Source organism: Fuchsiella alkaliacetigena, assembly GCF_023227765.1.
Classification (GTDB): Bacteria; Bacillota; Halanaerobiia; order Halobacteroidales; family Acetohalobiaceae; genus Fuchsiella; species Fuchsiella alkaliacetigena.
This window is the reverse complement of the sequence record NZ_JALKBZ010000021.1, coordinates 1-43,085: the sequence shown is the minus strand read 5'-3', so window position 1 is coordinate 43,085 and position 43,085 is coordinate 1. Positions and strand designations below refer to the sequence as shown.

Annotated in this window: 46 protein-coding genes; 33 read left to right on the top strand and 13 right to left on the bottom strand. The window is 36.2% G+C overall.

All coding sequences use genetic code 11. The features are described from left to right. Positions 1-182 precede the first annotated feature (182 nt). From MWH30_RS07820 to MWH30_RS07805, 4 genes are all read left to right on the top strand, one after another. Complete coding sequence (locus tag MWH30_RS07820) at positions 183-779, top strand: hypothetical protein (RefSeq protein WP_248663511.1); 597 nt, start codon at positions 183-185, stop codon at positions 777-779. 182 nt (positions 780-961) lie between these two features. Next, positions 962-2,749 (top strand): AAA family ATPase, encoded by a 1,788-nt coding sequence (locus MWH30_RS07815; protein WP_248663510.1) that lies wholly within the window; start codon positions 962-964, stop codon positions 2,747-2,749. A 223-nt stretch (positions 2,750-2,972) separates the two neighbouring features. Then, on the top strand, positions 2,973-4,109 hold the full coding sequence (locus tag MWH30_RS07810) for a YcjF family protein (RefSeq protein WP_248663509.1): 1,137 nt from the start codon (positions 2,973-2,975) through the stop codon (positions 4,107-4,109). Beyond that, positions 4,106-5,305, top strand: coding sequence for a GTPase domain-containing protein (locus MWH30_RS07805; protein ID WP_248663508.1), 1,200 nt, complete (start codon positions 4,106-4,108; stop codon positions 5,303-5,305). Before MWH30_RS07810 ends, MWH30_RS07805 begins: the two co-directional genes overlap by 4 nt. A 73-nt stretch (positions 5,306-5,378) precedes the next feature. Here the strand turns inward: MWH30_RS07805 and MWH30_RS07800 are convergent, their stop codons facing one another. Both MWH30_RS07800 and MWH30_RS07795 read right to left on the bottom strand, forming a co-directional pair. Continuing rightward, positions 5,379-5,567: a ferritin family protein gene (locus MWH30_RS07800; RefSeq protein ID WP_248663507.1), complete on the bottom strand. Its 189-nt coding sequence runs from the start codon at positions 5,565-5,567 to the stop codon at positions 5,379-5,381. A 34-nt stretch (positions 5,568-5,601) separates the two neighbouring features. After that, positions 5,602-6,894: a PP2C family protein-serine/threonine phosphatase gene (locus MWH30_RS07795; RefSeq protein WP_248663506.1), complete on the bottom strand. Its 1,293-nt coding sequence runs from the start codon at positions 6,892-6,894 to the stop codon at positions 5,602-5,604. Between the two features lie 216 nt (positions 6,895-7,110). On the opposite strand from MWH30_RS07795, the gene MWH30_RS07790 reads away from it, so the two are divergent. Next, positions 7,111-7,827 carry an SIR2 family NAD-dependent protein deacylase gene (locus tag MWH30_RS07790; protein WP_248663505.1) on the top strand — a complete coding sequence of 239 codons (717 nt, stop codon included), beginning with the start codon at positions 7,111-7,113 and terminating at the stop codon, positions 7,825-7,827. A 102-nt stretch (positions 7,828-7,929) separates the two neighbouring features. Next, positions 7,930-8,646, top strand: a complete 717-nt coding sequence (locus MWH30_RS07785) for a metallophosphoesterase family protein (RefSeq protein ID WP_248663504.1) — start codon at positions 7,930-7,932, stop codon at positions 8,644-8,646. A 47-nt stretch (positions 8,647-8,693) separates the two neighbouring features. Here MWH30_RS07785 and MWH30_RS07780 read toward each other — a convergent pair whose 3' ends face one another. Then, positions 8,694-9,530: a zinc metalloprotease HtpX gene (locus tag MWH30_RS07780; protein ID WP_248663503.1), complete on the bottom strand. Its 837-nt coding sequence runs from the start codon at positions 9,528-9,530 to the stop codon at positions 8,694-8,696. Between the two features lie 146 nt (positions 9,531-9,676). Further along, positions 9,677-10,069 (bottom strand): HepT-like ribonuclease domain-containing protein, encoded by a 393-nt coding sequence (locus MWH30_RS07775; protein WP_248663502.1) that lies wholly within the window; start codon positions 10,067-10,069, stop codon positions 9,677-9,679. Positions 10,070-10,264: 195 nt separating this feature from the next. Here MWH30_RS07775 and purN point away from each other — a divergent pair, with 195 nt between their 5' ends. The 8 genes from purN (at position 10,265) to MWH30_RS07735 (ending at position 17,761) form a co-directional block, all read left to right on the top strand. Then, entirely contained in the window at positions 10,265-10,876 is a 612-nt protein-coding gene (purN, locus tag MWH30_RS07770) for a phosphoribosylglycinamide formyltransferase (protein WP_248663501.1), read from the top strand. A 101-nt stretch (positions 10,877-10,977) separates the two neighbouring features. Beyond that, positions 10,978-12,252: a flagellar filament capping protein FliD gene (fliD, locus tag MWH30_RS07765; RefSeq protein ID WP_248663500.1), complete on the top strand. Its 1,275-nt coding sequence runs from the start codon at positions 10,978-10,980 to the stop codon at positions 12,250-12,252. Positions 12,253-12,530: 278 nt separating this feature from the next. Beyond that, positions 12,531-13,448, top strand: a complete 918-nt coding sequence (gene argF / locus MWH30_RS07760) for an ornithine carbamoyltransferase (protein WP_248663499.1) — start codon at positions 12,531-12,533, stop codon at positions 13,446-13,448. Between the two features lie 506 nt (positions 13,449-13,954). Continuing rightward, positions 13,955-15,163 carry an argininosuccinate synthase gene (locus MWH30_RS07755; RefSeq protein WP_248663498.1) on the top strand — a complete coding sequence of 403 codons (1,209 nt, stop codon included), beginning with the start codon at positions 13,955-13,957 and terminating at the stop codon, positions 15,161-15,163. A gap of 36 nt (positions 15,164-15,199) precedes the next feature. Beyond that, positions 15,200-15,730 (top strand): GNAT family N-acetyltransferase, encoded by a 531-nt coding sequence (locus MWH30_RS07750; protein ID WP_248663497.1) that lies wholly within the window; start codon positions 15,200-15,202, stop codon positions 15,728-15,730. Then, a complete protein-coding gene (gene argH, locus MWH30_RS07745) occupies positions 15,711-17,081 on the top strand; it encodes an argininosuccinate lyase (RefSeq protein ID WP_248663496.1) in 1,371 nt (456 codons plus the stop codon). The genes MWH30_RS07750 and argH overlap by 20 nt, the downstream gene beginning before the upstream one ends. A gap of 139 nt (positions 17,082-17,220) precedes the next feature. Beyond that, on the top strand, positions 17,221-17,514 hold the full coding sequence (locus MWH30_RS07740) for a DUF2103 domain-containing protein (protein WP_248663495.1): 294 nt from the start codon (positions 17,221-17,223) through the stop codon (positions 17,512-17,514). A gap of 31 nt (positions 17,515-17,545) precedes the next feature. Beyond that, a complete protein-coding gene (locus MWH30_RS07735; protein ID WP_248663494.1) occupies positions 17,546-17,761 on the top strand; it encodes a WYL domain-containing protein in 216 nt (71 codons plus the stop codon). 30 nt (positions 17,762-17,791) lie between these two features. Here MWH30_RS07735 and MWH30_RS07730 read toward each other — a convergent pair whose 3' ends face one another. The 3 genes from MWH30_RS07730 to MWH30_RS07720 form a co-directional block, all read right to left on the bottom strand. Continuing rightward, on the bottom strand, positions 17,792-18,052 hold the full coding sequence (locus MWH30_RS07730; RefSeq protein WP_248663493.1) for a DUF3243 family protein: 261 nt from the start codon (positions 18,050-18,052) through the stop codon (positions 17,792-17,794). An 85-nt stretch (positions 18,053-18,137) separates the two neighbouring features. Then, positions 18,138-18,452, bottom strand: a complete 315-nt coding sequence (locus MWH30_RS07725) for a hypothetical protein (protein WP_248663492.1) — start codon at positions 18,450-18,452, stop codon at positions 18,138-18,140. Between the two features lie 8 nt (positions 18,453-18,460). Next, a complete protein-coding gene (locus MWH30_RS07720) occupies positions 18,461-19,117 on the bottom strand; it encodes a DUF3786 domain-containing protein (RefSeq protein ID WP_248663491.1) in 657 nt (218 codons plus the stop codon). A gap of 339 nt (positions 19,118-19,456) precedes the next feature. Here MWH30_RS07720 and folE point away from each other — a divergent pair, with 339 nt between their 5' ends. From folE to MWH30_RS07685, 7 genes are all read left to right on the top strand, one after another. Continuing rightward, the gene (gene folE / locus MWH30_RS07715; protein ID WP_248663490.1) at positions 19,457-20,017 is read left to right on the top strand and encodes a GTP cyclohydrolase I FolE; all 561 of its coding nucleotides are present in this window, start codon (positions 19,457-19,459) and stop codon (positions 20,015-20,017) included. A 24-nt stretch (positions 20,018-20,041) separates the two neighbouring features. Beyond that, entirely contained in the window at positions 20,042-21,148 is a 1,107-nt protein-coding gene (locus tag MWH30_RS07710; protein WP_248663489.1) for a DUF362 domain-containing protein, read from the top strand. A 182-nt stretch (positions 21,149-21,330) separates the two neighbouring features. Continuing rightward, positions 21,331-22,668: a 30S ribosomal protein S12 methylthiotransferase RimO gene (gene rimO / locus MWH30_RS07705; RefSeq protein ID WP_248663488.1), complete on the top strand. Its 1,338-nt coding sequence runs from the start codon at positions 21,331-21,333 to the stop codon at positions 22,666-22,668. Further along, positions 22,655-23,206: a CDP-diacylglycerol--glycerol-3-phosphate 3-phosphatidyltransferase gene (pgsA, locus tag MWH30_RS07700; RefSeq protein WP_248663487.1), complete on the top strand. Its 552-nt coding sequence runs from the start codon at positions 22,655-22,657 to the stop codon at positions 23,204-23,206. Before rimO ends, pgsA begins: the two co-directional genes overlap by 14 nt. Beyond that, positions 23,178-23,627: a phosphatidylglycerophosphatase A family protein gene (locus MWH30_RS07695; RefSeq protein WP_248663486.1), complete on the top strand. Its 450-nt coding sequence runs from the start codon at positions 23,178-23,180 to the stop codon at positions 23,625-23,627. Before pgsA ends, MWH30_RS07695 begins: the two co-directional genes overlap by 29 nt. A gap of 193 nt (positions 23,628-23,820) precedes the next feature. Continuing rightward, positions 23,821-24,378, top strand: coding sequence for a hypothetical protein (locus MWH30_RS07690; protein WP_248663485.1), 558 nt, complete (start codon positions 23,821-23,823; stop codon positions 24,376-24,378). Then, the gene (locus MWH30_RS07685) at positions 24,371-25,864 is read left to right on the top strand and encodes an AAA family ATPase (protein ID WP_248663484.1); all 1,494 of its coding nucleotides are present in this window, start codon (positions 24,371-24,373) and stop codon (positions 25,862-25,864) included. Before MWH30_RS07690 ends, MWH30_RS07685 begins: the two co-directional genes overlap by 8 nt. A 71-nt stretch (positions 25,865-25,935) precedes the next feature. Here the strand turns inward: MWH30_RS07685 and MWH30_RS07680 are convergent, their stop codons facing one another. Beyond that, a complete protein-coding gene (locus MWH30_RS07680; protein ID WP_248663483.1) occupies positions 25,936-27,387 on the bottom strand; it encodes a VWA domain-containing protein in 1,452 nt (483 codons plus the stop codon). Positions 27,388-27,427: 40 nt separating this feature from the next. Further along, complete coding sequence (locus MWH30_RS07675) at positions 27,428-28,315, bottom strand: AAA family ATPase (protein ID WP_248663482.1); 888 nt, start codon at positions 28,313-28,315, stop codon at positions 27,428-27,430. A 259-nt stretch (positions 28,316-28,574) separates the two neighbouring features. Here MWH30_RS07675 and MWH30_RS07670 point away from each other — a divergent pair, with 259 nt between their 5' ends. From MWH30_RS07670 to MWH30_RS07660, 3 genes are read left to right on the top strand one after another with little or no spacing between them, the layout of a single operon-like run. Then, a complete protein-coding gene (locus MWH30_RS07670) occupies positions 28,575-28,925 on the top strand; it encodes an ArsR/SmtB family transcription factor (protein WP_248663481.1) in 351 nt (116 codons plus the stop codon). Between the two features lie 4 nt (positions 28,926-28,929). Beyond that, positions 28,930-29,148, top strand: a complete 219-nt coding sequence (locus tag MWH30_RS07665; RefSeq protein WP_248663480.1) for a hypothetical protein — start codon at positions 28,930-28,932, stop codon at positions 29,146-29,148. 56 nt (positions 29,149-29,204) lie between these two features. Further along, positions 29,205-29,471 (top strand): hypothetical protein, encoded by a 267-nt coding sequence (locus MWH30_RS07660; protein WP_248663479.1) that lies wholly within the window; start codon positions 29,205-29,207, stop codon positions 29,469-29,471. Positions 29,472-29,497: 26 nt separating this feature from the next. Here MWH30_RS07660 and MWH30_RS07655 read toward each other — a convergent pair whose 3' ends face one another. Then, positions 29,498-30,148: a DUF3786 domain-containing protein gene (locus MWH30_RS07655; protein WP_248663478.1), complete on the bottom strand. Its 651-nt coding sequence runs from the start codon at positions 30,146-30,148 to the stop codon at positions 29,498-29,500. 245 nt (positions 30,149-30,393) lie between these two features. Here MWH30_RS07655 and ald point away from each other — a divergent pair, with 245 nt between their 5' ends. Then, complete coding sequence (gene ald, locus MWH30_RS07650; protein WP_248663477.1) at positions 30,394-31,515, top strand: alanine dehydrogenase; 1,122 nt, start codon at positions 30,394-30,396, stop codon at positions 31,513-31,515. Positions 31,516-31,527: 12 nt separating this feature from the next. Here ald and pdxR read toward each other — a convergent pair whose 3' ends face one another. Continuing rightward, positions 31,528-32,970 (bottom strand): MocR-like pyridoxine biosynthesis transcription factor PdxR, encoded by a 1,443-nt coding sequence (gene pdxR, locus MWH30_RS07645; protein WP_248663476.1) that lies wholly within the window; start codon positions 32,968-32,970, stop codon positions 31,528-31,530. A gap of 428 nt (positions 32,971-33,398) precedes the next feature. On the opposite strand from pdxR, the gene MWH30_RS07640 reads away from it, so the two are divergent. From MWH30_RS07640 to MWH30_RS07605, 8 genes are all read left to right on the top strand, one after another. Next, on the top strand, positions 33,399-34,400 hold the full coding sequence (locus MWH30_RS07640) for a 2-hydroxyacyl-CoA dehydratase family protein (RefSeq protein WP_248663475.1): 1,002 nt from the start codon (positions 33,399-33,401) through the stop codon (positions 34,398-34,400). After that, entirely contained in the window at positions 34,397-35,167 is a 771-nt protein-coding gene (locus tag MWH30_RS07635) for an acyl-CoA dehydratase activase (protein WP_248663474.1), read from the top strand. The genes MWH30_RS07640 and MWH30_RS07635 overlap by 4 nt, the downstream gene beginning before the upstream one ends. A gap of 2 nt (positions 35,168-35,169) precedes the next feature. After that, positions 35,170-35,844, top strand: a complete 675-nt coding sequence (gene queC / locus MWH30_RS07630) for a 7-cyano-7-deazaguanine synthase QueC (protein ID WP_248663473.1) — start codon at positions 35,170-35,172, stop codon at positions 35,842-35,844. A 32-nt stretch (positions 35,845-35,876) separates the two neighbouring features. After that, positions 35,877-36,335, top strand: a complete 459-nt coding sequence (gene queD / locus MWH30_RS07625) for a 6-carboxytetrahydropterin synthase QueD (protein ID WP_248663472.1) — start codon at positions 35,877-35,879, stop codon at positions 36,333-36,335. Next, positions 36,332-37,072 (top strand): radical SAM protein, encoded by a 741-nt coding sequence (locus MWH30_RS07620; protein WP_248663471.1) that lies wholly within the window; start codon positions 36,332-36,334, stop codon positions 37,070-37,072. The genes queD and MWH30_RS07620 overlap by 4 nt, the downstream gene beginning before the upstream one ends. Positions 37,073-37,186: 114 nt before the next feature. Next, positions 37,187-38,479, top strand: coding sequence for an HD-GYP domain-containing protein (locus MWH30_RS07615; protein ID WP_248663470.1), 1,293 nt, complete (start codon positions 37,187-37,189; stop codon positions 38,477-38,479). A 50-nt stretch (positions 38,480-38,529) separates the two neighbouring features. After that, a complete protein-coding gene (locus MWH30_RS07610; protein WP_248663469.1) occupies positions 38,530-39,849 on the top strand; it encodes an HD-GYP domain-containing protein in 1,320 nt (439 codons plus the stop codon). After that, positions 39,850-40,812: a P1 family peptidase gene (locus MWH30_RS07605; protein WP_248663468.1), complete on the top strand. Its 963-nt coding sequence runs from the start codon at positions 39,850-39,852 to the stop codon at positions 40,810-40,812. A 1-nt stretch (position 40,813) separates the two neighbouring features. Here MWH30_RS07605 and MWH30_RS07600 read toward each other — a convergent pair whose 3' ends face one another. Continuing rightward, entirely contained in the window at positions 40,814-41,368 is a 555-nt protein-coding gene (locus MWH30_RS07600) for a hypothetical protein (protein WP_248663467.1), read from the bottom strand. A gap of 603 nt (positions 41,369-41,971) precedes the next feature. Continuing rightward, positions 41,972-43,000: an ABC transporter substrate-binding protein gene (locus MWH30_RS07595; RefSeq protein WP_248663466.1), complete on the bottom strand. Its 1,029-nt coding sequence runs from the start codon at positions 42,998-43,000 to the stop codon at positions 41,972-41,974. Between the last annotated feature and the right edge of the window lie 85 nt (positions 43,001-43,085).

Here is a 43,085-nt window from a genome sequence, read left to right as displayed (position 1 = left end):
ATTCCACATAAAAGGCTAAAATAAAATGGTATTTTTATACTATTGAAAACTACTATTCACTTATGCGGAATATGGGTAATAACTACTGAAGAAGTAGTATTTTTTCTTTGGAAGGACAGTTATTGTCTATCCCTAAGTGTTATAATTTATTATATAAAATAACACAACAGGAGGAGATAATTATGGTTAAGTTGATTAGAAGAACTAAGTACTTGGTTTTAATATTAATCTTATCTTTAGTAGTAGTTCTTTTGGTAGGTTGTAACCCCTTTAATAGCAATGGTAATAACAATAATGATGAAGGAGTAGTTTGGGAAACACATGAAACAGATTACTATGCCTTTCAATATCCACCAGAATGGGATATATATTATGAAGATCAAGCAGACTACTTCGTAGAAATTGTACCTGACCTTGAAAATGATGAGGATAGCTTTGTTTTTTCTGTTGAGTTACTTAAGGGAGAAACTATGGAAGAGCTAAAAGAAGATTTAGAGGACTTATTAGAGGAGATGGAGGCTAATGAAGATGAAACTATTATTAATGGAGAAAACACTGATCCAGAAGACTATCAAACTATAATAAATAATTATCCAGCTTACATAATAGAGTATAAGGTAGGAGATTTAGAGTCTAATTTGAGAAAAAGCTGGATTTTTATTCACGATAGCGAAAATGACTTAACTGCTGATGTGCTTTATTCTGGAGAGGAAGATGATTATGATAATAATTCAGAAATAGCAGGGAAAATGGTAGAATCTTTTAAATTTTTGAAGTGAATGGTTTTTATATAGAAGTTAGTTGAATCCCAAATATTAATAGTCTACCTTCATTAATGAAGGTAGATTATTATTTTTCAAGGCAAAATAAAGATTGCGAATTATATCCCTAAGTAATTTTTGCTTTTAATTCCCATAAAAGTTAGATATAATAAAGGTAGTTAACTTAAGGAGCTGATAAGATGAGTTTAAAAAAGCTGGCGGTGGGGATTAGTGATTATAAAAAATTAATAGATGAAGACTGTTATTATGTAGATAAGACCTTATTGATTAAAGAAGTAATGACCAGCGGTGAGGTAATCTTAATTACCAGACCGCGCAGATTTGGTAAGACCTTAAACCAATCGATGCTCAGATACTTCTTTGAAAAGAGCGAAGGAGATAATAGCTATCTATTTCAGGATAAAAAAATCTGGCAGAAGCAAGAATTCAGGGAAATGCAGGGCCAATATCCAGTAATCTATCTCAGCTTTAAAGATCTAAAGAGTAGGAATTATAGTGAGAGTTACGAAGAACTAAAACTAATAATCGCTAAAGAGTATCAAAGACATGACTATCTATTAAAAAGTGATAAAATGAGCGAATATGAAATCAAAGAGTTTCAAGAGGTGCTTCATGGACAGGCTAGTCCAGCAAAATATAAGTTTAGTTTAAGTAATTTATCCGAATATCTAGCTAAGCATCACGGTTTAAAAACTATCTTATTGATAGATGAGTATGATACTCCTATCATGGCAGCGTATAATAATAGCTATTATGAGCAGTTTATTGACTATTTTAAAGTATTTCTAAGTGCCGCTCTAAAAGATAATCAATATCTGAAAAAAAGTGTTTTAACAGGCATCACTCGGGTGGCAAAGGAAAGTATATTTAGTGGTTTAAATAATTTAAAAGTTTCCACTGTATTATCAGACTTTTATAATGATAAGTTCGGCTTGACAAGAGAAGAGGTTTTAGAATTAGTAGAGTATTATGGATTAAAATCTAGAGAGGAAGAAATAATAACTTGGTATGATGGTTATAATTTCGGCGGGATAGAGATATATAATCCCTTTTCTATAATTAATTTAGCAGATAATGAAGGAAAGATCCAGGAGTACTGGATTAACTCAAGCTCTAATCAATTGATAAAAGAATTAATCAGAAAGAGCAGTGCGGAGTTTAAAGATGGAGTTTTAAGACTAATTGAAGGCCAAGAGATAAGTTCAGATATAGAAAAAAATCTTGTTTTTAACGAGATAGACGGTAGAGAAGAGAATATCTGGACACTTTTATTATTTAGTGGTTACTTAAAATGGGTAGAGCATGTTAAAGAAAGAGAGTATAAATTAAAAGTGCCAAATCAAGAGGTGATGTTCTTTTATCGTTATACGGTGCAAAATATATTAAAAGATCAGAATATAGAGCTAGAAAGTATGATAAATGAATTATTACTGGGCCATATTAAGCAATTTAAGAAAGACTTTAAAGAATTGACTAGAGAAACATTGAGTTATTTTGATACTGGAGAGAAAAATCCAGAAAAGTTCTATCATGGTTTAGTATTGGGGATGGTAGTAGGATTAAAAGATAGATACATAATAAGAAGCAATCGCGAGACAGGCTATGGCAGAGCAGATGTGATACTTATTCCCCGGGCTAAAAAGGAAAAAGGGCTAGTAATAGAGTTTAAAAAATATAATTTAGATAAAGATAGAGATTTAAAAGATAGTGCCCTTAAAGCTCTGAAGCAGATAGATGAAGAAGGCTATGAAGCGACTATTAAAGCTTATGGAGTGAGTGAGATAATTAAGGTTGGGATTGCATTTAAAGGGAAGAAGGTAGAAATAGTTAGTAATCTTGATGGAGAAAAAGTTTTAAGTAAGGAAGAAGAGATTGCTAAGAATTTGTTAGCAAGTGGAGTAGATATAGAAGTAATAGCTAAGACAACAGGACTTGAGGAAAAGGAGATTATTGATTTAGATTTTTAAATCAAAGACAGGCCCGATTTTTCTAAGGCTGATAAATGGAATCCGGTAGTAAAGACCTTGGCTGCTATGTTAATTAGCTATTAAATAAATAAGAACTTAAAAAGATTACTAACTTATAAATGCAAGGACAATAGCTGTCTAGCTACTTATGTTATAATTGGTATTGAATAGGGTTGGAAATCGGTCGAATAAATGGCTAATAAACTTTAGGGGGGAGCTTAACATGAAGGGAATAGATATTCTAGAACAGCAGCTAGAAGAGGAATATCAGCAGCTTAAAGATTCGATTCAAAAGCCTAATATTTTGCTGATAGGTGGGACAGGCGTAGGTAAAAGCTCACTAGTTAATCTTATCTTTGGTGAAGAACTGGCTGAGGTAGGTACGGGAGAGTCGGTAACTGAACAGATTAATATCTATCAGCAGCAGGATATTCCAGTAGTTCTCTACGATACGGTGGGTTATGAAATAGGTACTGAAAAGCAGGCGGAGTTTATGGAAAAAGTAGTTGATTTCGCTATTGAGGAAGGAAAATCGGTGGAGGATAAGATTCATCTGGTCTGGTATGTGATTGATGCTAGTGGAAATAGAGTAACTGAGTTAGATTTAAAGGTGATCAAAAAGATTTATCAGGCTGGTATTCCGATTGGAGTTTTATTTAGTAAGGCTGACTTGGTAACTAAAGATGAACTAGAGGCTTTGGAAAAGGAAGTCTTAGCTGAACTGCCTAATCTGGCTACCTTTAACTTAACAACTATGAAATTACCGGAGTTAGCTTATCTGGATTTAAAGAAGCTGCTTAATTGGTCACAGCAGAGACTGCCGGAGGCTTTAAGGATAGGCTTTATTAAGGCTCAAAAGCGAAATCTGGAGTTAAAGAAGGAAAAGGCTAAAAGTATAATTGTCCAGCATACTAGCGGTTCGGGAGCTGTGGCTTTTACTCCCATTCCCTTTTCTGATGCGCCGGTCTTATTGGGTAATCAGGCGGGAATGTTGGCCCGAGTGTTAAATGTTTATGATTTGGAGGGACTTTTAAAGCAGTTTAAAGGTTTAGTCGGAACTTTAGGGGTAGGAAAGATTATCTCTAGTTCGGGTATCTGGTTGGTGGCTCAATTAGTTAAGTTTGTACCGCTTAAAGGAGCAGTAGTGGGCGGGATGATTTCGGCTAGTGTAGCGGCAGGAATTACTTCGGCTATGGGTTTTGCTGTTTCTGAGCTTTGTTATAATATTTCTAAGCTGGCTATAGAGGGTAAGGAAGGGGAGTTGAAGCATTTACTTAGAAATTTAGAGCCTTTAATGAGCCGGCTTTTTAAAAGCCATTTTGAAAGTGAGACTGATGAAGTAGGGGTGGTAGATGTATGAGGGCCCGCTACAATGTAGCAGTAGTCGGTAAGACAGGGGTAGGTAAAAGCAGCTTTATTAACTATCTATATGGAGCTGAGGTTAAAGAGGTAAGCAATAGCCGACCGGTAGAGCACGAGGGCTTTGAAAGTGTGGATATGGAGCTGGATGGACTGGCAATCAGGATTTTTGATTCCTACGGCTTAGAAGCTGATAAAGCTGAACAGTGGCTGGCAGATTTGGAAGAGGAGTTGGCTAAAAGGAGTATTGAGGAAGATATAGAGGACTGGTTTCATACTATTTTTTACTGTATTGGTACTGGTAAGGCTCGGATTGAGGAGTATGAGTTGGAGATTATTAGCAAGTTTTTGGAGGAGAATTACCAGGTGCAGATAGTCTTTACTAAAGCTGATCAGAATAGAGGTAATCAGCTCCAGCAGTTAAAGGAGTTAATCAAAGCTGAGTTAGAGGCAGATTTGACTGTGCTGGAGGTCTGTAGTGAGGAAAAAGAACTGTTAAGCGGTAAGAAAATTGAGCCTAGAGGTAGGAAAGAAGCTATTAAAGCTATTAAGGATGGTTTTTGGGATTCTATTCTTGGGCGCCTTCCTCCTAGATGTGAAGTGCAACTGTTAGCTATAGTTAGTGATTATTTTGCAGAGTTGAGAGAGAAAGTGAAGACTGAACTGGGACTGCTGAATCAAAGGAGAGTGATTGAAGATTTGCAGGCTGATTTAAAGAGTTTTGTGACTGATTTAAGTGAGCAACGAATAAATGAGTTGGTATTGAGAAATTTACGGGAGATGGTTAATCTATTTAGCAGCTTTGCTGAGTCTCTAACGGGGATTAGTCAGTTTGAGCGGGATTTTGAGTGTAGAATTCAGTTTCCGGACTTTGATGATTTAACGCGGAAGATGATTGATTTAGGGATTATCGGTGGAGTAGCTGGAGGAATGAAGTTAGCTGGCGGGGGAATGGCTTTGAAAGCATTGGCTGGGGGTAAGATTGCTGGTTTGGCTCTGTTGAAGGGAGTTTTCCTGCCTGCTTTGCCGATTATAGCGGCTGGTTTGCTGATTAAGAAGGGCTATACGGAGGATAAGATTTTGGATAGTTTGGAGCAAGCTGAAGAGAGTATTAAGAAGGAAATTAGGGAAATAGGGCCGGAGATTGAGAATATTGTGAGTGAGGTTAAAGAGGATTATGATAGAATTGAAAATTAAGAGAGCTTCTAATTTTTGAAGCTGCTGGGAGGAATAGGGCCCTATTCCACACCTAGAGCCCTATTTTTAAAAACTATATCTCTTTCAAAGCTTCATAACGAGACTTCAATAACTCTTCATGCCTTATTTCATCTTTGATCAACTGTTCAAATAATGCTTTAGCTTCCTCCGTATCAGCTTGGGCCTTTAACTTTTTATACTTTTTTTGAGCTGCTTGTTCATCTTCAATAGCTTCTAATATACCTTCTAAAACCTCTTCCATAATCATTTCACCTCCTGCTATCTATAATAATTTATTATAGAAATTTTAAAGCGAAAATCTGAGCACCTGCATTATTATAGCTAATCAGTTCAAAGAAGGAGTTCTCCAAAGCTAACTTTTGTTCTTCTTTGCTTGAGCAGAAGTTAAGCTCTTTGTTAAGATGAAAAGCAGTTTTTTGATCAATTAGGCTCAGATAGAGATACTGCTCAGGCTGATGGATTATTCTGAGTCTGATTTCTTGCTTTGAATCAAATTGATTAGTAGTTTTCAGAGCCCTGCTTAGTAGCTTTAAAAGTGCCTCTAATAATTTTTGTTTTAGCTTAGTATTTAGTTTTAATTCATTTTCGAGGCGTTTTTGAATTTCATTGTTAGATTTTTCGAGAATTTCACAGGTGACCTTACTTTGCCAATCGATAGTTTGACCATTAATTCTGTCAATAGCTGCAAAAGTAATATCATCTTCTGGACTTTGCCCATCTATAAAATTAATAAACTCTTCTTTAATCTTACTAACTAAAAAAGGAGCAGGGAGTTGACTATGTTCAATTATTTTTTCAGGCAAAACATCAGCAAAGAGTTTATCCTTTCTTTTTTCATCGACTAGACCATCGGTGCAGATAAAAAGAGAACTATTTTCTGCAAAGTTTATTTTATGATCTCTTAGCTTGAGCAGTTCAACATCGAAAGTAGTAGAGATTGGCAGGCCTCCGGTTTCTATTTCCTTTAAGTTATTGTTTTCATCAAGCAAATAGAAAGGAAAATGAAAGCCAGTAGCTGCATAGGTAAAGGTATTATTTTTTAGCTCCAGTACTCCGGCTATAATACTGATAGTATAGTCCTCTGCATAGTTGGCTGAGCGATACTGCTCATCGATATACTTTAGAATTTCTGCCGGAGAAACCTTTTCTCCTTCATTGTGGTGTAGTTTAAAGTAATTTTCAATAGCTTCGTTGACAAACATAGCTAAAAAGGCACTATCTATTCTATGACCTGAAACATCAAACATATAAAAAAAGTACTGATCAAAAAATATATTTAGTGAGCCGTGCTCTACCTTAAAAAAGTTATAATAGTCTCCTCCCAGATGTTGAGCTGGACTAAAACAGGCAGCAATGGAGTAGTTATTAGGCTGAGGAAGCTGTTTGGGAATAGAGTTTTGGTGAATGGAACGGGCCTGCTCTAGGTCTTTTTCTTGTAGAGATTTTAGTTTAACTAATTTCTGTTGTTGTTTTAGAATTTCTTGGCGATAAAGATAATTTTGATAGATTTTCAAGCTAAGGAGGATTAAAAGTATTAATATTATGAGTATATAAATATTATTTAACATATTTATAACCTACTTTCCATTTACTTACTAATGGATTGTTTCTTTATTATTGAGATAATTCCTGCATAAAAGCTATTGAAAGTGTTAATTGAGATTAAAAGTGTTGTTTTAAAGAAAAGATAATAGTTAGTAAGGATAGGTATTTAAGTTGAGTTTTGCAGGGAAAATCTGAATCTATCGAGTATTATTGTTATACTAAGGAGGTTTAATCAACAAATGGATAGTATAGAAAAAGCTGTTTCATTGATTAAGAAAAGCAATTATACTATAGCTTTTACCGGAGCTGGCATATCTACTGAAAGTGGAATCCCTGATTTTCGTAGTTCCGGTGGGCTTTGGGAGGAGGTAGATCCTCAGCTTTTTACAGCTCAAAATTTTATTGAAAATCCAATAGAGTTTTATGAATTGGCTTTACCACTTTTTAAAGAGATCAAAGAAGCAGAGCCTAATCCAGCCCATTTTGCTTTAGCTGAACTGGAGGCTGCTGGAGATATTGAGGCAGTAATTACTCAAAATATAGATAATTTACATCAACAGGCAGGTTCAGAATCGGTACTAGAAATTCACGGTCATCTACGAACTGGGAGCTGTCAGGGCTGTGCAAAGGAATATAGTTTTGCTGAGATAGAAGAGCTAATGCAAAAGGACGGGCCCTATTGCTTGGACTGTCAAGGACTGATCAAACTAGATATAGTTTTCTTTGGTGACTCTTTAACTACAGAGTTTATGGAAGCTAGAAAGTTAGCTAGCCAAGCTGAATTACTAATTGTGATTGGTTCCAGTTTGGAGGTTAGTCCAGCTAATCTTTTACCGCAACTGGCTGATAAATCATTAATAATCAACTTATCTACTACTCCCTTTGACAGCCAGGCTGAAGTAGTAATTAATGATTCTGCAAGTAGGGTGCTGGCTGAAATTGCTGAATTAGCATAGTATAGATAATTTATTGATTTTTTTCTTCGTCTTTCTTTACAAATATTCTTAAAATTCTGTATAATGATTAATATAGGATGTTAAGGAAGGCGGTGAAAAATAGTGAATATTACTATTTTAGTGAAAGAATTATTGGATTTTAGAAAAAATATCAATAGAAAAGGAAGACTGTTAAGTATTGGTGATATTCACGGTAACTTTACTGCTTTAATTAAACTATTAAGTCAAGTAAACTTTAATCCGTTTTTTGATAAGCTGATTATTCACGGTGATTTTATAGATAGAGGAGAAAATTCTAGGAAAGTAGTTAAATTTTTAAAACGCTTATCTATGTTTAAAAGTGTGCAAGTACTTAAGGGAAATCATGAGCAGTTAGCTATTAATTTTTTAGATAGGAAGGACTTAGATGGTTCAGATTTTCTGGATTATGGTGGTGATAAAACTGCCCAAAGTTATGGTCAGCAAGTTAGAACTTTTGACCAAGCAATGAAGCTTTTGAATCATCAAGAGTTTGTGCAAGATGTGAACTGGTTTAAAACTCTGCCTACTAAATTGGAAACTGAAAAATATATATTTGTTCACGCGGGACTAAGACCTTGTGTAGATAAGGAAGAACAGCAAGAAGAAGATATGCTGTGGATTAAAGATGATTTTATCGAAGCAGATTATGATTTTGGTAAAAAGGTTGTAGCCGGACATAATCCTCAGGATGAAGTGGTATTTAGAAAAAATTCTATATTAATTGATACCGGTAGCTCCTTAGCAGGTGGTCAACTTTCTTGTGTAGATTTGACTAATCAGAAGATCTATGTTGCTTAGTAAAGTAAAAGACGCTCTTCTTGTTTTGCTTAGAAGAGCGCCTAGATCTATCTGATAGTCCTTAATTTTTGGATTCTTTCTTCGGTAGGAGGATGGCTACTAAAAAGCTTACTTATTCCACCTCGACCGGAAAAAGGATTGATAATGAACATATGCGAGGTAGCTTGGTTGACTTTCATTTCTCTATTTTGAGCATAATTTTGCATTTTTTGGAGAGCACTGGCTAAGCCATCGCCTTTGCCGGCTATCCGAGCTCCTTCTTCATCAGCTAAGTATTCTCGGGAACGAGAGATAGCCATACGGATAATTATTGCTGCCAATGGTGCAAAGACCATTGCTATTATTTGGATTAAAGCTCCTTTATTATTACTGCGGCGACGTCCGCCAAAGAGCATTTGAAACCTTCCCATACGAGCTAAAAAAGCTAAAGCTCCGGCCATTACGGCGGCAATGGTGCTGATTAAGGTATCTCTATTTTTGATATGAGCTAATTCATGAGCAATAACTCCTTCTAATTCCTCTTTGTTTAGCAGTCCCATAATGCCTTCCGTTACTGCTACTACTCCGTTATCTGGATTACGACCAGTAGCAAAAGCATTAGGCTGATTGGAAGGAGTAATATAGACTCTGGGCTTAGGAATTCGAGCTTTATTACTCAGTTTGCGTACCATTTCGTGGATTTCCGGAGCTTCTTTTTCGCTTAAAGGACGAGCTTTGGTCATCTTAATAGCAATTTTATCGCTATGCCAGTAACTGAGCACGTTAATAACTAGAGCAAAGATGAAAGCCATAATCATTCCTTGTTCTCCGGCGATAGCTCCACCTAAAAAGATAAATACCAGGATTAAGATAAACATTAACATAAAGGTTTTCATTCTATGCATAAGTAATTCCTCCTTATCTCTGTTTTTCACTAAAAAGTTAGCTTGACCTTTATTATATCATTATATGACTCTTTTTAAAATATTATTGTTGTATTTGGTTTAATAGGTTTTTAATTTTTATTATCTTGAAGTTGAGATTACAGATATTAGTTATTTTTAAAGGTAGGAATAGTTCTAGGCTTTAGCTTGGTTTGATCTATATTTAAGTTAAAGTTAACTTTGATTATTTGTTGTTTAAAGTTGGGGAGTTTAGTTTCGATGATTTCCCAAACCTTTTTTAAATCCATTTCTGCTAGGTTATTATTTAAAAAACTCTCTGCTTCAGCTATTTTTTTCCATTTAACTTGCGGATTTTTTTCTTTGATTTCATCGGAAATTTTATGTACTGTCTTACTTATAATTCTTAAATTTCTGATTGTACCATCCTGAATTAGCTCATCCTCTTTGAATTCATCGTAACTTAAATTTTTAGTATATTTTTCAATTTTGACTATTGCTTTAAAAATATCATTTATATGTGTCTGGAAGTTTGTTGACATATTTTACACTCCTTTTAAGTGCTACTCTAGGTGAAAATTATTAGATCTACCTATATATTATTATATAAGACCTTTTATTGCTTTGCAAGTAGTTGTTTAAGTTACTATTTATTTTTTTATTCTTTTGTGTTATAATTATAGTCTAAGTGAATAGGGACACGAGTTTTCGATATACAATGAAAGGGGGAGTAGCGGATGTATGATGATATAATTATTGGAGTTCTAGTATCTGGACGAGGAACTAATTTGCAATCAATTATTGATAGTATTGAAGATGGTAGGTTAAATGCGGAAATAGGAATTGTAATTAGCGATAATCCTGAAGCAAAGGCTTTGGATAGAGCTGAAAAGTATGACTTGAATAATACTTATATAGGTAAAGAGGACTTTGCTACTACTGCAGATTATGAGGCGCGGATGGTAGAGGTGTTAGAAGAAAATGAAGTAGAATTAGTAGCTATGGCTGGTTTTATGACCTTTTTGAGTTCTTATTTTATAGATCAGTATCGGAATAGAATTATGAATATTCATCCCTCTTTATTGCCGGCTTTTCCTGGGCCTAATGCCCAAGAGCAGGCTTTGGATTACGGAGTGAAGATTTCAGGTTGTACAGTTCATTTTGCCGATGAGGGAATAGATAGCGGGCCCGTTATTTTACAAGAAGCAGTTCCGGTGTTAGAGGGAGATACTGTAGAAAGCTTATCTCGGCGTATTTTAGCTGAAGAGCATCGGATTTATCCTAAAGCTATTCAGTTATTTGCAAATGGTCGTTTGGTAGTTAAAGATGGCAAAGTAGAGATTCTCTAAGCTTAATAACTATTTATTCCCCTTTTTTTGTTGTAGTTGAGATGTTATTTTGAAAATGGTATAATATTTATAAAATAGCTATTAAAAGAGGGGGGATAGCTATGGTAGATAGGATTGATACTTCTAGTCATTGGTCGGCTTTGAACCCTAAAGATGTTACTTATAGTCAAGAGCAGGTTGATACTAACCCTAATTTATTTGAAAATTTAGCTGCTAATAATAGAATTGATGGTAGTAGAAGTTTAATTGAGGAAGTTAGTGAAGATTTAACTAGTTTGCGGATGGAATTAAGAGATTTAAGTGAGTCGGCAGCTAGATTAGCCGATGGAGATACTTCGGTATTTGCAGAAAGAGAAGTAAATAATACGAATCCAGAAGTAGTCGAGATTGAAGCTCAAAGAGGAGCTTCCTTAGCCAGCTATGAAATAGAAGTTGAGCAGTTAGCTCGGGCCCAAGAAAATTCATCCCTAGATCTAGAAAGTGAAGAAACGACGGAGCTTGATACTGCTGAAAATATGCTTATTATTACTCAAGGTGAAACTGAAGCTGAAATAGCTGTTGAAGTAGAAGCTGACGACACTAATCAGGAGCTTTTAGAAAGAACAGCTATTGAAATAAATAATACTGATTTAGAATTGACAGCTGAAGTAATAAATGGAGATGAGACTGAGGTTAGTCGTTTGGAAATTAGAGCTACTGACTTAGGTGATCAGGCTGCTTTTGAAATTACAGATCTTAGAGGGCAGTTGGCAGCAGAGATAGGAATTAATAATATAGAAGTAGAGGCACAGCCAGCTGAATATACTGTAGATGGTGTTGAGTATACTGCTGAGAATAATGAAGTAACTTTAGCTGCTCAAGATGAAGTAAGTTTAGCTTTGGGAACTGAGGGGACTGCTGAGGTTATTATAAGTGAGGATACTGGTCAAATTTTAACAGCTACTGAAAGCTTTATTGATGATTATAATCAAGCTCTAGATTTTCTGGAAAATGATTTGGATAGCGATGATGCTTTAGCTTTGGCAGATTCTTTAGCTGAATTAGTTGAATTTAGAGAAGCTGATTTAGCTGAAGTTGGAATTGAGGTTGATAATGAAGGTAGATTAGATTTTAATAATGAGGAGTTTGCGGTGGCTTTGAGCGAGGACTTTGTTAGAGCTGAAGAGATTTTAGGTGATGCCGGCTTAGCTGCTCAAATAGAGCATCGAGTTGATGAAGCTTTAGCTAGTCCAATTTCTCGTTATGTAGACTGGGAAAGCTATCAGCACGAACCTAATAGTTTAATGCCGGACTTCAACATCTATAATGCTACTGGTGAAAATGTTTCTCCTTTATCATCATTTCAACCGGGAGTGGTAATGGACTTTTATCTTTAAAAAGTGGATATCTTGCTTAGTTATATTCTAGTATAATTGTATTGACTTAGAAAAAGAAGGATTAAATTAGAATTTAAGGCAGGGAGCAACTTCTTAACTCAAAAATATCTAAAGCTTAACTTTGTATATTAAGATATTCAGGGTGGTACCTTATTATTGAGGTGCTGCTTTTTTATTTTTACATGGAAGCTGTATAAGTTGAATAAAATCCTTGAATATTTATTCTAGATGCTGTATAATTATAAATGAGTTTTGAATACTTTAAGGGGGAAGTAATTATGGAAAACTTAGTAACCTTAGCTGATTTAGAATTAGAGGATATTGAAGAGTTATTCGACTTAACTGATAAATTGAAGCAAAAACATCAACAAGGCACTGAGCACAAGTTATTAGCAGGGCAGACCTTAGGGATGATCTTTCAGAAATCATCTACTAGAACTAGAGTTTCCTTTGAAGCAGGAATGTTTCAGTTGGGAGGACATGCTTTATTTTTAAGTGCTAATGATATTCAATTAGGTAGAGGAGAGACCATTAGCGATACAGCTAAAACTCTATCTAGGTATATTGATGGGATTATGATTAGAACTTATGAACATAGCGATGTGGAGGAATTAGCTAGGGAGGCTACAGTGCCAGTGATTAATGGACTGACTGATTTACTACATCCTTGTCAGGTTCTAGCTGACTTATATACTGTGCAGGAAGTAAGAGGAGAGCTGCAAGGATTAAAAATGACCTATATAGGTGACGGTAATAATGTAGCTAATTCTCTTTTACTAGGTACTACTAAAGTAGGAATGAATATTTCTTTAGCTATTCCCGAGGGTTATAGACCTGAGAAGGAGATATTAGCTACTGCTGAAAAGCAAGCAGCAAAGAGCGGTAGTCAGATAGAGATAATTGATGATCCTCTGCAAGCGGCTCAAGGAGCCGACGCTGTTTATACCGATGTCTGGGCCAGCATGGGAGATGAAGACGAAGCAGCAGAGCGTAAGCAGGCTTTTAAGGACTATCAAGTAGATCAGGAGCTGATGGCTGAAGCTAATGAGGAGGCTATTTTCCTCCATTGCCTGCCAGCTTATCGAGGTCAGGAAGTTACAGCCGAAGTAATCGATGGTGAGCAGTCTAAGGTTTTTGATGAAGCTGAAAATAGGATGCATGTGCAGAAGGCATTGATGGTGGAGTTGATGAAATAAGCAGGGAAAGGTAGCTTAGATATAGAATTAAATTAATGGAGTATTATTGTTATATTGTTTAGTGCAAAGGATAGATGATAAAGGACAGATTAAGATCAAAAGATAAAGTTCAAGATCTGTTTGACACAGACTAAAATCTGACTAAGTTCTGACTAGACATTAAAACATAAGTTTAAAAAATAAATTATTTAAAGGTTTTTATTCAGCCCAAGACTTCATCATAAGGGTACTAGCTTCGCGTCGTTCCTTCAGGGATTATTATCCCCAGAGTAATGACTAGCTAAAGTTCCAGAGTAAATGACTAGTTAAAGTACAAACGTCGCAAGCGTCGCTTCAGGGCGCGTGTTGATTTGTGCTCATTAGTGGTTTCAATAGATTTTAAAGGTTTTAAGGTTTTGTCAGATTTTTGTCAGAACTCAGTCTGTGTCAGATTTGTCTTTGAACTTGATTTCAACAATATAACAATATTGTTTAGGAAGTTTAAAATTTCAAAGGAGGAATATAAATTGAGTAAAAAAGACATTAATAAAATAGTACTAGCTTATTCAGGAGGATTAGATACTTCGGTAGCTATTAAATGGCTACAGGATGAATATGAGGCGGAGGTAATAGCCTTTGCTGCTGATGTAGGTCAAGGTGAGGACTTAGAGCCGGTCAGAAAAAAGGCCTTGGCTACGGGAGCTATTAAAGTCTATATCGAAGACTTAAAAGAAGAGTTTTTAACCGATTATGCTTTTAAGGGACTACAAGCAGGAGCTATCTATGAAGATAAGTATCCTTTAGCTACAGCTTACTCCAGACCTTTAATTGCTAAGAAGATGATCGAGGTGGCTAAAAAAGAGGGAGCCGATGCTGTAGCTCACGGCTGTACTGGTAAGGGGAATGATCAGGTACGCTTTGATGTTTCTTTTCAAGCTTTAGCGCCGGGAATTGAGATTGTGGCTCCGCTAAGAGAGTGGGAGTTTGGTTCTAGAGAAGAAGAAATAGAGTATGCTGCTCAGCATGATATTCCGGTGGGAGCTACTAAGGAGAATCCTTATAGTATTGATCGTAATCTGTGGGGAGTGAGTATTGAGTGTGGTATTTTAGAAGATCCTTGGGCGGAGCCGCCAGCGGAGGTTTATCAGATTACTAATGCCCCGGAGGATGCTCCTGATGAACCTGAATATATTGAAGTTACTTTCGAAGCTGGAGTGCCAGTGGCTTTAAATGGTGAAGAGTTGGCACCGATAGAGTTGACCAATCAGTTGAACGAGATAGCGGCTAAGCACGGAGTGGGGAGAATGGATATGATTGAAAATAGATTAGTAGGGATTAAGTCCCGCGAGATCTATGAAACTCCGGCAGCTACGGTACTTTTGGATGCTCACCGACATTTAGAGGATTTGGTTTTGGATAGAGATACGGCCCATTATAAGGATCTAATTGCTGAAAAGTACGCTGAATTGACCTATTATGGGCAGTGGTTTTCTCCTTTAAAGAAGGCTTTAGATGCCTTTATAGAGACTACTCAAGAACACGTAAACGGTACTTTACGCATTAAACTATATAAAGGTAAGGCTACGGTAGTAGGGAGAAAGTCCGATGTTTCTTTATATGAGGAAGAGTTGGCTACTTATGAAAAGTCTGATCAGTTCAATCACGAAGCAGCGGTAGGCTTTATTGAACTCTTTGGTCTGCCTACTAAGGTGCATAGCATGGTACATGAAGATTAGAGGGCTTGATTTTAAGCAGGAGAGGAGAGATATTTGATGAATAAAGGATTAAGAATTAAGGTTAAAGAGGCTCAGCCGAGTGATAGTGACTTAGTATTTAACCTAACTAAGCAGGCTTTTCAGGACTATAATCTTTCCTCTTCTGGCTTAAGCAGTCCGGCTTTGCAGGAAAGTAGAGAAGATGTGTTGCAGGATATTGAGCAGGGAGAGATTTTGATTGCTTATTTACATAATCAGCCGGCAGGCTCGGTGCGCTTTTATGCTGTAGATGAGGGAGAGTTTTATTTAAGTCGTTTGGGAGTCTTGGCTAAGTATAGAGGTAAGGGAGTCGGTTCTACTCTTATTTCGGCTGTGGAGAGTAGAGTTAGGGCTAAGGGTGGTCAAAGAATCACTCTCTATTCTGCTTATCATTTAGAGAATTTATTGAACTTTTATTTGCAGCGCGGCTATCAAATAGTAGGAGTTAAAGAAGGTAAGGATTATAATAGAGCGATAATTAGTAAAGAATTAAGTAATGAGGTTATTGCAGAAGATAAGGGGGAAGAGTATGAAGTTGTGGGGAGGTAGATTTAAAGCAGATACTGACCGCTTAGTAGAGGAGTATACCTCTTCTATTGGTTTTGATAAGCGACTGTATAAGTATGATATTCAGGGTAGTATAGCTCATGTGAAGATGCTGGCTAAGTGCGAAATCATTACAGAGCAGGAAAGAGAGCAGATTATTGCTGGTTTAGAAGAGATTTTAGCGGAAATTGAAAGTGGTGATTTTGAGTTTCAGGTTTCTTTAGAGGATATTCATATGAATATTGAACAGAGATTAACGGAGAAGATTGGAGCAGTGGGTGGTAAGCTGCATACGGCTCGGAGCAGAAATGATCAAGTAGCTTTGGATATGCGTCTTTATTTGCGGGAGCAGCTGGAAGATATCCAAGGCTTAGTCAGAAAGTTGCAGCAGGTGTTATTAAAGTTAGCTGAAGAGAATATAGATATTATAATGCCGGGTTATACTCACTTGCAGCGGGCCCAACCGATTAGAGTTGCTCATCATTTACTAGCTTATTACTATAAGTTAGATAGGGACTATCAGCGTTTAAGTGACTGTTATGCTCGAACTAATGTGCTACCTTTAGGAGCCGGCGCTTTGGCTGGAACTACCTTTCCTATTGATCGGCAGTTTGTAGCTGAAGAGTTAGGTTTTGCAGAGGTGAGTCAAAATAGTTTAGATACGGTTAGTGATCGGGACTTTGTAATTGAGTTCTTATCCAGTGCCTCTACTTTAATGATGCATCTGAGTAGGTTTAGTGAAGAGCTGGTGTTATGGACGGCTAAAGAGTTTGAATTTGTAGATATTGATGATGCTTTCTGTACTGGGAGCAGTATTATGCCCCAAAAGAAAAATCCCGATGTGCCGGAGCTGATTAGGGGTAAGACAGGACGGGTTTATGGACATTTAATGCAGCTATTGACAGTAATGAAGGGCTTACCTTTAGCTTATAATAAGGATATGCAGGAGGATAAAGAAGGGCTTTTTGATACTGTAGATACTCTTAAAGGTGCTTTAGAGCTCTTTAGTAGGATGTTAGCTAAGACTACTTTTAATCAGCAAAGATTGGAGTCTACAGCTGAGGAAGGCTTTACTAATGCTACTGATGTAGCTGATTATTTGGTAGAGAAGGGCTTACCCTTTAGAGAGGCTCATGAAGTGGTAGGTAAAACTGTACTCTACTGTATTGAAGAAAATAAAAAATTAAGAGACTTGACAATGGAAGAATGGGATAAGTTTTCTGCTGTCTTTGACGAGGATATCTATGCTAAAATTACTATTGAGAGTTCAGTAGATGCTAGGAGTTCTGTAGGCGGGCCCGCTAAAAAAGAAGTTTTAAGAGTAATCGAGCAGGAAAAGACTAAGCTTGCTTAGTAGTTAAAGGTTGCTATGTTGAATCAACATAGTAACCTTTTTAAGATTTTGAATTAATTAATGATCTAATAAGCAGGTGATTATGATTTTTAATAGAAGTTAATATAAATGAAGGCTTTGGCAGAGAGGAGTATTAATAATGGGTGGTAAGTATCGAATTGATAAAATCAAACAAGAACATACTATAATTGAGGATATCCTGCCTTTATTAGAAAAGTTAGCTACCTTAAAGACAGTTAAGAGTATAATTCCCGGCCGGATTAATCGGCGCAGTGGTAGTGGGATGCAGCCTTATTTGCAGTTGAAGTATCCTACTCCAACGGGAATTAAGATTTTAGCTAAAACTAGTTCCTCTATTCAGGAAGTATTTGTGGTTACTGATCATGAGGAGCGGACTATTAAGCTGTTAAAAGATAGAAATTTAGTTAAGTAAGGTATTTTTTAAATAAAAGAGGAGGACAGTTATGTTACACGATTTGCGGATTGCTATTAGGGATAAACTGACTATAAAACTGGTTTATAAAGATCCGCAAGGTGAAATTCGTTATCGTCGAGTTGATCCTTATAAAATGACAGATAAAAAGTTATATGGATACTGTCATTTATTAAAACAAGAAACCATTTTTAATTTAGAAAATGTCTTAAGTTTACAAGTCACTGATGTTAAGTATGATCAATAAAGAAGGTGAAAGAATCACCTTCTTTATTTTTTAATGTTGTATTTGAGTGTTTTCTACCATTTTTAATAGTAATTTAGATAGAGTATTTTTTTCTTCTTCAGTAGCTACTTCCCATAGCTCTTTTAAAATTTTCTGTTCTTGGGTTCTAGGCTCTACATTATTGGATAGAAATTCGGCTACTTGATTACTTAAATCTGTTAACATATCTTGGGACATACCCATATCTTCAGCTATACTAACCTGCCTAGCTAACATTTCTCTAAACTGCTCAAAAGAATCAAGAACTGACATTTTAATCCTCCTTATCATAGTTAAAATTTAGTTATCTTATTACTAATATTCCCTTAGTTCTATAAAAGATGTATGGTAGTTAGGTTTAATCTAAATATTTTTCAGCATCTTCACTGTCAAAGACTGCATAGGGAGGTTGGTCAGCTTCTTGAAATTCAATCTGGGCTGGATTTGCTAGATCTTCATGTTGAGATATTATTTTTTGTAGTTTTAATTTTAATTGTTTTTCTACAGCTGGATTAAGCTCTTCTTCAAGTTGAGATCTTATTTGTATAATTTCTTTTTTAGCTTCTTTTTTAGACTGGATTTTATCACCTCTTATTATAATATCCCTAATAATTTTCTTAATTATAAGCGAATTAATTGTTAAGTTCATTTGTTTTTGAATTTGATTCAACAATTTAAAAACTATAGACTCTTAAGAATTCCCTTAAAAGCCCAGATAGGTATACTAGCTACAAAGACTAAATCTTCTGAAGGCAGATAGGAGATCGCTGAAGAATCGAAGAGTACATTACCGGAAGGGGGAAATTCTTCATCGCCTTCCCAGAGTACATAGGTAACTGGTATCTTAGGAAAAACAGGAACAGTAACACTATAGTCTCCTAAGCCTTCTTCTTGGCCACCTAGATATTGAGCAACTGTTATTAACTTTTCAGGCTCTTCTCCGAAGTACTTAACTAAAGGGTCAATTGTTCGCTTTTTAAAGGGCCCGTAGTAAATTTCTCCTCCTTCAGGTACTTCGCGAAAGGAAATCAGTTTATCAGCTAAAGGAACTCCGCTAGCCTGATTGAGATAATGCAAAATTAGAACTTTAACTGGTAGTTGCACATCTTTATCTTTGGCAGCATATTCTACTTCGCCTTCTGGATAACTAATATAGTAGTCTTCGTTAGCCATAGTTAACTTAAACTTGGAATCTGCTGTCATAAACTCAGCCCCACTTCTAAGGGCTGCTTGATCTGGATTTAAAGTTGGTAACTTTTCTTTAGCTTTTTTCAAGGCTTCTAAATAGTTATTTTGCTTAATTTCTGTTTTAAAACGTTTTTCTTTAGATTGATTCACTTATATCTCTCCTTTGTAAACTTTTGCTTTGTACTTATATATTTAGCTATTGCTTATTATTTTCCTTGTTAAAACTATTAATTTCTTTAATTAAGCTAAATTATACGAAAATTTTGCTAAAGGAAATTATTAAGATAGGATAGACAGAACTATTAATTAATGATAATATGAATAGAGTTAAGTGAAGCTATAGCTTGATTTTAAGCAGTTTATCTGTTATAAATGGGAAAAGAGGCAGGAAAATTTATTTTTGTGCTGAAATATGGTATAGGATTATTATGGATACAGATAAGATAAGCTAAAATATAATAGATCTAAGAAGATATGGAGGGGAAATAAATGGTAGATAAAGATAAAATTCAAGAAGCAGTAACTATGATTTTAGACGCTATTGGAGAAGATCCGGAGCGGGAGGGGCTTAAAGATACTCCAGCTAGAGTAGCCAGAATGTATGCTGAAATTTTTGAGGGTTTGCATAAAGACCCAGCTGAAGATTTACAGATTTTCTTTACTGAGGAGCACGAAGAGTTAGTTTTGGTGAAGAATATATCCTTTTATTCGATGTGTGAACATCATCTGTTACCGTTCTTTGGGGAAGCACATATAGGTTATATTCCTAAACACGGGAAGGTAACTGGGTTAAGCAAGCTAGCTCGAGTAGTTAATTCCTTTGCTAATCGTCCGCAACTACAAGAAAGATTAACTAGTCAGATTGCTGATTTAATAATGGATAATATAGATGCTTTAGGAGTAATAGTAATTATTGAAGCTGAGCATATGTGTATGACTATGCGGGGAGTTCGTAAGCCGGGTTCATTTACTACTACTTCGGCAGTAAGAGGATTATTACAGAGAGATCAGGCTGCCAGAGCTGAAGCTTTAAAGCTAATTAAGGGCTAGATTTACAAAGGAGGCAAAATGCTAATGAGTGAAGTATATTTTGCAGATATGAAGGCTGAAGCTAAGGAGAATAACTTAATTAATAAACTAACTAAGCTTTTTAAAAAGGCTTCTTTTGAGCAGTTAATTGCTGAAGATGATCTAGTAGGAATTAAGCTCCATTTTGGAGAAGAGGGGAATACTGGTTTTATTAGACCGGTATTTGTACGTCGTTTAGTGCAGGAGATTAAAAAGGCGCAAGGAAAACCTTTTTTAACCGATGCTAATACTCTTTATTCAGGGGCTAGAGCTAACTCTGTAGACCATCTAAATACAGCTATAGCTAATGGCTTTAGTTATGCTACTGTAGAAGCGCCGTTAATTATTGCGGATGGATTAAATGGAAAGAACTATTTTGAGGTTGAAGTTGGCTTAAAGCATTTTGAGAAAGTGAAGATAGCTAGTGATATTTATAGGGCCCAGGGCATGATTAGCATGGCTCACTTTAAAGGGCACGAATTAACCGGCTTTGGAGGAGCAATAAAGAATATCGGTATGGGTCTAGGGAGTAGAAGTGGTAAACAGCAGATGCACGCTACAGTTAATCCAGAAGTGGTAGCTGAGGAGTGTATAGCCTGTGGAGAATGTAGTGAATGGTGTGCTGCTGATGCTTTTGTGATTGAAGAGGTAAGTCGTATTGATGCTGAGAAGTGTGTGGGCTGTGGAGAATGTATAGTTAGCTGTCCTACGGAAGCGATTACTGTACAGTGGGAAAATGCTCCGGTAGAGATTCAAGAAAGAATGGCTGAATATGCTTTAGGTGCTATTAAGGGCAAGGAGGATAAGGTGGGCTATATTAACTTCATAATGGATGTTAGTCCGCTTTGTGACTGTTGTGGTTGGAGTGATAGACCGATAGTTGACGATGTTGGAATTTTAGCCTCACAAGATCCTATAGCTATAGATCAAGCCTCTGTAGACCTGATAAATAAGCAGCCGGGACGAAAAAATAGTGTTCTTAAGGATAACTATCAAGCTGGTGCTGATAAGTTTCGCGGAGTCCATCCGGAAGTAGATTGGACAGCGCAGTTGGCTTATGGAGAGCAGATAGGTTTAGGTAGCAGAGAATATGAGCTGATTAAGATAGATTAACTTTTTAAATAGGGGATATTTAAAAAACAGCAACTTTAGTTGCTGTTTTTTGTTTTTAAGCAGGAATTTTAGTTGAAATATGGAAATAGTTAAGAGTATTAAATTTGAATTTTAAAATACAGTAATTTAAGCAATAATATTAATTGATATAGCTTTAGTTGAGAAAGGAGAGAGAATAGCTAATGGCAAAAGTCGGCTTAGTCAGTTTAGGCTGTCCTAAGAATCAGGTGGATAGCGAGATTATGGCTGGTTTATTAGCTCAGACTGAACTGAAAGTAACTGATAATTATAGCCAAGCGGAAGTTTTGATTGTAAATACCTGTGGTTTTATCGAGGATGCCAAGGAGGAGTCTATCGATACTATTCTTCAATTGGCTAATTATAAAGAAGAACATTGTCGGGTTTTGATTGTGACTGGCTGCTTAGCTCAAAGATATCCCGCGGAGCTACAAGCAGAGATACCAGAGATAGATGGTATCTTAGGGACTGGTAATTTTGATGAAATAGTAGAGGTGATTGAGCGAGGTTTGGCTGGCGAGAGCACTTTTGAAGTGACTGCTCCAGAGTTTGAATATAATCGAATACTACCTCGAAAGAGATTAGAGGCTGGTTATAGTGCTTATGTGAAGATAGCTGAAGGCTGTAATAATCGTTGTAGTTACTGTATAATTCCGGACTTAAGAGGACGATTGCATAGTCGTGGCTTAGCAGAAATCTTAAAAGAAGTAGAAAGCTTAGCTGCTCAAGGAATCAAAGAGATTAATTTAGTAGCTCAGGATATTACTAGATATGGGCTTGATCTTTACGGAGAGCCTAGATTAATAGAGTTATTGGAAAGATTAACTGAAATTGAGGGGATTAAGTGGTTTAGACTGCTCTATGCTTATCCAGCTCATTTTAGTGAGGAGTTAATAGAGCTGATGGCAAGTAAAGAAAGAATCTGTAACTATATTGATCTACCTATTCAGCATGCTGATGACCGGATTAGGGCCCGCATGGATCGACAAGGAAGTAGTCAGCAGATATTAGACTTAATTGAAAGATTGAGAACTGAAATTCCGGAAATGACTATTAGAACTTCTTTGATTGTCGGTTTTCCTGGGGAAGGGGAACAGGAGTTTCAAAATTTATTGGACTTTATTAAAGAGGCTCAGTTTGATAGATTAGGGGTCTTTAAGTATTCTCGTGAGGAAGGAACTGCAGCTGCTAAAATGCCTAATCAAGTAGCAGCAGAAGTAAAAGAGGAACGTTATCAGCGAGTAATGGAGTTACAGCAAGAGATTTCCTTAGCTAGGAATCAACAGTGGATTGGTAAGGAAGTAAATGTATTGGTAGAAGAGGTACAGCAAGAGGAAGGACAGAGCTTAGTGATTGGTAGAACTGAACGTGATGCTCCGGAAATAGATGGTTTAATTTACATCAATGACTTAGCAGCTCAAGTAGGGGACTTTATTAAAGCTAAGATTGTGGACGCTTATGAATATGATTTAATAGGAGAGGTGGAGTATGAATTTACCTAATAAAATAACTTTGCTTAGAATTATATTAGTACCTATTTTTTTATTTTTACTTTTATTTAAACCTGAAGGTGAATATTCAAATTATACTCGTTACTTTGCGGTAGCAGTCTTTACTTTGGCTGCTCTGACTGATGGTTTGGATGGTTATATTGCTAGAAAAAGAGGCTTGATTACTAAACTAGGTAAGTTTATTGATCCTTTAGCAGATAAACTGTTAATTTCAGCGGCTTTAATTGCTTTGGTGGATATGGGTTATATTACTACCTGGCCGGCTATTATTATAATTGGGAGAGAGTTTGCTATTACCGGTTTAAGAGTAGTAGCTGCTGCCGAAGGAATTGTAATAGCTGCTAGTAAACTAGGTAAGTATAAGACTACTTTACAGATTATAGCTATTATTGCGGTAATAATTGCTTTACCCTATAGTTTAGTTTTATTATGGTTAGCTGTATTATTAACAGTAGTTTCAGGCTTAGATTATCTTTGGAAGGCTAGGGCGGTGATTATAGGTGAGCAAACAAGCGAAGGCAGTAATTAAGCTTTTAGCTACCGGCTTTTATAGTGGTTTAAGTCCAGTTTGTCCTGGTACTATAGGAAGCTTAGCTGCTTTAATAGTGGCTTATTTTTGGTTACAGTACTTTACTGTTGGTTTTCTATTAGTATTGATTTTAACTGGAGTAGGTACGATAATTTCTCAGTGGGCTGAAAAGATCTATGGTGAGCACGATAGTCCTAAAATAGTAATTGATGAGTGGGCCGGCTATTTTATTTCTTTATTCGGTCTAGGTTCTACAATGTTAATTCCGGCTTTTATCCTTTTTAGGATATTTGATATTTTAAAGCCGCCACCTATTAAACAGTTGCAGGATTTACCAGGCGGAGTAGGGATTATGATTGATGATGTTTTAGCTGGGATTATGGCTAACTTATTACTTAGATTAGTGATTTATTTTATCTAAAATTTTAACTGAATAATTAACGTTGATCAAAGGCCTAGTTACTAGGTCTTTTTTTAATGGATAATCACTTCCATTATTTACATCAAGCTAACAGTTGTTACCTGCTTGGGGCTGTGTTATAATAGCAAGTGCTATTGATTTGAGAGCGGCTTTAAGTGAGTAAGACTTTGTAAGTTAGAAAGGATGAAAATAGATGACTTTTAAAGGAATTAGACTTAAGTTAGTAGCTGTTGCCTTAATTCTATGTTTAGGGATATTTTTCGCTGGCAACTACTATTTTAATCATTATCGTTTAAATAATTCTCTAGAGGAAGTGTTGAGCTCAGTAGAAGAAATAGAAAAGGTAGTAATTAAAAATGAGGCTCAACCTCGAGAGATAGTTCTTACTTTAAAGGGAGTTGATGATTTAAGGCCAGTCTATAGAAAAGTAAATGATATTTTAGTTGAGAAGCTGGGCCCTGAAGACTATGCAATTACTTTAAATGAATCAACAGATCCGATTTTAAAGGAAGCTTATGATAAAATACATTTAGTTATTTACGAAACTATTATTACAGGAGAGTTTAGCAAGTTAGCTACTCAACTGGAGCTTTTAAAGGAAGAGGCGGAGTTAAGTTCGGCTCGGATCAGTGTGGATCACGACAATATTTATTTGGAATTGAGTACAGAGCAGGAACACTTATATAAGGTAATAGAAAGAGAAATTAAAGTTGATTGGTCATCCTTACCAGGAGGTGGAGCTAATGGTTAAAGAGTTTAGTTTAGGTTTGGGCTTGGCTTTGTTAATTTTTTTGGGTTTTCAAGGCTTTAATGTAGCTCCTATCTTCTTTTTTGGTATTTTAGGTTACTTTCTCTTTCGCCTCTTAAGTAAACAGAGCTTAGGTAGTAGCGGTAGATTTACTACTTATAGTGTTAGTAATCAAATGCCAGAGGTGGAGTTTGCTGATATAGGGGGACAAGATACGGCTAAAAATGAATTAATTGAAGCTTTGGATTTTGTCAGAAAGGTAGATAAGATTAAGCGCTTAGGAATTAGACCTTTAAAAGGGATTATGCTCAGTGGGCCCCCAGGAACGGGAAAGACTTTATTAGCTAAGGCAGCCGCTCGGTATACTGATTCAGCCTTTATCTCTGCTTCAGGTAGTGAATTTATTGAAATGTATGCTGGAGTGGGAGCTAAGCGAATTAGAGAGTTATTTAAAAAAGTTAAGAGTGGAGCTAAAAAAATGAATAAGTCCAGTGGGATTATCTTTATTGATGAAATAGATATTCTGGGTGGTAAGCGTGGTCAGCACTCCAGTCATCTGGAGTATGACCAGACTTTAAACCAGCTATTAGTGGAACTGGACGGAATGTCTATTGACGACCAGGTGAATGTATTAGTAGTGGGGGCTACTAACCGCATTGATATTTTAGATGAAGCTCTCTTAAGACCAGGTCGTTTTGATAGAATAGTTAAGGTAAATCTACCTGATAAAGCAGGTCGGCAGAAGATTTTGGAGATTCATACTAAGAATAAACCTTTAGCGCCGGGAGTGGATTTAGAGCAGATAGCCAAAGAAACCTTTAGATTTTCGGGAGCTCACTTGGAAAGCTTGGCTAATGAAGCAGCTATTATAGCTATGCGTCAGCAGTCAGAGGTAGTAAAGCAGAAGCACTTTAAAGAAGCAATAGATAAGGTGATGATGGGGGAGAAACTAAATCGTCGTCCTAGTGAAGAGGAGCTAGAGCGGATAGCCTATCACGAAACAGGCCATGCTCTTTTAGCTGAAAAGGTAAAACCAGGCTCTGTTTCTAATATTACTATTACTTCTCGGGGTGAGGCTTTAGGTTATGTTCGTCATAATCCTGAGGACGATCATTATTTACAGACTGTAGACTATTTACAGGGTCAGATTGCAGTCTGTATCGCTGGAGCAATTGCTGAAGAGAATATCTTAGGTAATCGAAGTACGGGAGCTACTAATGATTTTCAGAAGGCTACTGATTTAGCTAAGAAAATAATTTTTTCTGGAATGTCAAACTTAGGGGTAGTAAGTAAGGCTGAACTATCTTCAGATAAGATCCATCAACAGATTGTAGAGATTATAGGTCTTCAAGAGGAAAAGGTGAAAAAGATTATTACTCAAAATGAAGAGATTATGTCTCGGATAGTAGTTGATTTATTACAGGAAGAGAGCATGGAAGGACAAGAGTTCAGAAGTAGATTTGGGATTGAGACTTCAAAAATAGTTTAAAGTTTGCTGTTAGGCAAGCTTAATTAAAAAGAAGCAATCAGTTATCGATAACTGATTGCTTCTTTTGATTATCAAAAAAGATCTTCATTTAAAAAGTTCTGTAGATGCTTAATAGTATAACATTCTACCATTCTACTTACCTCTTTAAATGTTTCCACTGATTTTAAGTTTTTCCATTCAGACTTAGGTAGAGTATTGAGCCAGATGACTTCTTTAGCCTGTTTTTTGATTTCAGCTAATTTATCGGCTGCATCGTAAAGGCGAATGGTTTTGGTATCACTCATAATAATCAGTATAGTTTGAGGAGTTAAAAGGTCTAAATACTCCTCCTCAAATGTTTCTAATGAAGTTCTTAAGTCTGTAGTCTGCCCCCATTCTTGACTACTATTAATTATGTTTACTATAGTATCTCCAAAGGAGTCTGTTTGGGTAAAGTGTTCGGTAACTCGCTCCAAATCTTCGGAAAAAATAAAGCTTTCTATGTCTCGAATTACGCTTGAAATTCCGTAAACAAATTGAAGTACGAAGGTAGCGTAGCGAGCCATAGAATCGGAAACATCACAGATTAGTAAAAACTTCGGTTTTTGAACCTTTTTTTCTTGGTATTTGAGATCGAACATCGTTCCCCCGTATTTAATATTGCTTCTAATAGTTTTGCGCAGGTCTATCTGTCCGGTTTTTTTATTTCTTTGAAAGCGACGGGAGATTTTAGTAGCTAAGCGATGTGATAACTCCTTAACTAACATAGTAACCTGGGGTAGTTCCTCTTCGGGAATAGTATTTAAGTCTTTGTTGATTAACTCTTCCTTTTCTTGCTGCAAGCTAGAAACTACCTGTTCTATTACTCGATCCATTTCTAAGTCACCGGTTAATTGGGAGTCTATACTTTTTTCTTCCTGCTCTACTCCATTCTCTTTTTCCAGTTGGCGTTGCCAGTAGTTGAGCTTACCCCCAATCATATTTTCTAAAGCTGACTTAGTATTGGGTGAGTGACGAAGATGACCTGGGAAGCTTTGTTCTATATAGTCTTGAATTTTTTGTTGAATTTCTGGGTCTAGTTTAGTATAGACCTTTTTTTGTTCTTCTGTTAGCTCTAACTCTACTTCTTCATCCTCCAAATCATCTCTAACACTTTCTCGCTTAAACTTTAGCTCTTCGCTGATCTTCTTTTCAGCTTCAGCTTGGGCTTCTTGTTGCTGTTCAGCCTGTTGTTGCATGCTGTTTTGCTGAGCTTCTTTTTCCTGTTGCGGAACAAAGAAGATATCAAAGGCCTTATCGAAGATCTTCTTTTCGTAATTATTTTTTACTAACATTGAACGTAAGGTGGTTTTAAATTCGCCTTTATTTACGATTTCTATTAGCTGTAGGGCCTCTAAAGCTTCAATAGATTCAGCTAAACTGATTCTAATTCCTAAGTTTCTAAGAATTTGAATAAACTTAATCAAGTTTCTTTCTATATAATTCTCATCTGCTTTATCGGTGAACTTTTGAACCTGATTAGCTACTTTTTCTGAGGATTTCATAGGCTATCCCTCCTTTCTGAAACTGAGCAAGTCTTAGCAGTTAGCTACTTTTAGTTTTTATTTCTTTGCTTAGCTGACCAGCTCCTAATTCTTTAAAGACATCTAAGTCGTTTTTAGTTTTAAAAATCAAGGACTGAGTTTTGCGAATTAATTCTGGACTTAGTCTATCGGCATCTAAGCTCATTAGAGCTTGGGCCCAATCTAAGGTTTCAGAGATCGAAGGCTTTTTCTTAAAGTCCAAATTATGTCTTAAATAACTGATAGCTGCAGCTATTTGATGAGATAGTTCCTTACCGATACCAGGCACCTTAGTCCGAATGATTTCTACTTCTTTGTCTATAGAAGGTAAATCAATATATAAGAAGATACAGCGTCGCTTTAAGCCATCGGATAGTTCCCGGTTAGCATTGCTAGTTAGCACCACTATAGGTCGTTGTTTAGCTTTAACGGTACCTAACTCAGGAATTGATACCTGAAAGTCCGATAACATTTCAAATAGAAAAGCTTCAAACTCTTCATCGGTTTTATCTATTTCGTCTATTAACAATACCGGTCTTTTATCAGCTTTAATTGCTTTGAGTAAAGGTCTTTCTAAAAGGTATTCTTCTGAAAAGATATCCTGTTCTAAATTATCTTGAGCTTTATTATCTTTATTGATCTGAATATTGATTAACTGCTTTTGGTAGTTCCATTCGTAAAGAGCTTTATTTTCATCCAAACCCTCATAGCACTGTAGTCTAATTAACTCTGTATCGAAAACTTTACTTAAAACTTTAGCAATTTCCGTTTTACCAACTCCTGGTTCACCAGTTATTAAAAGTGGTTTTTCTAGTTCTAAGGCTAAATAGCTAGGAATGATGATTTCTTCACCACAAATATACTGTTCTTCTTGAAAGGCTTTTTTGAGTTCTTCTTTACTAAGCTTCAATTTAATTCCTCCTCTTTGTTAGTCTTCTTATAACCATTATATTACTTAAAGTACAATTAAGCTATGATTATTCTCACACTTCTTAAGGGAATGATATAAATAGCTACTTATGTTCTTTATTATATTTTAAGAAGAATTTTTTGTCAAGCGTTTAGATATTGATGATTTACAGTTTCGCTTGACAGTAGATAATGAATAAGATACACTTTAAAGTAACTGCTATATAAGTAGCAACTAATATAATGGAGTGCTTAGATAAATGGATTTAAATCTTAATGATGAGTTAATAGAGTTATTTGCTGAATTTTTTAAAAAAGTTGCCGAGGGCAATAGATTAAGGATTTTATTAGCTATTAACCAAGAAGCTAAGTCAGTATCTGAGATTATTGATAGTACTGAACTTTCTCAGCCTTTAGTTTCATTTCATTTGCGAGTTTTACGCGAGGCAAATATAATTCAGAGTCAGCGTGAAGGTACCTTTGTTTATTATTCTCTAGTTGATTCTAAATTAGTTGATGAGTTGTTGGTAATGCTTAAGCATTTAGAGTACTTTGAATCTGAAGATATTAAGATAGATTTTGACTTACCATTTTGCACTGAAAGGAGGTGAAAGGATGCAAGAATTGAAGGAAAAGTTTGCTTCTTTATCTGAGGCAGAAAAAATGGAGTTTATTAAAGAAATTATGCCAGCTATTAGTGAAATGTTTCAAAATAATAGCCAGGAAATGATTAGAATTATGATACCTGCTTTTCAAAAGGTGATGGCAGATAGTGAGCTTGATATTTCACAGCTAATGAGTATGATGGGACAGCTGGATATGGATACTGAGTAAGTAGCTTAATTTAAAAAAATACAAGTCAAACTGGAACTGATAAGGAGAGGTTTATTATGGGTGAAAAGGGTAATCAGAGATGGGAAGAAATTAGGGAAATGGGTAAAAAGAAGTTTGTTTGGACCCATGGAGTACTGCGTTGGGGAGTGCTAGTAGCAGTGGCTTGGTCTATTATCAACCAAGGGCTGAGAGATGGACTTGATCTGATGGGTTTTTTGAGTTTAGACTTTTTAGTTCGTCTCGGGATTTCTTTAGTTATCTTTGGAGTTGCTGGTTATTTTTGGGGGCGAATGCTTTGGAAGAAGATGGAGGAAGAAAGCTGAGTTGGAAAGTAGGTAGAAATTTCTACCTACTTTTTACTGAATTTAATTAATAGATGAGTCAAGTACTCTCCTAGAAAGGCTATGTCTTCTGTATGTAACTTAGTAACTATAGAAGAGTCGAATAGTACATTAGCCCCGCCGGGAACTTCATCATCGCCGGCCCAAACAGTATAGGTTAAAGGGATAGTAGGTAAGATTTCAATACTAAAGCCTAAATCGCCTTTATCAATAAACTGAGCTCCTAATTTCTGAGCAGCTTTTTCTAACTTATCAAGCTCTTCACTGAAGTTATCAATAATAGGCTCTACTGCTTCTCTTTGAAAAGCATCATTATAAACATTTCCTCCGGGTAGTTCTCGATAGGAGACTAAATCTGCACGTAATGGCCAGTTATCACCACGAAGGAGAAAATGTAGAATAACTATAGCCATTCCTACAGTAGTGTTTAGTTCAGGATTAGAGTTGCTAATTTCTCCACTAGGATACTTAACATAGTAATCTTGATTTAGTCCGGTGACAATAAAATGCTCTTCATTTTCATCAAACTTTACTCCAGTTCTATTAGTAATATCTTCTATTGAGGTTCGGGTTAGCCGTTTTTGAGCTTTATCCAAAGCAGGTTTATAGCCTAAGGCTTCAGTGCCAAATGATAAAGACTTTTCAGATGATAAGGACATTTAATTCAGCTCCTTTGCTAAACTATTTTGATTAATTATATCAGCTATAGATATGAGAATCAATTATATTGCTGGTCTAGTTTAAAATATTTTGTATTTTGCTTAAAAATAAAGGATAATAGTTAAGTTTATAGAAATTAAAGATTTGAAACTTATAAGGATTAACAGCAGAGGATTATCTCTGTTCTTTTTGTTTTAATCCAAAGTGAAATTTAGCTAATTAAGGTTAAAGGAGTTGATAAAAAATGATTATTGGAGTACCTAAGGAAATAAAAGATAATGAAAATCGAGTAGCAATTACCCCAGCTGGAGTGGAGGCTTTAACTAATCAAGGACATAGAGTAATGATTGAGGAGTCAGCAGGAGTAGGTAGTGAAATTCCTGATTCGCATTTCAAAGGGGCTGGTGCTGAAATTATAGCTGATAACCGTCAGCTTTTTGCTGAGGCAGAAATGATTATGAAGGTCAAGGAGCCTTTAGCAGCAGAGTATGACTTATTAAAGGAAGAGCAGATTCTTTATACTTATCTTCATTTAGCTGCGGAAGAGGAATTAACTAAGGTGTTGAGGGAAAAGAAAATTACTGCTATTGCTTATGAAACAGTGGAATTAGCAGATGGCTCGCTGCCTTTGTTGACTCCTATGAGTGAGGTGGCTGGGAGATTAGCAATTCAAAAGGGAGCTTTATATTTAGAAAAGCCTGCTGGAGGAAGAGGAGTTCTCTTAGGGGGAGTTCCAGGAACTAAACCGGCTAAAGTAACAATAATTGGGGGAGGAATAGTGGGTATCAATGCAGCTAAGATGGCTAAAGGCTTAGGAGCAGAAGTGACAATTTTAGATATAGATGCTCAGCAGATGAGATATTTAGACGATATTTTTGGCGGTAATGTGAAGACAAGAATGTCTAATAAGTACAATATTCAGGAAGAGGTAGCTGCAGCTGACTTAGTAATTGGTGCCGTACTCCTACCGGGAGCCAAAGCTCCTAACTTAATTACTGAAGAGATGGTGAAGGAGATGAAAAGAGGAACTGTGATTGTCGATGTAGCTATTGATCAAGGTGGTTGTGTGGAAACTACCTATCCTACTACTCATGCTGAGCCTGTGTTTACCAAGCACGGAGTGATTCATTATTCAGTAGCTAATATGCCGGGAGCCGTAGCTAGAACTGCTACTTACGCTTTAACAAACGCTACCCTTCCTTATGCAGTTAAACTAGCCAATCAAGGCTATCAAGAGGCTTTATTAGCTGATCCAGCCTTACTTAAAGGGTTGAATGTTTATGCTGGTCAAATAACTTATCCTGGGGTAGCTGAAGCCTTAGATTTAGATTACTGTGCTCCGCGAGAGTTATTGGAAGATAATTAGATTTTTGCTTTTTTAAAGCGGCGGTAAAATATCATTATTCTTTGTTAGCAGATCCTTGATAATCTTAGCTAATTTTTCTATACCGTTTTTAATTTGCTGAGCTTCTACAGCAGCAAAGCTGAGTCTGATTCTGTTTTGACAAGGCTGTTGAGAATAAAAAAGATCACCGGTGGCGATTTTAACTCCAGCGCCTAGGGCCCGATTATATAACTGCTCCATTGTTAAAGTATCTGGAAGCTTCAACCAAATATTTAGCCCACCTTGAGGAGTTATGAAGGAGACCTCCTTAGGTAGATGATTTTTTAGAGATTTGACCATTACTTCATATCTATGTTGATAAGTCTGTTGGAGATAGTCCAGCTGTTCCGTCCAGATTTCTTGGCGAAAGTAAAGGTCTAATACTCGCTGAACTAGACCATCAGTGAAGATATCTGAAATATACTTAGAAAGTAAGATATCTTCTAGATATTCAGGTGGAATGATTAAAAAGGCTAAACGCAGTCCAGGCATAAATACTTTCGAAAAGCTTTTAAGATAGATTACTGAAGAACTATTATCTAGAGCCTTGAGAGGCAAAGTAGGCTTTGAGCTATAATTGAGATCATTTAAGCAGTCGTCTTCAATGATTAAGAGATTATACTCAGCGGCTAAGTCCAGTATTTTTTCCATCTTTTTTTTACTATAGCTATAACCAGTGGGATTTTGAAAATTAGGCATTAAATAAAGAAATTTAGGTTTGCTTTTGTTTAACTTTTTTTCCAATTCAGCTATCTTAATTCCGTCTTTTTCGATAGGAACTTCAATTAACTGTGCTCCCTTGGCTTTAAAAACTGAAAGAGCTCCGGGGTAGCTTGGCTCTTCTACTAGTACGCTATCTCCATAGTCTAAAAAGGTTTTAGCTAAGATATCGATCCCTTGCTGGGCCCCCGAGACTATTTGAATATTTTGAGCGGTGCTTTGGATTTCATAGTTTTGCAAATAATTGCTAATAGACTCTCTTAAAGGGAGATAACCCTGACTTTTTTGATAGCCAAAGGCATAGCCTTTATCTCTGTCTAAGACCTTATTTAGTAGCTTTTTAAAGGTTTGTACTGGAAATAGTTCTGGACTGGGAGCAGCGGTAGCAAAGTTAATTATTTGTTGGTCGAACTTACTATCTTCGTCAATATAAACCTCTTCGTCTAAATGAGGACTTTCGTTATCTACTTCTAATTTAGGAGCTACGAAGGTGCCACTGCCTACCTTTTTGTAGACAGTATTTTCTGCTGCTAATAGGTCATAGGCTTTTACTACGGTAACGTTATTAATATCTAGCTTTTGGGCTAGTTTTCTAATCGGAGGTAATTTAGTGTGAGGAGCTATTTTTTCTTCTTTAATTAGTTTTTTTAGCTGTTGGGCTAACTGGATATAGAGATGAGTGGAGCTGTTTTTATCTAAACTAAGTAAATCTATCATTTTAAACTCTCCTTTCGGGATAGCTTCCTGTAAATGCATAATTGTATGCATACATTATAAGGTATTAGCTGCTGATTATCAAGCACTTAATTAATACTAATATACTAAAAAAGTTTCATTTTTTGCAGTTAATTGATATAATGCTTTTAGATTTGAATTATTTAAGAGGGGAAAATAAAGTACTAATGATTAATTTAAATCAGGTAAGTGATTTAAAAATTAAAGAGCTATTAAGATAAAATCCCACTTGCAAATAATTAAGAATAGCCAACAGGGAAGTTAAAAATACTAAAATCAAATAGGACAGTTCGCGATCCTCCTGTCTAAAAATAAAACTAAGGTTAGCCACCGTTAAGGTGGTCAGTTTATCTTTTAAAGGAGGGCAGAGGTGTCCTTCTTTTATTAGTTAATGGAGGTAAGTTTAATTCATGGATAAAATAGGAATCACTACTACAGTACCGATAGAGGTTTTGTTAGCAGCTGGTTATCAGCCACTAGATCTTAATAATCTGTTTATTGCTAATGATAATTACGATAGTTATATTGACTTGGCCGAAAGGGATGGCTTTCCTAAAAGCTCTTGTGCCTGGGTTAAAGGAATTTATGGAGCCTGTCTTGAGCAGGGGATTGACGAGGTAGTTAGTGTAGTTGAAGGAGACTGCTCTAATACCAAAGCTTTAATTGAGGTTCTTAATCTTAAAGGGATTAAAGTATACCCTTTTATTTATCCTCATAGCCATTCAAGATCAGATTTAAAAGTAGCTATAGATAAGTTTATGAGCGATTTTGGAGTTAGTTTAACTGAAGTAGAAGCGTTTAGAAAAAAATTAAAGCCGATTAGAAAGCTGGTTAAAGAGATAGATGAGCTTACCTTTAAGGAAAATAAGGTAACTGGTTTTGAAAACCATCTATATCAAGTTATCTGTAGTGATTTTAATGGTGATCCAAATAGCTTTAAAAAGCTGTTGAAAGAGAAAATAAACGAGATAAAAATGAGAGAGCCTATAGAGAAGAAGCTAAGATTGGGCTATATAGGAGTTCCGCCGATGACTACTGATCTATATAATTATGTAAACAATTTTGAAGCTCGTTTTGTATATAATGAGGTTCAACGGGAGTTTGCTTTTCCGAGGGGGATTGAAGCTGAAAATATTTATCAACAGTACTATGACTATACCTATCCTTACGGAATGGAGTTTAGGCTAGCAGAGATTAACCAAGAGATTCAAAGGAGAGACTTAGATGGGATTATTCATTACACTCAGTCCTTCTGTTATCGAGAGATTGAAGATATAGTGATTAAAGAAAGTTTGGATATTCCTATTTTAAATATTCGCGGTGATAAGCTAAACTCATTGGATTCAAGAACTAAGCTGCGCTTAGAGGCCTTTTTAGATATGTTAGGTGATTTGAAGGAGGTAGAGGATTGAGGGTATTAGGTATTGATTTAGGAAGTAGAGAAGTTAAGGTAGTGATTATGACTGCCCAAGAAACTATAGAGAAGTTTAAAGTAAGTACGATGAGCTTTTATAAGGATTATTCTAACTTTGTAGGTAAAGTAGTTGTTGATATTGATAAACTGGGAATTGGAGAAACAAATTTAAAAATATCGACAGGTTACGGGAGAAATAATACTGATCTGAAGGAATTTGAGCCTATTAATGAGGTGAAGGCTCACGTTTATGGAGCTAGATATCAGACAGGCCTTGAAAACTTTATCTTGTTGGATGTAGGGGGGCAAGATGTAAAGGCGGTTAGAGTTGAAAAGGGAATGATAACTGATTTGGATTTAAATGAGAAGTGTGCTGCTTCTTGCGGTAGATACCTTGAAAATATGGCTAATCTATTGGAAGTTTCTTTAGAGGAAATGTCCCAGCATTATCAAGATCCAGTAGAGCTTAACTCTACCTGTGCAGTCTTTTCTGAATCGGAGTTAATTGGGCAGATTGCTGAAGGAGTGGAGATGGATCGGCTTTGTGCGGGTGTTAATTATTCAATGTATAAACGATTACAACCGCTTTTGACTAAATTTAGAGGTAGAAAGTTAGTTATCTCCGGGGGAGTAGCCTATAATCAGGCTATTAAGGAGTATCTTAAAAGGGATTACGATCAGGTGATCTCTTTAGCTGAGCCTCAGTTTAATGGAGCTATTGGTTGTTGTTATTATGGATTACTTAAAAAAGAAAAGGGGTGTTGATGATGAAAAAAGCGGTAGTCCTATTTTCGGGTGGTTTGGATTCTACTACAGCTTTATACTTAGCTAAATCCAAGGGCTTTGAGGTTCATGCTTTGTCTTTTGATTATGGACAGTGTCATAATAAGGAGTTGGAGGCTGCTCGAAAAATAGTAGAAGAGTTAGATATTGCAGAACATATAGTAGTGGAGACTAATATGCAGGCTTGGGGTGGTTCTGCGCTTACTGATGAGCAGTTAGAGGTGCCGCAAGGTGGAGAGTCTACGGAGGAGATTCCGGTAACCTATGTTCCGGCTAGAAATATGATCTTTTTAGCTTATGCGGCTTCTTATGCGGAAGTAGTAGGAGCTCAAGATATATTTATTGGTGTTAGTGAGGTTGATTTTTCTGGTTATGTGGACTGTCGCCAAGAGTTTATTGAAGCTATGGAGGAGGCAATTAATAAGGGGACGGTCTGTGGAGCAGTTGAGGATAGACCAATTAAGGTACATACCCCTTTTATTGATTTGACTAAGGCTGAAGAAATCGAATTGGGGATGGAATTAGGAGTTAATTATGGACTTACCTGGTCCTGTTATCAGGGAGAGGAATTGGCTTGTGGTAGCTGTGATAGTTGTCTGTTGCGACTTAAGGCTTTTGAGGAAGCAGGTTATGTAGATCCTATAGAGTATAGAGAGTAAATTACTGTTGATCAATTAGAGGAGTGAAAAGAGTGGTATCTGTAAGTAAGGAGTTTAGTTGGGATATGGCCCATATGTTAGCAGAACACGAAGGGCTTTGTAAGAACTTACATGGTCATACTTATAAGTTAGAGGTTCAGGTGACTAAGGAGGTTGAGAATCGGGCCCAATGTAGTTCAACTGAGGGAATGGTAATTGATTTTAAAGAATTAAAGCAGATAGTAAATAATTGCATAATAGAACCTTTGGATCATGCTTTTATGTATTGGACTGAGTCTCCAGATGAATTGGAGCATAGCTTAGCAGAGACCTTAGAGCAAGGAGGAAGGAAGATAGTAAAGGTTAACTTTAGACCTACTGCTGAAATGATGGCAGTTTATTTTTTTGACTTATTAAAGAGTGAATTTGCTAATAGAAATATTATTTTGCAAAAGGTTAAGGTTTGGGAGACGCCAAGTAGTTATGCTGAAGTTAGGAGAGAAAATATATGAAATTAGAGGAATTTGAAACTTCAGAACTGGAAATAGTAGAAATCTTTAAGAGTATTTCGGGAGAAGGAATTTCCGCTGGGGAGGTAGTAAGCTTTGTAAGAGTAGCAGGTTGTAATTTAAGATGTAATTATTGTGATACTACTTACGCTTATCAAGCAGATTTTCAAAATCAACTTATGACAGCAGCGGAAGTACTGGCTAGGTTAAAGCAATTAAACTGCAATCAAATAATATGCACCGGAGGAGAGCCTTTAGAACTTAATCGTCCTAAGCGTTATTTACCCCTTTATTTAGCTGCTGGTGGTTTTGGAGTCAGGATAGAAAGCAATGGTAGTTGGCCTGTTTATAGTCCACAGGAGTTAGCTGCTGTTACTGATTCAAAGGAGCTTAAATTAGATTATACTTTAGATGTTAAACTTCCTAGTTCAGGGATGGAGGAGCATAATATTTTGGAAGAAAATTTTGTAGCTTTAAATAAGGGAGATGAACTTAAATTTGTGGTGGCTAATCAAGAGGATTTAAATTATTCCTTATCAATTTTGAAAGAGTATCAGCAAATTTTAGCTACTAGAGAGGTGGTAATTAACTTTTCTCCTGTTTTTGGAGAGTTTGAAGCTGATAGATTAGTTGAGTTTTTAAAAAAAGAAGCTCCTGCTTTTTTTGAAGTAGGATTGAAATTGAGGTTGAGCTTGCAGATTCATAAGCTGATTTGGGAGCCGGAATCTAGAGGTGTTTAGAAGTACTTTAAGCTTTAAAAGCAGGACTTATTTACTTTAGTCTAGAAATATTTAACTAGACCTTTTGATATTATTGACATGTTAGTTTATCCTTTTTTTGAGGAGTGATAAAATTTGCAAGTTCAGGAGAGTTTCGATATTTCTTTAATAGATATGATTATGTGTTTAGCCGATGCCATGGATTTAGTTAGTTCCAAAGTTAGTGGACATCATAAGCGAGTGGCTTATATTGCTGCTAAGTTGGCTGATAAGCTAAAGCTATCTGGGCAGCAAAAGAAGCAGTTAATGATGGCTAGTGCTTTACATGATGTAGGTGCTCTTTCTTTGGAGGAGCGTTTGGATACTTTGGACTTTGAGTTGGATATTGCTAATGAGTTAGGATTAAGTAAGCATTCTGTGTTAGGCTATCGATTGCTAGATAACTTTTCTCCTTTTAAGGAAATTGCTTCGATAGTTCTTTATCATCATGTAGATTGGGAAGAAGGAGCTGGGGCTGAGTTTAGAGGGGAGCAGATTCCTCAGCAAAGCCATATTTTACATTTAGCAGATCGGATTGATGTATTGATTGAAAAAGAGGTTGGGGTTTTAAAGCAGGTAGATAGGATACGTGATACAGTAGTTAAGGAAGCAGGAAGTAAGTTTCTTCCTGAAACTGTGGAAGCCTTTAGTGATTTAGCTAGCAAAGATTTTTTTTGGCTTAATGCTATTTCGGCTGCTAATAATCAACTTATAGCTGATGAGTTTGGTAGAACTAAGATCTCTTTGGATTTAGATGGACTTTATAATTTGGGGAAATTTTTTAGTCAAATTATAGACTTTCGGAGTCACTTTACTGCTACTCATTCCAGTGGGGTAGCTGCTAGTGCTGAAGGATTAGCTGATTTCATTGGTTTATCTTTTCAGCAAGTTCGTCGAGTGAAGGTAGCTGGTTACTTACATGATTTAGGTAAATTATCGGTACCGACGGAAATTTTGGAAAAACCGGATAAACTAACTGACAATGAGTATAGTCTAATTCAAGAGCATGCTTATTACACCTATCATTCTTTGGCTAGTATTGAGGGTTTAGATGAAATTAGTAAGTGGGCTTCATTTCATCATGAGCGTCTCGATGGAAAGGGATATCCCTTTCAATATTCAGCTGAAAAACTGCCTTTAGAATCCCGAATAATAGCAGTTGCTGATGTATTTACTGCTATTACTGAAGATCGTCCTTATCGGGAGGGGATGGATTCTCAGCAGGCTCTGAATATTTTAGAGGATATGGCTCGAGATGAGGCTTTAGATGAGGAAATAGTTTTAGTGTTAAAAAATAATTATCAAGAGATAGACTGCCTGCGTAAATGGGCTCAGGAACATGAGGCTCAGGAATATAAGAACTTTTCAACAGGTGGTTTATCCAGTTGAAAAGTTGAATGTTTATGTGAGTTAAAGTTATGATTTTAAGGGGTGATTCAATGAAACAAAAACAGGATTTAGATGTATCGTTAATGGATATGGTTATGTGTTTATCCGATGCTATGGATTTAATTAGTTCTACAGTTAATGGACATCATCAGCGAGTAGCCTATATTGCTGGTAAGCTGGCCGAAGAGTTAAAAATTCCTAAAAGAAAAAGGGAGCATTTAATATTGGCTAGTGCTTTACACGATGTAGGAGCTCTTTCTTTGCAGGAGCGTTTGGATACTTTGAACTTTGAGTTGGATGTTTCTGATAGCTTAGGTTTAAGTAAACACGCTATATTAGGTTATCAGTTGATAGATGAGTTTGAACCTTTTGTAGAGATTGCACCGCTAGTTCTTTATCACCACGTGGATTGGGAAAAAGGGGCCGGGTCTGAGTTTAGAGGTGAACAGATTCCTTGGGAGAGTCATATTTTACATTTAGCAGATCGAATTGATGTATTGATTAAAAGTGAAGCTGGAATTTTAGGTCAGGTTGATAGAATATGTGCTAAAATAGTTGAAGAAGCAGGGAATAAGTTTGTTCCAGAGATTGTAGAAGCCTTTACTGGTTTAGCTCAAAAAGAATCTTTTTGGTTTGATATTACTTCTCCGGCTAGGATTCAGTTAATAACTAATGAGTTTAGTAGAGATAAGATTTGTTTAGGTTTAGATGGTCTTTATAATTTAGGTAAGCTTTTTAGTCAAATTATAGACTTTCGGAGCCGTTTTACAGCTGCGCATTCTAGTGGAGTAGCTGCTAGTGCTGAAGCATTGGCGAATTTTATCGGCATGTCAGAGCATAAAGCACGGAAGCTTAAAGTAGCTGGTTATTTACACGACTTAGGTAAATTAGCGGTACCGACGGAAATTTTGGAAAAACCGGATAAGCTAACGGAAGCTGAATTTAATATAATTAAAAAACATACCTACTATACTTATCATACCTTAAAAAGAGTCAAAGGCTTAGATGAGATAAATATTTGGGCTTCACTACATCATGAACGACTTGATGGGGAGGGGTATCCTTTTCATTATCAGCAGGAGGAACTGCCTTTAGGATCTCGAATAATGGCTGTGGCCGATGTCTTTTCGGCTATTACCGAAGATCGGCCTTATCGTCGAGGGATGGAGAAGAAAAAGGTTTTAAATATTTTGGAAAACATGGTTCAGGATGGTGCTTTAGATGAAGATATAGTGTTAACTTTGAATGATAACTATGAAGCAATATACTGTTTGCGAAAGTATGCTCAAGAACAGGAGACTTCTGAATATAAGAGCTTTTTGCAGGATAGTTTGGCTGATAATTCCCAAAGGAAAGCGGAGGCTAAGTAGATGGATACTATTACTGAGGTGCAAGGGATTAAGCTGGGCCACGCTCAAGACAGGGAAGCTTTAACAGGCTGTACAGTCATTTTAGCCGAAGCAGGAGCAGTAGCAGGAGTAGAAGTTAGAGGAGCGGCGCCAGGAACTCGGGAGATAGAACTCTTAGCTCCTTTGAAGTCGGTAGCTGAAGTACAAGCGGTTTTGCTAACGGGAGGTAGCGCTTTTGGTTTAGGGGCTGCTCAAGGAGTTATGGACTACTTGGAAGAACAGGGAATTGGCTATGATGTAGGAGTAACTTCGGTGCCTATTGTACCGGCGGCAGTGATCTTTGATTTAGAGATTGGCGATTATAGAGTTCGACCACAAAGGAAGATGGGCTATCAGGCCTGTGAGAATGCTAAAGCTGAAAATAAACTTCGAGGTAATGTAGGTGTGGGAATGGGAGCTACGGTAGCTAAGCTAGCCGGCATGGAAAGTGCAATAAAAAGCGGTTTGGGAATGGCTAGTCAACAAGTAGGGGAGTTAGTAGTTGCTGCTTTAGTAGTGGTTAATGCTTTAGGAGAGGTCTTTGATCCTCAAACTGATCAAATTATTGCTGGAGTTAGAGGAGAAAGCGAGTTTTGTAGTTCGGTGGAGCTATTAAAGAATAAATTTTTGGAGGGCAAGGCTAAAGAAAACCTTCAATTAAGTAATACTACTTTGGGGGTAGTGACTACTAATGCTAGTTTAAGCAAAAATCAGGCTAATAAAGTGGCCCAGATGGCCCAAAATGGTTTAGCCCAAAGGATTAGACCTGTTCATAGTAGTTTGGATGGAGATACTATATTTACCTTAGCTACAGGTAAAATAGAGACTGAGGTGGATTTAATTGGTACTTTGGCTGCAGAAGTTGTGGCTACAGCAGTTTTAGATGCTCTAAACTCTGCTCAAGGAGCTGGGGAACTGCCAGCAGTAGGAGAGCTTAACTATTGATTTAGCTAGTTTTAATAAGTTCTTTTTCAAGAACTTGCAAGTATTTTTTTAGTTCTGTTAAGGAACATTCCTTTAGACTTTGTTTAGCAAAGTTCTCTTTCAGAACCTCTTGAGCTTCTTTATTAGTTATTTCTTTTTCGGCTATAGTACTGTTGATTTGATTGATAATCTGTTGCTTCTGTTTTTCTTTAGTTTTCTTTTTTGGGTTTACTAGACTGTCTACTATTCTCTTTCCTTCCTCCAATTCGGGTGCAAACTGAGTTCCGTAACCTAAAGTGGCTAGGGCCCTACCAATGGCTCCGGTTTCAGCTTTTTCAATATAATCAAAAAAGCTAGCTTTATATTCAGTTTTAGTACCCTGAGCTAGAGGTCTGCTATTTTCATTTTTAATGGTTGCTTGACAGATAGCAATTCCTTGGTCAATATCCAAAAGTAGGAATTCGGTATTTATTCCGTAATCAGGATGTTCTTTTCTAAACCAGACTAAACGCCATTTAACTTCTAAATAACTTTTTCCTTTGATTTTCGTTAAGTGTTCTTGAGGATTAAACTTCATTAATTTCACTCCTTGTTAAGCTTAAGATATCTGATTTCAATTTTTTTAATGCAGTAATTTTTTTACTTTAGTTGTTTCAGTTTAAGTATTGTTTGAAATTTAAAGGGAATTTAAATTTCAATGTAGAATATATTTAAATAAGAGAAAAGATAGGTACTTAAAGTTCTAAATTATATTTTAGTTTAATATAAAATAATAAGCTTGTCTTAAATTCTGCAAGGTGGCTTTTTGAGAATTTAGGGCTTTTTTTAATAAATTTTGGACAGGAGAGGTGTTAAATTTGGATAGGCTTATTTGGTTCTATATATCAGGCATTATTTTTAATTTAATATTTTATATTTTTTATTTAGTTAGAAATCGTAGAAAATTAAGTGTAGATATTTTAGGTACAATTACTTTTATTTTATTGAGTTGGCTTATTTATCCCTTGCTTTTTATAAAAAATAGATAGCTATGGATAAAAACATAAAGCTATTCGCCTAACTGGTAAAAAATAATTGGGAGTTTTGTTCCGCTTATTTAATTTGAGTTGAGAATATGCTTAAGTTTTTGGAATAATAATTTAAAGGGATAGCTCAATTGAGCTATCCCTTTAAATTTATGCTAATTATTTTTTTGTAGCTCTTCTTTTGCTTGTTTTAAGAAGGAAAGGTCGATATGCTCTTCTACTTCGAAGTCCGTGGAAATGATATCGTGTTCTTGTAAAAACTCAGTTCCGTCTCTTAAGACTTCTTTATCTCTATCGCTTAACATTGCTTTAGTTTCTCCAAAAGTGTCTAGACTTCTTTCGGCTACATAAGCAGAGTAGTTGGTGTAAGGTTCGGATAGCAGTTCGATTGCTCGTTCAGGTTCTTCATTGACAATTTCCTGCATTTCCAGATGGACCTTTAACCATTCTACTACTGCTTCAGGTTGATTTTCCAGTAGATAAGGATGAGCAACTACCACTGATAAGTCTTCAAATTCAGGATACTCTTCACCAGTAGCTAAGACTTCGGCTTCAAAGCCTTCAACTTCTTTACCTCGTTCTATGATTTCTGAAACGAAAGGCTCCCAGACAATAGCGGCATCAATATCTCCATTCTCTAATTGGCTTAACATAGTAGTAGGATCTCCATCTAACAGATCGTTAGCAGTAATATTTTCAAAGTTTTCCGCTTCCATTACCTGCAAGAAGAAACGGTGCGAGTAACTATAGTGGTTAACTCTTAGATCTAAATCATTATTATCCAACTCTTCAACAGAGTCAAATTCTCCTTTACGAGTTACAATAGCCGTTGTTTTTCCTGGTGACCAGACGTCTTTAGCAATTATTACTCCATTTAGATTATCTTCATCTCCAGCTACTAGTCCGGGCATATCACCCATATAACCAATCATTTGATCTTGGGCTACTAAGCTGCTGATCATATCAGAGCCTGAGAGATAACTAGCGTAACTAACATCCAAATCCTCAGTTAACTCTTCGATCTCTAAACTATTACTGATAATTCCGCTTACTGCGGGGTAGTAATGAGGTTGAAAGGCTACTCCTAGTTCTTCTTCATGAGGTGTACAGGCACTAAGACTAAGTAATAGTAAACTAGCTAAGATTATAATTGAAAGCTTGATAAAGTTATTATTATTAAACACTTTTAAGACCTGCTTATAAAAATCTATACAAAACTAACTATAGACCACAATTTCACAGGATTACAATTGTGTAGGATGCAATCGC

What these genes read in the sequence shown, in the direction of transcription:
- MWH30_RS07805 (WP_248663508.1), top strand. Translation starts at nt 4,106, where the DNA reads ATGAGGGCCCGCTACAATGTAGCAGTAGTCGGTAAGACAGGGGTAGGT.
- MWH30_RS07730 (WP_248663493.1), bottom strand. Translation starts at nt 18,052, where the DNA reads ATGTCAGTTCTTGATTCTTTTGAGCAGTTTAGAGAAATGTTAGCTAGG.
- MWH30_RS07665 (WP_248663480.1), top strand. Translation starts at nt 28,930, where the DNA reads ATGCAAGAATTGAAGGAAAAGTTTGCTTCTTTATCTGAGGCAGAAAAA.
- MWH30_RS07775 (WP_248663502.1), bottom strand. Translation starts at nt 10,069, where the DNA reads ATGTCAACAAACTTCCAGACACATATAAATGATATTTTTAAAGCAATA.
- MWH30_RS07740 (WP_248663495.1), top strand. Translation starts at nt 17,221, where the DNA reads ATGGGTGGTAAGTATCGAATTGATAAAATCAAACAAGAACATACTATA.
- MWH30_RS07750 (WP_248663497.1), top strand. Translation starts at nt 15,200, where the DNA reads ATGAATAAAGGATTAAGAATTAAGGTTAAAGAGGCTCAGCCGAGTGAT.
- MWH30_RS07735 (WP_248663494.1), top strand. Translation starts at nt 17,546, where the DNA reads ATGTTACACGATTTGCGGATTGCTATTAGGGATAAACTGACTATAAAA.
- MWH30_RS07710 (WP_248663489.1), top strand. Translation starts at nt 20,042, where the DNA reads ATGAGTGAAGTATATTTTGCAGATATGAAGGCTGAAGCTAAGGAGAAT.
- MWH30_RS07780 (WP_248663503.1), bottom strand. Translation starts at nt 9,530, where the DNA reads ATGCATAGAATGAAAACCTTTATGTTAATGTTTATCTTAATCCTGGTA.
- MWH30_RS07790 (WP_248663505.1), top strand. Translation starts at nt 7,111, where the DNA reads ATGGATAGTATAGAAAAAGCTGTTTCATTGATTAAGAAAAGCAATTAT.
- pdxR (WP_248663476.1), bottom strand. Translation starts at nt 32,970, where the DNA reads ATGATAGATTTACTTAGTTTAGATAAAAACAGCTCCACTCATCTCTAT.
- MWH30_RS07600 (WP_248663467.1), bottom strand. Translation starts at nt 41,368, where the DNA reads ATGAAGTTTAATCCTCAAGAACACTTAACGAAAATCAAAGGAAAAAGT.
- argF (WP_248663499.1), top strand. Translation starts at nt 12,531, where the DNA reads ATGGAAAACTTAGTAACCTTAGCTGATTTAGAATTAGAGGATATTGAA.
- MWH30_RS07660 (WP_248663479.1), top strand. Translation starts at nt 29,205, where the DNA reads ATGGGTGAAAAGGGTAATCAGAGATGGGAAGAAATTAGGGAAATGGGT.
- MWH30_RS07670 (WP_248663481.1), top strand. Translation starts at nt 28,575, where the DNA reads ATGGATTTAAATCTTAATGATGAGTTAATAGAGTTATTTGCTGAATTT.
- MWH30_RS07820 (WP_248663511.1), top strand. Translation starts at nt 183, where the DNA reads ATGGTTAAGTTGATTAGAAGAACTAAGTACTTGGTTTTAATATTAATC.
- folE (WP_248663490.1), top strand. Translation starts at nt 19,457, where the DNA reads ATGGTAGATAAAGATAAAATTCAAGAAGCAGTAACTATGATTTTAGAC.
- fliD (WP_248663500.1), top strand. Translation starts at nt 10,978, where the DNA reads ATGGTAGATAGGATTGATACTTCTAGTCATTGGTCGGCTTTGAACCCT.
- ald (WP_248663477.1), top strand. Translation starts at nt 30,394, where the DNA reads ATGATTATTGGAGTACCTAAGGAAATAAAAGATAATGAAAATCGAGTA.
- MWH30_RS07640 (WP_248663475.1), top strand. Translation starts at nt 33,399, where the DNA reads ATGGATAAAATAGGAATCACTACTACAGTACCGATAGAGGTTTTGTTA.
- argH (WP_248663496.1), top strand. Translation starts at nt 15,711, where the DNA reads ATGAAGTTGTGGGGAGGTAGATTTAAAGCAGATACTGACCGCTTAGTA.
- rimO (WP_248663488.1), top strand. Translation starts at nt 21,331, where the DNA reads ATGGCAAAAGTCGGCTTAGTCAGTTTAGGCTGTCCTAAGAATCAGGTG.
- MWH30_RS07690 (WP_248663485.1), top strand. Translation starts at nt 23,821, where the DNA reads ATGACTTTTAAAGGAATTAGACTTAAGTTAGTAGCTGTTGCCTTAATT.
- MWH30_RS07680 (WP_248663483.1), bottom strand. Translation starts at nt 27,387, where the DNA reads ATGAAATCCTCAGAAAAAGTAGCTAATCAGGTTCAAAAGTTCACCGAT.
- MWH30_RS07815 (WP_248663510.1), top strand. Translation starts at nt 962, where the DNA reads ATGAGTTTAAAAAAGCTGGCGGTGGGGATTAGTGATTATAAAAAATTA.
- MWH30_RS07795 (WP_248663506.1), bottom strand. Translation starts at nt 6,894, where the DNA reads ATGTTAAATAATATTTATATACTCATAATATTAATACTTTTAATCCTC.
- MWH30_RS07610 (WP_248663469.1), top strand. Translation starts at nt 38,530, where the DNA reads ATGAAACAAAAACAGGATTTAGATGTATCGTTAATGGATATGGTTATG.
- pgsA (WP_248663487.1), top strand. Translation starts at nt 22,655, where the DNA reads ATGAATTTACCTAATAAAATAACTTTGCTTAGAATTATATTAGTACCT.
- queC (WP_248663473.1), top strand. Translation starts at nt 35,170, where the DNA reads ATGAAAAAAGCGGTAGTCCTATTTTCGGGTGGTTTGGATTCTACTACA.
- MWH30_RS07800 (WP_248663507.1), bottom strand. Translation starts at nt 5,567, where the DNA reads ATGGAAGAGGTTTTAGAAGGTATATTAGAAGCTATTGAAGATGAACAA.
- purN (WP_248663501.1), top strand. Translation starts at nt 10,265, where the DNA reads ATGTATGATGATATAATTATTGGAGTTCTAGTATCTGGACGAGGAACT.
- MWH30_RS07655 (WP_248663478.1), bottom strand. Translation starts at nt 30,148, where the DNA reads ATGTCCTTATCATCTGAAAAGTCTTTATCATTTGGCACTGAAGCCTTA.
- MWH30_RS07605 (WP_248663468.1), top strand. Translation starts at nt 39,850, where the DNA reads ATGGATACTATTACTGAGGTGCAAGGGATTAAGCTGGGCCACGCTCAA.
- MWH30_RS07620 (WP_248663471.1), top strand. Translation starts at nt 36,332, where the DNA reads ATGAAATTAGAGGAATTTGAAACTTCAGAACTGGAAATAGTAGAAATC.
- MWH30_RS07810 (WP_248663509.1), top strand. Translation starts at nt 2,973, where the DNA reads ATGAAGGGAATAGATATTCTAGAACAGCAGCTAGAAGAGGAATATCAG.
- MWH30_RS07685 (WP_248663484.1), top strand. Translation starts at nt 24,371, where the DNA reads ATGGTTAAAGAGTTTAGTTTAGGTTTGGGCTTGGCTTTGTTAATTTTT.